This window comes from Rhizobium sp. M1 (assembly GCF_002531805.1).
Lineage (GTDB): Bacteria > Pseudomonadota > Alphaproteobacteria > Rhizobiales > Rhizobiaceae > Rhizobium > Rhizobium etli_C.
The window spans coordinates 1-44,492 of record NZ_NWSW01000041.1; the positions used below are offsets into that span (position 1 = coordinate 1).

41 protein-coding genes, 1 tRNA gene and 1 pseudogene are annotated in these 44,492 nt (G+C 62.1%); 23 read left to right on the top strand and 20 right to left on the bottom strand.

What is annotated here, in order from left to right; all coding sequences use genetic code 11:
* The 6 genes and pseudogenes from CO655_RS28680 to CO655_RS28710 form a co-directional block, all read right to left on the bottom strand.
* A pseudogene (locus tag CO655_RS28680) lies at window positions 1-395 on the bottom strand (electron transfer flavoprotein subunit alpha/FixB family protein); the annotation flags it as partial.
* 25 nt (window positions 396-420) lie between these two features.
* Window positions 421-1,170 (bottom strand): electron transfer flavoprotein subunit beta/FixA family protein, encoded by a 750-nt coding sequence (locus tag CO655_RS28685; RefSeq protein ID WP_097667592.1) that lies wholly within the window; start codon window positions 1,168-1,170, stop codon window positions 421-423.
* Between the two features lie 186 nt (window positions 1,171-1,356).
* Entirely contained in the window at window positions 1,357-2,145 is a 789-nt protein-coding gene (locus tag CO655_RS28690; protein ID WP_097608938.1) for a rhomboid family intramembrane serine protease, read from the bottom strand.
* 33 nt (window positions 2,146-2,178) lie between these two features.
* Entirely contained in the window at window positions 2,179-2,757 is a 579-nt protein-coding gene (locus CO655_RS28695) for a cob(I)yrinic acid a,c-diamide adenosyltransferase (RefSeq protein WP_097608939.1), read from the bottom strand.
* Between the two features lie 414 nt (window positions 2,758-3,171).
* The gene (locus tag CO655_RS28705) at window positions 3,172-3,375 is read right to left on the bottom strand and encodes a twin transmembrane helix small protein (RefSeq protein WP_064686421.1); all 204 of its coding nucleotides are present in this window, start codon (window positions 3,373-3,375) and stop codon (window positions 3,172-3,174) included.
* An 18-nt stretch (window positions 3,376-3,393) separates the two neighbouring features.
* Entirely contained in the window at window positions 3,394-4,227 is an 834-nt protein-coding gene (locus CO655_RS28710; RefSeq protein ID WP_097608941.1) for an SDR family oxidoreductase, read from the bottom strand.
* 76 nt (window positions 4,228-4,303) lie between these two features.
* Between CO655_RS28710 and CO655_RS28715 the strand changes: the two genes are divergently transcribed.
* Window positions 4,304-5,227, top strand: coding sequence for a YihY/virulence factor BrkB family protein (locus tag CO655_RS28715; protein ID WP_097608942.1), 924 nt, complete (start codon window positions 4,304-4,306; stop codon window positions 5,225-5,227).
* Here CO655_RS28715 and gluQRS read toward each other — a convergent pair.
* Window positions 5,192-6,073, bottom strand: coding sequence for a tRNA glutamyl-Q(34) synthetase GluQRS (gluQRS, locus tag CO655_RS28720; RefSeq protein WP_097608943.1), 882 nt, complete (start codon window positions 6,071-6,073; stop codon window positions 5,192-5,194). The genes CO655_RS28715 and gluQRS overlap by 36 nt on opposite strands.
* Before the next feature lie 47 nt (window positions 6,074-6,120).
* Between gluQRS and CO655_RS28725 the strand changes: the two genes are divergently transcribed.
* Complete coding sequence (locus tag CO655_RS28725; protein ID WP_097608944.1) at window positions 6,121-6,765, top strand: DNA-3-methyladenine glycosylase; 645 nt, start codon at window positions 6,121-6,123, stop codon at window positions 6,763-6,765.
* 111 nt (window positions 6,766-6,876) lie between these two features.
* The gene (locus CO655_RS28730) at window positions 6,877-7,434 is read left to right on the top strand and encodes an HNH endonuclease (protein WP_010031546.1); all 558 of its coding nucleotides are present in this window, start codon (window positions 6,877-6,879) and stop codon (window positions 7,432-7,434) included.
* Between the two features lie 111 nt (window positions 7,435-7,545).
* On the opposite strand, the gene CO655_RS28735 is transcribed toward CO655_RS28730, so the two are convergent.
* Window positions 7,546-8,061 (bottom strand): disulfide bond formation protein B, encoded by a 516-nt coding sequence (locus CO655_RS28735; protein WP_097608945.1) that lies wholly within the window; start codon window positions 8,059-8,061, stop codon window positions 7,546-7,548.
* Between the two features lie 24 nt (window positions 8,062-8,085).
* Window positions 8,086-8,676: a YqaA family protein gene (locus CO655_RS28740; RefSeq protein WP_064686427.1), complete on the bottom strand. Its 591-nt coding sequence runs from the start codon at window positions 8,674-8,676 to the stop codon at window positions 8,086-8,088.
* Window positions 8,677-8,877: 201 nt separating this feature from the next.
* Here CO655_RS28740 and CO655_RS28745 point away from each other — a divergent pair, with 201 nt between their 5' ends.
* Window positions 8,878-9,162 carry a hypothetical protein gene (locus tag CO655_RS28745; RefSeq protein ID WP_010029423.1) on the top strand — a complete coding sequence of 95 codons (285 nt, stop codon included), beginning with the start codon at window positions 8,878-8,880 and terminating at the stop codon, window positions 9,160-9,162.
* 59 nt (window positions 9,163-9,221) lie between these two features.
* Here CO655_RS28745 and CO655_RS28750 read toward each other — a convergent pair whose 3' ends face one another.
* Entirely contained in the window at window positions 9,222-10,970 is a 1,749-nt protein-coding gene (locus CO655_RS28750) for a cation:proton antiporter (protein WP_097608946.1), read from the bottom strand.
* Window positions 10,971-11,390: 420 nt separating this feature from the next.
* On the opposite strand from CO655_RS28750, the gene CO655_RS28755 reads away from it, so the two are divergent.
* Window positions 11,391-11,678: a hypothetical protein gene (locus CO655_RS28755; RefSeq protein ID WP_097608965.1), complete on the top strand. Its 288-nt coding sequence runs from the start codon at window positions 11,391-11,393 to the stop codon at window positions 11,676-11,678.
* Window positions 11,679-11,793: 115 nt separating this feature from the next.
* On the opposite strand, the gene CO655_RS28760 is transcribed toward CO655_RS28755, so the two are convergent.
* Both CO655_RS28760 and CO655_RS28765 read right to left on the bottom strand, forming a co-directional pair.
* Window positions 11,794-11,878 (bottom strand) — tRNA-Leu (locus tag CO655_RS28760).
* A 126-nt stretch (window positions 11,879-12,004) separates the two neighbouring features.
* Window positions 12,005-13,300 (bottom strand): MFS transporter, encoded by a 1,296-nt coding sequence (locus tag CO655_RS28765; protein WP_097608947.1) that lies wholly within the window; start codon window positions 13,298-13,300, stop codon window positions 12,005-12,007.
* Between the two features lie 128 nt (window positions 13,301-13,428).
* Here CO655_RS28765 and CO655_RS28770 point away from each other — a divergent pair, with 128 nt between their 5' ends.
* Window positions 13,429-14,007 carry a TetR/AcrR family transcriptional regulator gene (locus CO655_RS28770; RefSeq protein ID WP_010032760.1) on the top strand — a complete coding sequence of 193 codons (579 nt, stop codon included), beginning with the start codon at window positions 13,429-13,431 and terminating at the stop codon, window positions 14,005-14,007.
* Window positions 14,008-14,009: 2 nt separating this feature from the next.
* Here the strand turns inward: CO655_RS28770 and CO655_RS28775 are convergent, their stop codons facing one another.
* On the bottom strand, window positions 14,010-14,807 hold the full coding sequence (locus tag CO655_RS28775) for a methyltransferase domain-containing protein (protein ID WP_097608948.1): 798 nt from the start codon (window positions 14,805-14,807) through the stop codon (window positions 14,010-14,012).
* A 126-nt stretch (window positions 14,808-14,933) separates the two neighbouring features.
* Window positions 14,934-15,914 (bottom strand): aldo/keto reductase, encoded by a 981-nt coding sequence (locus CO655_RS28780; RefSeq protein WP_010032758.1) that lies wholly within the window; start codon window positions 15,912-15,914, stop codon window positions 14,934-14,936.
* A 200-nt stretch (window positions 15,915-16,114) separates the two neighbouring features.
* Here CO655_RS28780 and CO655_RS28785 point away from each other — a divergent pair, with 200 nt between their 5' ends.
* Window positions 16,115-17,743, top strand: coding sequence for an AMP-binding protein (locus tag CO655_RS28785; protein ID WP_097667594.1), 1,629 nt, complete (start codon window positions 16,115-16,117; stop codon window positions 17,741-17,743).
* Here CO655_RS28785 and CO655_RS28790 read toward each other — a convergent pair.
* From CO655_RS28790 to secA, 3 genes are all read right to left on the bottom strand, one after another.
* The gene (locus CO655_RS28790) at window positions 17,740-19,017 is read right to left on the bottom strand and encodes a GNAT family N-acetyltransferase (RefSeq protein WP_097608950.1); all 1,278 of its coding nucleotides are present in this window, start codon (window positions 19,015-19,017) and stop codon (window positions 17,740-17,742) included. The two genes, CO655_RS28785 and CO655_RS28790, sit on opposite strands and share 4 nt — an antisense overlap.
* Window positions 19,018-20,433, bottom strand: coding sequence for an oligosaccharide flippase family protein (locus CO655_RS28795; RefSeq protein WP_097608966.1), 1,416 nt, complete (start codon window positions 20,431-20,433; stop codon window positions 19,018-19,020).
* 449 nt (window positions 20,434-20,882) lie between these two features.
* Window positions 20,883-23,597 carry a preprotein translocase subunit SecA gene (gene secA / locus CO655_RS28805; protein ID WP_097608951.1) on the bottom strand — a complete coding sequence of 905 codons (2,715 nt, stop codon included), beginning with the start codon at window positions 23,595-23,597 and terminating at the stop codon, window positions 20,883-20,885.
* 246 nt (window positions 23,598-23,843) lie between these two features.
* On the opposite strand from secA, the gene CO655_RS28810 reads away from it, so the two are divergent.
* The 6 genes from CO655_RS28810 to CO655_RS28835 all read left to right on the top strand — a co-directional run bounded on the left by CO655_RS28810 (window position 23,844) and on the right by CO655_RS28835 (window position 28,063).
* On the top strand, window positions 23,844-24,725 hold the full coding sequence (locus tag CO655_RS28810; protein WP_010030474.1) for a peptidylprolyl isomerase: 882 nt from the start codon (window positions 23,844-23,846) through the stop codon (window positions 24,723-24,725).
* A gap of 115 nt (window positions 24,726-24,840) precedes the next feature.
* Window positions 24,841-26,082 (top strand): bifunctional glutamate N-acetyltransferase/amino-acid acetyltransferase ArgJ, encoded by a 1,242-nt coding sequence (gene argJ, locus CO655_RS28815; RefSeq protein WP_097608952.1) that lies wholly within the window; start codon window positions 24,841-24,843, stop codon window positions 26,080-26,082.
* Entirely contained in the window at window positions 26,063-26,869 is an 807-nt protein-coding gene (locus CO655_RS28820; RefSeq protein WP_097667595.1) for a GNAT family N-acetyltransferase, read from the top strand. Before argJ ends, CO655_RS28820 begins: the two co-directional genes overlap by 20 nt.
* Window positions 26,866-27,279, top strand: a complete 414-nt coding sequence (mutT, locus tag CO655_RS28825) for an 8-oxo-dGTP diphosphatase MutT (RefSeq protein ID WP_009995355.1) — start codon at window positions 26,866-26,868, stop codon at window positions 27,277-27,279. The genes CO655_RS28820 and mutT overlap by 4 nt, the downstream gene beginning before the upstream one ends.
* Before the next feature lie 230 nt (window positions 27,280-27,509).
* Window positions 27,510-27,827: a hypothetical protein gene (locus tag CO655_RS28830; RefSeq protein WP_004671792.1), complete on the top strand. Its 318-nt coding sequence runs from the start codon at window positions 27,510-27,512 to the stop codon at window positions 27,825-27,827.
* 68 nt (window positions 27,828-27,895) lie between these two features.
* A complete protein-coding gene (locus tag CO655_RS28835) occupies window positions 27,896-28,063 on the top strand; it encodes a Flp family type IVb pilin (RefSeq protein ID WP_097608954.1) in 168 nt (55 codons plus the stop codon).
* A gap of 76 nt (window positions 28,064-28,139) precedes the next feature.
* On the opposite strand, the gene CO655_RS28840 is transcribed toward CO655_RS28835, so the two are convergent.
* On the bottom strand, window positions 28,140-29,024 hold the full coding sequence (locus CO655_RS28840; RefSeq protein ID WP_097608967.1) for a methyltransferase domain-containing protein: 885 nt from the start codon (window positions 29,022-29,024) through the stop codon (window positions 28,140-28,142).
* A gap of 77 nt (window positions 29,025-29,101) precedes the next feature.
* Here CO655_RS28840 and CO655_RS28845 point away from each other — a divergent pair, with 77 nt between their 5' ends.
* From CO655_RS28845 to CO655_RS28860, 4 genes are read left to right on the top strand one after another with little or no spacing between them, the layout of a single operon-like run.
* Window positions 29,102-29,878: a ComF family protein gene (locus CO655_RS28845; protein WP_097608955.1), complete on the top strand. Its 777-nt coding sequence runs from the start codon at window positions 29,102-29,104 to the stop codon at window positions 29,876-29,878.
* A 31-nt stretch (window positions 29,879-29,909) separates the two neighbouring features.
* Window positions 29,910-30,167 (top strand): glutaredoxin 3, encoded by a 258-nt coding sequence (gene grxC / locus CO655_RS28850; RefSeq protein WP_097608956.1) that lies wholly within the window; start codon window positions 29,910-29,912, stop codon window positions 30,165-30,167.
* A gap of 10 nt (window positions 30,168-30,177) precedes the next feature.
* Window positions 30,178-31,035, top strand: a complete 858-nt coding sequence (locus CO655_RS28855) for a carbon-nitrogen hydrolase family protein (RefSeq protein ID WP_097667596.1) — start codon at window positions 30,178-30,180, stop codon at window positions 31,033-31,035.
* Window positions 31,032-31,460, top strand: coding sequence for a DUF1178 family protein (locus tag CO655_RS28860; protein WP_011426961.1), 429 nt, complete (start codon window positions 31,032-31,034; stop codon window positions 31,458-31,460). The genes CO655_RS28855 and CO655_RS28860 overlap by 4 nt, the downstream gene beginning before the upstream one ends.
* A gap of 57 nt (window positions 31,461-31,517) precedes the next feature.
* Here the strand turns inward: CO655_RS28860 and ubiG are convergent, their stop codons facing one another.
* Window positions 31,518-32,264, bottom strand: coding sequence for a bifunctional 2-polyprenyl-6-hydroxyphenol methylase/3-demethylubiquinol 3-O-methyltransferase UbiG (gene ubiG, locus CO655_RS28865; protein ID WP_097667597.1), 747 nt, complete (start codon window positions 32,262-32,264; stop codon window positions 31,518-31,520).
* 295 nt (window positions 32,265-32,559) lie between these two features.
* Here ubiG and CO655_RS28870 point away from each other — a divergent pair, with 295 nt between their 5' ends.
* The 6 genes from CO655_RS28870 (at window position 32,560) to clpB (ending at window position 42,065) form a co-directional block, all read left to right on the top strand.
* On the top strand, window positions 32,560-33,834 hold the full coding sequence (locus CO655_RS28870; RefSeq protein ID WP_097584677.1) for an aspartate kinase: 1,275 nt from the start codon (window positions 32,560-32,562) through the stop codon (window positions 33,832-33,834).
* 89 nt (window positions 33,835-33,923) lie between these two features.
* Window positions 33,924-36,191: a phosphoenolpyruvate--protein phosphotransferase gene (gene ptsP / locus CO655_RS28875; RefSeq protein ID WP_097584679.1), complete on the top strand. Its 2,268-nt coding sequence runs from the start codon at window positions 33,924-33,926 to the stop codon at window positions 36,189-36,191.
* A 29-nt stretch (window positions 36,192-36,220) separates the two neighbouring features.
* A complete protein-coding gene (gene prfA, locus CO655_RS28880) occupies window positions 36,221-37,300 on the top strand; it encodes a peptide chain release factor 1 (protein WP_097608960.1) in 1,080 nt (359 codons plus the stop codon).
* Window positions 37,297-38,157, top strand: a complete 861-nt coding sequence (gene prmC / locus CO655_RS28885) for a peptide chain release factor N(5)-glutamine methyltransferase (protein ID WP_097608961.1) — start codon at window positions 37,297-37,299, stop codon at window positions 38,155-38,157. The genes prfA and prmC overlap by 4 nt, the downstream gene beginning before the upstream one ends.
* Before the next feature lie 343 nt (window positions 38,158-38,500).
* On the top strand, window positions 38,501-39,211 hold the full coding sequence (locus tag CO655_RS28890) for a DUF4167 domain-containing protein (protein ID WP_097667598.1): 711 nt from the start codon (window positions 38,501-38,503) through the stop codon (window positions 39,209-39,211).
* Window positions 39,212-39,464: 253 nt separating this feature from the next.
* Window positions 39,465-42,065, top strand: coding sequence for an ATP-dependent chaperone ClpB (gene clpB, locus CO655_RS28895; protein ID WP_097667599.1), 2,601 nt, complete (start codon window positions 39,465-39,467; stop codon window positions 42,063-42,065).
* Window positions 42,066-42,163: 98 nt separating this feature from the next.
* Here the strand turns inward: clpB and CO655_RS28900 are convergent, their stop codons facing one another.
* Window positions 42,164-44,104 (bottom strand): M23 family metallopeptidase, encoded by a 1,941-nt coding sequence (locus CO655_RS28900; RefSeq protein WP_097667600.1) that lies wholly within the window; start codon window positions 44,102-44,104, stop codon window positions 42,164-42,166.
* Window positions 44,105-44,492 lie beyond the last annotated feature (388 nt).

Sequence of the window (44,492 nt, forward strand, 5' to 3'; positions counted from 1 at the left end):
GCATTGCCGGCATAGATCGGCCGCTTGAAGGTATCGGGGCTGACGACCTCGATGATCTCCGAGACCTGGGCGACGTCGATGAGGGCAGCGACGCGCGGCAGCACGGTCTTGCCGACCGAGGTGGCGGCCGAGACGATCGCGTCATAGCTGCCGGCGAGCGAGACGATCAGATCGGCCAGCGGTTCGGCGAGATTGTTGGCAAGCGCGTCGCTTTCGGCGAGCAGCACCTTGGTCACGCCGGAAAGCTTGGCGGCCTGATCGGCCGCCGCCTTGGCGGCCTTGCCGGCGACCAGCACATGAATATCGCCGCCGATCTGGGAGGCCGCCGTCAGCGCCTTGGCGGTCTGGTCGGAGAGGTGATTGCCGTCATGGTCGGCCAGAAGAAGAATGGTCATGATAGTTGCTCCTGTTCCAACCCGATTACAGCACGCCGGCTTCGTTCTTCAGCTTGTCGACCAGTTCGGCGACCGACTTGACCTTGACGCCGGCCTTGCGGCCGGACGGCTCCTCGGTCTTCAAGACCTTCAGCCGTGGCGTCGTATCGACGCCGAAGTCGGCCGGGCTCTTCTTGTCGAGCGGCTTCTTCTTCGCCTTCATGATGTTCGGCAGCGAGGCATAACGCGGTTCGTTCAGGCGCAAGTCGGTGGTAATCACCGCCGGCAGCTTGATCTCGATCGTCTGCAGGCCGCCATCCACCTCGCGGGTGACCTCAGCCTTGCCGTCGCCGATCTCGATCTTCGAGGCGAAGGTCGCCTGGGCCGAACCCAGCAATGCCGCCAGCATCTGGCCGGTCTGGTTGGAATCGTCGTCGATCGCCTGCTTGCCCGTGATGATCAGCCCCGGCTGCTCGGCATCGGCGACCGCTTTGAGGATCTTGGCGACAGCGAGCGGCTCGACCTGATCGTCGGTCTCGACCAGGATCGCCCGGTCAGCCCCCATGGCGAGCGCCGTGCGCAGCGTCTCCTCGGCCTTGGCCGGGCCGATCGACACCACCACCACTTCCTCCGCCTTGCCGGCTTCCTTCAGCCGCAGCGCCTCTTCCACCGAGATCTCGTCGAACGGGTTCATCGACATCTTCACATTGGCAAGCTCGACACCCGAACCATCCGGCTTCACCCGGATCTTCACGTTGTAGTCGACAACCCGTTTGACGGGCACGAGAATCTTCATGGGGGTCCTTCCTTCAAGAAAACTGGCTTCAGCGAGCTTTTAAGGAAAATGCGCGCTCACACGCCGCTTCGATTGTCGAATGGCGACATGGATACGCGTTTTTCCCCCAAATACAACGCTTGCATGACGCAGGCAGGGGATTGCTTCGGCAATATATGGACGTTTACGTGCACGTCAATATATCTGTCAACGCCGGTCACGGCCCCAGGGAAGACGCTCGATCCGTCCGTCCGTGCCGGCCGCAACGGCCGTACCGGCGCCGGTTTCGTTCCTCACGGCGCGCGGCGTCACGATTTCCCGATCGAAGAGCGGTACGCCGCGACGACGCAGCGCCAGGATTAAAACAGCGCCGGCAAGAATGCCGCCGACATGGGCGCCCCAGGAGACGTCGGCATCGGGCGCAAACGCCAGCATGAAGAACTGCTGGCCGATCCACAAAAGCAGCGGCACGAAGGCCGGCAGGGGCAAGGGTACACGGAAGAACACCAGCACCCAGACCCTGACGCGCGGATGCAGCATGACATAAGCGGCAACCACCCCGGAGATCGCCCCCGAGGCGCCGACCAGCGGCGCTTCCGGCGTCGTCGTCAGCAAGCCGTGGCAAAGCGCGCCGGCGGCCGCGCAGAGGAGGTAGAAGACCAGGAAGCGCATATGCCCCATCGCATCCTCGACATTGTCGCCGAAGACCCAGAGGAAGACCATGTTGGAGGCCAGATGCCAGAAGCCCGAATGGACGAAGGCATAGGTGAGATAGGTCAGCTGCTCCGGCACGATGTCCAATCCCTCAGCCAACTGCGCCTGCCCGAAGGCGACCGCCGGGATGTAGCCGAGGCCGACCGTCGTTGCCTGGGCAGCCTGTTCGCTCTCCAGGCTGGTAAAGAGCCAGACTGCGACATTCAGCGCGATCAGGGCCAGCGTCACCCACTGGACCTTGATATGTTTCAGCGTATTGGCGTCGTGAAGTGGTATGAACATCAAGGCCCCCCGGCAATCGTGATCGCGGCAAACCTATCTGTTTTTTCCCGGAACCCAAAGCACATCCGCACGACCCTGGTCATTTGCATGGCGGGCCGCGACGAAGAGGAAATCCGAAAGCCGGTTGATATATTTCATCGCGGCCCTTTCGACGATTTCGCCCTCCATGCGCGCCAGCGTCACCATCAGCCGCTCGGCCCGCCGCGCAATCGTGCGGGCCAGATGCAGATGCGCGGCGGCCGGGCTGCCGCCCGGCAGAATGAAGGATGTCAGCGGACGGAGGTCGGCGTTCAGTCGATCGATATCGCGCTCGATGCGCTCGACCTGCGTCTCGACGATCCGCAGCGGCTCGTAGGCCGGCGGTTCGCCGGTGTCGGGCGTGGCGAGATCGGCGCCGAGGTCGAAGAGATCGTTCTGGATCGACATCAGCATCGTGTCGAGGTCAACCAAGTCTGCCGTGTAAAGCCGCGCCAGGCCGATCGCGGAATTGGCCTCGTCGATCGTGCCATAGGCTTCGACGCGCAGATCGTCCTTCCGGCGGCGCGGGCCGGAAGCCAGGCCTGTCGTGCCGTCGTCGCCGGTCTTCGTGTAGATCTTGTTGAGTTTCACCATGCTGCACCGCCGATCGAGGGGAGGGCGGTCGCGCTCACCCGTTTTGCCTCATCAAGTCGGTTCAGCCCGGTGCCGACATTGTTGGTTGCGCTGGCGGACAGCGTCCCTGACACGGGTGTATACGCCGTGAGTGGTTTCTTCGACCCACCCCACGCTCTGTCATGCTCGGGCTTGACCCGAGCATCCACACCGCATCCATCAGCAGCTACGGGGATGGATCCTCGGGTCAAGCCCGAGGATGACGGAGGGTGGGGTTGGGCTTCTGCGCCCAAGTCCTTGGGCGCGGCAGAACGTCGGATTTTGTTATTCACCGCGCGGACGCGCGGTGGCTGGATTCCTGTGACGAGCACAGGAATGAGGGAGGTCGAGGAGGCGATAGTACCCATATTTACCCCTCTATCGTTAGGTCAGTCCTCAGGTCGGGCGGCCGCCGCCGGTGATCCAGAGCGTCAGCATGATCAGGATGACGGCGACTGCCTGCAGCAGGACGCGAAGCTGCATCAGTTTGTTGGAAAGGTTGGCGTCGCCGCCCTTCATCATGTTGAAGAGGCCGCGGATCAGCACGAGGGCGACGACGCCCATGACGATGACCGCAAGGATATAGGTGATTGTGGACATGGCATTCAGCTTTCTCAGTCAGTCCGTCCAGCGCATCAGGCGGTAGAAGAGGTCCGCCGGAAGCAGCCGCTTCAGGAACATGCCCTGTTTAGCCGGAGTCGTTACGGGATAATGTGGCCTTGGATTTTTCGAGTTCAATGCGTGTTTCAATACCGAATAGACCGCCTCGGGGCCAAGTTTATGACGATTGACCGGCCCCGAACCATCGAGCCTCGCCAACTGCCTGATATAATCGGCCGCGTGCGGCGAGTTCTCGACGTCGATGTTTTCCTTGATCTTTGCGAGCGCATTGGCAGTGAAACGGGTGGCGATCGGTCCGGGCTCGATCAGGCTCACATGGATGCCACTGCCGTGCAGCTCCATGCGCAGGGTGATGCTGAGGCCCTCGAGCGCGAATTTGGAGGCGGTGTAGGCGCCGCGATAGCGATAGGGGACGACGCCGAGAATGGACGAACATTGGACGATCCGGCCCTGCCCATGTTTGCGCATCGACGGAATGACCTGCCGCGTCAATTCGTGCCAGCCGAAGAAATTCGCTTCGAACTGGGCGCGCAGCGCTGCCGTCGAAAGATCCTCGACGGCGCCCGGCTGGCCATAAGCGCCGTTGTTGAAGAGCGCGTCGATACGGCCGCCGCTGCGTTTCGAGACGGTGTCGACCAGCTCGGAAATCGTCTCGATCCTGGCATAGTCCATCAACAAGGCTTCAATGCCGTCGGCTTCCAGACCCGGCAGATCATCCGTTTTGCGCACCGTCGCAAAGACGCGCCAGCCATCGGCTTTCAGCGCCCGGGCGCAATGCGCGCCGATGCCGGAGGAGCAACCGGTGACGACGATTGTGCGCTCTCCCGCCATGGAATGATTCCTGTACAAAATGGGACTCGTTTCCCATATTCGGCCAGAGGATACAATGTGGAAAGCCGGAGACGGAATGCGGAAGGTGCTGCGCACGATCTACGACGTGGTCTATGACGCGATCTGTCACATGGTCGAGGACGACGGATTTGCGATGGCAAGCCACGTGGCGCTGTCGAGCCTGCTTGCGGTTTTCCCGTTCCTGATCTTCGGCACGGCGCTTGCAAGCTTCCTCGGCGCCGATCAGTTTTCCTCCACCGCCATCCATCTGATCTTCGACACCTGGCCCGAAGCGATCGCCAAGCCGCTGGCCGACCAGGTGCTGCAGGTCCTGACCATTCAACGCGGCGGGCTGCTGACGATCTCGGTGCTGGCGGCCGCCTATTTCGCCTCGAACGGCGTCGAAGCGCTGCGCATTTCGCTCAATCGTGCCTACCGGGTGCAGGAAACTCGGCCGTGGTATTTCACCCGCCTGGCCAGCCTCGGCTACGTGCTGATCGCGGTCATCATCTTCGCGGCGATCAGCATCCTGCTGGTGGCGGTGCCATTGGCGCTCGATTATGCGAGGAATTGGTTTCCGCTGTTTGCCGATACGCTCGACATCGTCTTCAGCTGGCGCATTTACGGCACGCTTGTCGTGCTGACCGTCGGCCTGCTGGTCATGCATCTCTGGCTGCCGGCCGGCAAGCGGCGGGTTTTCGACGTTATTCCGGGGGTCTTGCTGACGCTGCTTCTCTGGCTCGCCGGCGCGCTGATCTTTGCCTATTATCTGGCGACCTTCGCCAATTATACGGCAACCTATGCCGGTCTCGCCTCGGTGATGATCGTGCTGATCTTTCTCTATATGGTCGGCGCCATCTTCATTATCGGCGCGGAGATCAATGCGGCGCTGATCAAGTTCCGCGTCTTCCGGATGTTCTCGCATACGCTTTCGATCGTCGGCAGAGAGCGTGTCGAACGGCGCTCAGAGCCCGACAAGGCGGCGAATGTCGGCCCCTGACATGCCCCGGGCACGCAATTCGGCGAGCCCGCTGTCACCTTCGCTTTTTGAAAGCTTGCGGCCATCGGCGTCGAGAATGAGACGATGATGGTGGTAGAGGGGCTGCGGCAGGCCGAGCAGAACCTGCAGCAGCCGGTGCACCGATGTGGCGTGGAAAAGGTCGAGCCCGCGCACGACATGGGTGACGCCCTGCACGGCATCGTCGACGACGACCGACAGATGGTAGCTCGAAGGAGCATCCGAGCGCGACAGGATGACATCTCCCCAGACGCCAGGTTCGGCGGCGATCTCGCCTGTCCTGCCGTCGCCGGTTTCCGTCCAGAACAGCAGTTCGCCGATCAGGTCGAGCGCCTTGCGCATGTCGAGCCGCCAGGCATGTTTTTTCCCGGAGGTAAGGATCTCCCGCCATTCGGTTTCCGGCCGCTCGCGATCAATCGGCGGATAATGCGGCGTGCCATCGGGATCGCGCGGCCAGGATTGGCCCGTCGCCTCATAGGCGGCGACACGCGCCTTCACTTCGCCGCGGGTCAGGAAAGCCGGATAGACCAGGCCGCGTTCGATCAGCGCATGCAGCGCCGCCTGATACTCCGGAAAATGCTCCGACTGGCGCCGCACCGGACTTTCCCAGTCGATCTCAAGCCAGTCGAGGTCCCGCAGGATGCCGGCCTCGAATTCGGGGGTGCAGCGGGCCTGGTCGATATCCTCGATGCGCAGCAGCAGGCGGCCATGCAACGCTTCGGCCATGTCGCGGTTCAAAAAGGCCGAAAGTGCATGGCCGAGATGCAGCGATCCGTTGGGACTCGGCGCAAAACGAAAGACAGGTTTTTGACGCTCGCTCGTGGTCATGCTTTCTTCTGCCACGGATTTTGGTTTTGAACCACTGGGAGGACGCGGTGCAGATCATCCGCAACGACGATGACGTCAGGCTGGGGCTCGAAGCGCTGCTTCGCCTCGATCCGCGCCTTGCACCGATCGCCGCGGATGTAGGCCCCCTTCCGCTGCGGCTGCGCGAAGCCGGTTTTGCCGGCCTTGCCCATATCATCGTATCGCAAATGGTCTCGCGCGCCAGCGCCGAGGCGATCTGGCGGCGCATGCTGCCGGGGGATGGCCTGCTGACGGCGGAAGCTTACCTGCTGTTTCACCCCGAGGCATGGCGGGAGTTCGGCCTGTCGCGCGCCAAGGCCGATACGCTGACGCGGATCGCTGAAGCGGTTGCCTCCGGCCGCCTCGATCTTTCCGGGCTCTGCCTGAAGCCGCCGGGCGAAGCGCTCGTCGAACTGACGGGGCTGAAGGGCGTCGGCCCGTGGACGGCGGAGGTCTATCTGATGTTCTGCGGCGGCCATGCCGATGTCTTTCCGGCCGGTGATGTCGCGCTGCAGAACGCCGTCGGCGCCGCGCTCGGACTTGCGGCGCGGCCGCAAGCGAAGGCGCTTGCCAAGCTTTCGCAGGTCTGGTCGCCGTGGCGCTCGGTGGCAGCCCGGCTTTTCTGGGCCTATTACGCCACGAAAATGCGTCGTGACATGGTGCCGGTCGGCTGATCGGCCACACTCTTTAAATTGCCTTTATCCTCTGAATTTATTGGACTTCACAATCCTGTAACAACCGGCCTAATATACAGGTGCAGATGCCGAATCGATCAGGAGAGTCCCTTGACGATTGCAGTCTCCCCGCAGGCCCTGCCGGCGCTCGTCCTGAACGCTGACTACCGGCCGCTGAGTTATTACCCCTTGTCGCTTTGGTCCTGGCAGGACGCGATCAAGGCGGTATTTCTCGACCGTGTGAATATTATCGCAGAGTATGAGCATTCGGTTTCCTCGCCGAGCTTTTCGATGCGGCTTCCGAGTGTCGTGTGCCTGAAGACTTACGTTCAGCCATCCCGCAATCCTGCTTTCACCCGGTTCAATGTCTTCCTGCGCGATCGGTTCGAGTGCCAGTATTGCGGCTCGCATGACGACCTGACTTTCGACCACGTCATCCCGCGCGCCCATGGCGGCGAGACGACCTGGGAGAACGTCGTGGCGGCTTGCTCGCCCTGCAATCTGCGCAAGGGCAGCAAGCTTCCGAAGCAGGCAGGCATGTTCCCGGCGCAGAAACCCTATCAGCCGACGGTGCAGGATCTGCACAATAACGGCCGGCTGTTTCCGCCGAATTACCTGCATGACAGCTGGCTCGACTATCTCTACTGGGATACCGAACTGCAGCCCTGATCGCACCCGTTTACAGCGCGCCGCATCGATTGCGTTCCACAAGCCGCGGTTTGGCTCTTTGCTTCCATGTCGTTATCAGCGGCGCGTCGCGCATGGTCGCGGCGACATGCGTCAAGCGGCTTTGCGAACGCCGACGAAGGCGAAGGCCGCAAGCAGGATCCCGGCAATCACGTTCCAACCGGCAAAAGACAGGCCGAGCACCCTCAGCGCCGCATCGGTGCAGGATGGGCCCTTGATCGTATTGAGTTCGCCGAGCAGATCGCCGGCATTGGTCGTCATGCTGCTTGCCGTGGTCGAGCAGGTGGTCGGGCCCGGCCAGAAGTGCCATTCGACGCCGGCGTGATAGACGCCCATGCCTGCGGTGACCAGCATCAGCATGCCGGCTGCGAGAATCATTGCGCGGGAAATCCAGTTCGGCAGACCCGCGAGCTCGCAGATCGCAGCGAGAATGGCGATCGGAATCGCGTAGTAATAGGGCTGGCGCTGCAGCAGGCACAATGCGCAGGGAATATAGCCGCCGATATACTGGAAGCCGAGGGCGGCGCCGACCGCCGCCGCCATGCCGATAGCGAGCAATATGGAATAGATGAAGCCGGGACGGGCGAGCGGCGAGGCGGTGGCAGTCATGGCGGAGCTCCGCGAAAGTTTGGTCTAGTGAGCGAAAGAGCGGTAGCCGAAATATAGCACGATTGCCGCAGCGGCACCGATGCCAACGAGCTGGCCGAGGCGCTTCTCGATGAAGTCACGGATCGGCTCGCCGTAGCGGCGCAGCAGCCAGGCGAGGAAGAGGAAACGGGCGCCGCGGGCAATAATCGCCGAAACGATGAAAAGGCCCAGATTGACGTGAATGACGCCGGACAGGATGGTGACGATCTTGATCGGCGGCAGATGCGCAAGGCCCGACGTGACGAGCAGCAGCAGGATCCACTCGTAGGTGACATAGGCCTTCATTTGCTCGAAGGCATCGAGTTTGCCGTAGAATTCGAGAACTGGCCGCGCCACCGTCTCATAGGCGTAAAAGCCGAGCGCCCAGCCGGCGATGCCGCCGAGCACGGAGGCGACGGTCGCAACCAGCGCGTAGCGATAGGAGCGTTCCGGTTTGGCGAGCGCCATCGGCAGGAAAAGCACATCGGCGGGGACGAGAAAGACGGAGCTTTCGACGAAGGCGATGACGGCGAGCCAGACTTCGGCCGATTTGCGCGCGGCCAGAGACATGGTCCAGTCGTAAAGTCTGCGGAGCATTCCGTTCCCTTCCTGTTGCGGTGCAAAAGAGCTTTAGGGGCCGTGCGCGGCCCTGTAAATGCTTGGCCGTGTCCTTCGTGCCACCCGCCGTCTAAAAATTTCGTGATTCGGGCATCGATGCCTCTCCCAAGATTTCATGGGATGGCGAATCGGCCATTGTGAGGCAGGCTGGTTTGAGGGCGACGTGCAGGGTGGCATGAGATGTTCAAAGTGATCGAAGGCGGCCGCGCTCAGGCCGTGCAGATGGATGACGGGCTCGGAGCGGGACGGGGACCGAACAGGGACGATGTGCTTGGGGAAGCGGCCCGGAGGCTGAACGAAAGCGGTTATCATCTGTCCCGCGTTCGGGAATTCGCGACCGGCGTGCCGATGCTGGCGTCTCTGAAATACCTGTCGCTGCAGATCGATTTCGCAGCCGAGACGCTGTCGCGGCTCGATCCGATCCCGGAGGATTTCCGTTCCGACGGCTATTGGCCGGCAGGCTGACAGCATCGCACAACGGGTTTGCAGATGGTTCTGGCGCCTGAACTCCGGGTGTCCTCGCGTCAGGACAGATCCATCGACTTTTCCCATTGCTGACGCAGCACGTTCATTTCCGTGCGCTTCTGGGCCATTTCGCTGACGATCGCCCGCAGGTTGGGGTGGTGCGACATGAACATGTTGAAGTCGCGCCGCTCGAGAACTTCGAACTGGCAGAAGTCGACGGCGATGACATCGGCCGTGCGCCGTCCGCCGCTCAACAGCGCCATCTCGCCGAAGAAGGCGCCCGGTTCAAGGCGGATCGCGCCGCTGGCGAGCCGTACTTCCACGGCACCTGAGGAGATGAAATACATGCTGTCGCCGCGGTCGCCGCGGCGGATGACGCGTTCGCCGGGCGGGGCCGACTTCGCCCTGAAGAGCAGCAGCAACTCCTCCTGCGCGTCCTCGCCGACCTGGGAAAACAGCGGGAAGGTTTCGATCAGCTGCTGCATCTTCAACTGGTGCTGACGTTCGCGCTCCTCGCCGAGCGCCCTGATCTTTTCCAGTTCCTTGCCGAGTGTCTTCTGCCTCTTCCTGCCGTAGCTTTCGAAGAGCGGCGGCCATTTCGAATGGATATATTTTTTCAGGCCTTCGCTGGCAAAGATCACGATCGGATTGAGGGTGATCGACAGGATCGCGGCGGCAAGGATCAAATCCTGGCCCTCATGCGGCAGCAGCCCAAGCGAGACGCCGAGGCCGGCAAGAATGAAGGAAAATTCGCCGATCTGGGCAAGGCCGCCGGCCAGGGTCAGCCCCATGCCGATCGGATAGCGCAGCAGCATGACGATCACGAAGGTGATGATGGCCTTGCCGAGGATGACGAGCGCCAAGGCACCGATCACGGCAAGCGGCTGGCGCACCAGGATCGAGGGATCGAAGAGCATGCCGACGGAGACGAAGAACAGCACGGAGAAGGCATTCTGCAACGGCAGCGAATCGGCGGCCGCTCTGTGGCTGAGCTGGGATTCGCTCATGACGACGCCGGCGAAGAAGGCGCCGAGCGCAAAAGAGACGCCGAAGATCGCCGCCGAGCCGAAGGCAATGCCGAGCGCGATTGCCAGCACGGTCAGCGTGAAGAGTTCGCGTGAGCCGGTGCGGGCGATCATCGTCAGCAGCCAGGGCACGATACGAGGGCCGAGGAAGATCGCCATGGCGGTGAAGGCCGCCACCTTGAACAGGGTCAGCCCGATCGTCAGCGCCAGCGGCAGTTCGCCGAGGCCGTGATTGGTCGTATCGACCGCGTGGCCGCCGAGAAGCTCGGCCAGCGCCGGCAGCATCACCAGCGCCAGCACCATCACCAGATCCTCGACGATCAGCCAGCCGACGGCGACGCGGCCGCTTGCCGCGTTGACGAGATTGCGCTCCTCCAGCGCCTTCAGAAGCACGACGGTGCTGGCGACCGACAGGCTGAGGCCGAAGACGATGCCGGCGCCAAGGCTCCAGCCCCAGAGCTTGCAAAGGCCGATGCCTAGCAGGGTGGCGAGGAAAATCCGCCCGATCGCACCCGGCACGGCGATACCGCGCACAGCGAGCAGATCGGAGGCGGAAAAATGCAGGCCGACGCCGAACATCAGCAGGATGACGCCCATCTCGGCAAGCTGGCCGGCAAGCGCGGTGTCGGCGACGAAGCCGGGCGTGAACGGCCCCATCAGGATGCCGGCCATCAGATAGCCGACGAGCGGCGGCAGCCGGAGCCGGTCGGCGCCATAACCGAGGACCGCCGCGAAAACAAAACTGACGGCGACCGTCGCGATGAGTCCTACTTCCTGATGCACGTCCGCCCTCGCCGATGGTAACGGCCGCCACCTTGGACGAAGCGCAAGCAAAGTTAAATAGTTGATTTGCGTTTTAGGAGCCTCGTTCGCGACCCCGGCCAGTCGGAAACAGATGTCGTCGGCAAAGGCCCGCCACGGCCGGCGCGCCGCCGATATTGGAACCGGTTTTAGCTTGCGTCTTTGGCCTTCGTCACGAGAAGGGGAAACGAGATGCGGAAGATCATCCTGAACTGTACTGTGGCGGTGCTGTTGCTGATGAAAATCTCAGAGAAGGGCGAGGCCCGGTTCCTGCGTAAGCGGGGTTTTCACCTTTCGTGGCCCTGATGTCGCAATGTAGTGGTGGAAAACCTCCGTGGATGTTATGAGCACGCCTTCGGTCGAAGCGCATTCCCGGCGCAAGACCCGCACAGGATTTTCAGTATGATTGAGCTTACCCCGTCCCAGATCGCAGGACTCAAACTCGCCAGGGATGGAGACCTTTATCCTCAGCCGGCCAATAAATGGACGCATCAGAATGCGACCGTAACCTATGCAAAATCCGACCGGTGGAAAGAGCGGCCTCAGAAAGTGAAATCGGTCACGGCTAAGACGCTGGGTGAGTTGAAAGAGCCGGGTTTTCTCGTGCGGCGGCATCTGGACGACGACGCATCAAAGGACGTCTACGGCATCACCATGGCCGGCAAGATGTGGCTGTTGAAGAACAAATAGTTTCAGTTGGATGCGGATTGTTCCGTTGGAATCGAGGCGCTGCGCGTTGAAACCAGTCCGCCTTCGTTCCTGACGGAACTACGGCTCGCCGAGCTGAAGCTCACGGAGCGGAGACTGGTGCCCCATGCCGGGGTCGAACCAGCACTTCTTTCGAAACTCGATTTTGAGTCGAGCGCGTCTACCAATTCCGCCAATGGGGCAACGGATACCGACGAGGCGGGTGTCTAACATGTGTGCGCCTGCGCATGCAAGACGGACGAACGAAGTTATCGCGGCAATCCGGTGGAGAGACCCGGCCTTGTTTCGAGGCCGGGTCCTCTCCGAGATCAGTGGGCCGCAGCAGGGGCGGCGCTCGGCAGGCCTGACTTCTTCAGCGTGATCGCCAGGATCGAGGCCAGCAGGCAGAAGGCGCCGGCGACGAAGAAGGCGGGCAGATAGCTCGACAGTTCCGTGCGCGAGAGGCCGGCGCCATAGGCGGCGGTGGCGGCGCCCAGCTGATGGCCGGCAAAGACCCAGCCGAAGACGAGGCCGGCCTTTTCACGGCCGAAGCGGTCGGCGGCGATCTTGACGGTCGGCGGCACGGTGGCGATCCAGTCGAGGCCATAGAAGATGGCAAAGATCGAAAGGCCGTAGAAGCTGAAATCGCTGAAGGGCAGATAGAGCAGCGACAGGCCGCGCAGGCCGTAGTACCAGAACAGCAGCCAGCGATTGTCGAACCGGTCGGACAGCCAGCCGGAGCCGATGGTGCCGAAGAAATCGAAGATGCCCATGACGGCAAGCACGCTTGCCGCGGCCACCGGCACGATGCCGAAATCGCCGCAGAGGGTGACGAAATGGGTCTGGATCAGGCCGTTGGTGCTGAGACCGCAGATGAAGAAGGTGGCAAACAGGATCCAGAAGGTCGAGGTCGTCGAAATCTCGCGCAGCGTGGTGATCGGCGTCATCAGGGCAGCGCCGAGCGTCGGCCTGGCCGGTGCCGGCGTCACATGCGCCTCGCCCAAAGAGGGCAAATTGACGTCAGCCGGCCGGTCGCGCATGAAGGCGAGAACGACAAGGGCCGCGACCATGATCATGGCGCAGACGAAAAACACCGTCGAGCGCCAGCCGTAACGCTCCGTCAGTTCCGCCATCAGCGGCAGGAAAACGAGCTGGCCGGTGGCAGAACTCGCCGAAAGCATGCCGACGACGAGGCCGCGATGCTTGGTGAACCAGCGCGTCGACACGGTCGCGGCGAGCACCATGGCCGTCAATCCGGTGCCGAAGCCGACGACGATGCCCCAGAGCAGCAGGAGCTGCCACAACGTCGTCATGAACAGCGAGCCGACGAAGCCTATGCCGATCAGCGTCAATGCAAAGACGATGACCTTGCGCACACCGAAATAATTCATGAAGGCGGCGGCAAACGGCCCCATGAAGCCGAACAGGATCAGGCGGATCGCAAGTGCGGAGGAAATCTGCGAGGTTTCCCAGCCGAATTCGTCCTGCAGCGGCTTGATCAGCACGCCGGGGGCACCCATGGCGCCCGCCGTCACCAGCATGGTGAGGAAGGTGGCGGCAACGACGACCCAACCGTAATGAATGTTGCGCCGGGCAAGGGTGGAGGCAAGGGCTGTGGAAACCATGAGCACGATTCCGTTCGGATTCAGATTGGGGAAGACACTGGACCGATTTACATGATGGTCATCATATTTCTTGCGTATTGATGATGGACATCATATATTTTGTCAAGCCGCTATTTCTGGAGACGACGATGCGGGTCAGCCGCGAGAAATTTGCCGAAAACCGCGAGAAGATTCTGAGCGTTGCCGGTGTGCTCTTCCGGGAAAACGGTTTCGACGGCGTCGGTGTTGCCGACATCATGAAGGCGGCGGGACTGACGCATGGCGGCTTTTACGGTCACTTCAGCTCCAAGGATGAGCTGGCGCTGGAAGTCAGCCGCAAGCTGATCGATCGGGTGGAAGAGCGCTGGAAGGAACATATCGCCAGCTCGCCGGACCGGCCGCTCGAAACGCTTCTCGACCATTATATTCACTGGCGCACGGTTGATGATCCCGGTGGCAGCTGCGTCTTCGCAACGCTGATCCAGGAGGTGAGCCGCAGCCGCGGCGCGGTTCGTGCCGTTTTCAGCGACGGCCTGTCCGTGCTGGTCGACACGCTTGCCGATATTGTTCCCGGCGAGAGCGAAGAGGAACGCCGCGCCAATGCCGCAACGACGCTGTCATCGATGATGGGCGCCGTCATCCTTGCCCGCGCGGTCGAGGACCGCGGGCTTGCCGAGCAGTTTCTGGTGACGATGCGCCGGCAGCTCGATCCTGCCAACCGGACATAGTCTCAGTCGCGGGAGGCGATGAGGGCGTTGGCCTCGATGATCTCGGTGAATGTTCCGTCCGGCGAGAGAGCGGCGAGCTCGCTTCGTAAAGCCTGTTCGAATTCGGCCGTGCTCTCGCCGAGCGCCTGCGGCGAGGTGACCGACATGGAGAAGGCACGGCCGATGATCTCGTCAGCGTCGAGCAGCCGCTCGGTGACGATGCCGATGCGTTCGAGATTGCGGAAGGCGGAGCGCAGCAGAAATTCCTCGTGCTTTATCCAGTCCGGCCCGCGGCGAAGCTGTCGTTCTGTTCTGATCGGTTCCGGCGAAAAGCGTTCGGAGACCTTCTCCAAAACGTCGCGCCAGCCGGGTGAGGCGGAGATGTGGCGATCGCCGAAAAGGATGACAGCGCCCTCCGGCTCAGTCAGCCTGTCCAGCGTCGCAAGCGTTGCGGCGCGGTCCATCCAGTGGAACGAGCGGCCCATGGTCGTGATCTTCAACGGTCCGAAGGCGGGGCCGAGATCGTAGGAGGAGCCGAGGACGAATTCGGCGTGAATACCGGCTGCCGCCGCGCTCTCGCGGGCCGCGTCCAGCATTTCCGGCTCCGGATCGAGACCCGTGACGTCGGCACCGGCAAGGCGGGCAAAGGCGATGCCGATCTGGCCCGGTCCGCAGCCGAGATCGAGCAGGCGGTCGCCTGGCCGAAGGTTAGTTCTGGCGGTCACGCGTTCGATCAGCGCGTCGGGATAGGGAATGCGGAAACGGCTGTAATAGGCGGCGGTGGTGCGGAAGCGGCGGGGCTCGAAAGGAACGGTGGTCATGACGGACGATTCCTCGATATTTCAGGCAAGCGCTAGGACGGAACTGTGACCGGCCTGTGTCGTATCCCGATCCTCTCCCGCGGTCGGGAGAGGATCTGCCTTTATGAGGGCGCTGAGAAGAGGCGGCTATTTGAAGCCGACTACGGCATGCGGAATATAGGGTGCTTCCAATACGGCGATTTCCTCGGCAGTGAGCTTGACCGTGAGCGAAGCGACGGCGTCCGTCAGGTGGTTCGGTTTGGACGCGCCGATGATCGGTGCGGTCACGACGCTCTTCTGCAGGATCCAGGCGGTGGCGACCTGGGCGCGGGAAATGCCGCGGGCGCTGGCGATCTCGGCCACCGCCTCGACGATCCTGCGGTCGGCATCGATCGACTGCGTGTAGAGCGTCTTGCCGAATTCGTCGGTCTCGCTGCGCGCCGTCGTCTCGTCCCAGTCACGGGTCAGGCGGCCGCGGGCGAGCGGGCTCCAGGGGATGACGGCGATCTTCTGGTCTTCGCAGAGCGGCAGCATTTCGCGCTCCTCCTCGCGGTAGAGCAGGTTCAGATGGTTCTGCATGCTGACGAATTCCGTCCAGCCGTTCAGCCGGGAGACGTAAAGCGCCTTGGCGAATTGCCAGGCATACATCGACGAGGCGCCGATATAACGCGCCTTGCCCGCTTTGACGACGTCATGCAGCGCTTCCAGCGTTTCCTCGACCGGCGTCGTGTAGTCGAAACGGTGGATCTGGTAGAGGTCGACATAGTCGGTGCCGAGACGGCGAAGACTATTGTCGATCTCGTCGAGGATCGCCTTGCGTGACAGGCCGGCGCCATTCGGACCCGGCCGCATGCGGTTGAACACCTTGGTCGCCAGCACGATATCCTCGCGCTTGGCGAAGTCCTTGATGGCGCGCCCGACGATCTCCTCCGAGGAACCGTTCGAATAGGTGTTGGCGGTGTCGAGAAAATTGATGCCGAGGTCGATCGCCTGCCTGATCATCGTCCGGCTTTCCTCTTCGCGCAGGCTCCAGGCATGATTGCCGCGGCCCGGATCGCCGAAGGTCATGCAGCCCAGGCAGATTTTCGACACTTCGAGACCGGTCTTTCCAAATTTGACGTATTCCATGAAACGACTCCGTGAATTGAGACACCCCGTGCGGCGTTTCATGATCTAGTGCGAAACCGTCAAAGTCGCAGGGAGGCGCAGGCGGAATCGGTGCGGCGATGCGTACAATGATGCGTGATGGGGCCGCCGGTTCCGTCGCCGGCTTGCACATCCGCGCCGCAAGGTGTTAGCTGCTGCAGCATTTCACCGGAAGCCAGACTATGCGACTGCCCTCCCATGATCGTTACGACGATCTCTATCGTGATTTCTCCTGGCGGATTCCGGAAGACTTCAATATCGGCCGCGCCGTCAGCGACGATTGGGCGGCGAGAGATCCGGAGCGTGTCTGTCTCGAACATTTCAGTCCGGACGGCGACCATCTTTCGCTGACCTATGGCGAGCTTTCCGGCAGCTCTTCCATGTTCGCCAATGCGCTGGCATCGCTCGGTATCAAGCGCGGCGATCGCGTCGCGCTGCTGATGCCGCAATCCTTCGAGACCGTGGTTGCGCATGTCGCGATCTATAAGATGGGTGCAATCGCCTTGCCGCTGGCGTTGCTGTTCGGCGTCGAGGCGCTGGAATATCGGCTGAGGATCTCGGGTGCGGCGGCAATCGTCACCAATGATTTCGGCCTCGATCGCATCCGGCAAATCCGCGATCGTCTGCCGGAACTGCGCCATGTGATCAGCGTCGATCGCGCTCCCGACGCTCTCCCCTTTGCCGATCTCATCGTATCGTCTGCGCCGGTCTTCGAAGGAGAAAAGACAACGCCCGACGATCCGGCGCTGATGATCTTCACCTCGGGCACAACAGGGCCGCCGAAAGGCGCGTTGCATGGTCACCGTGTTCTGCCCGGCCATATTCCCGGCATGCAGTTCGCCCATGAGGGTTTTCCAAAGGTGGGCGACAAGGTCTGGACGCCGTCCGACTGGGCCTGGGCGGGCGGTCTGCTCAACGCGCTGCTGCCGAGCCTTCTGCTCGGGATTCCCGTCGTCTCGTCGCCGGCGCAGAAATTCGATGCCGACATGGCCTATCGGATCATGGCGGAGATGGATGTGCGCAATGCCTTCATCCCGCCGACGGCGCTGAGGCTGATGCGCGCGGTTCCCGATCCCCGCTCGAAATATGATCTGGTGCTGCGCACGATCGGCTCGGCCGGGGAGGCGCTCGGCCGCGAGACCTATGAATGGGCGCGGCGCACGCTCGGCATCACCGTCAACGAATTCTACGGCCAGACGGAATGCAATTTCGTGCTCTCGTCGGCCGCTGCCCACGGCGTCACCAAAGCGGGCGCCATCGGCCGGGCGGTGCCGGGGCACCGCGTCGCGATCGTCAGTGAGGCCGGCGACGAATTGCCGGCGGGCGAGCCGGGCCAGATCGCCATCGCCAGTCCAGATCCCGTCATGTTCCTCGGCTATTGGAACGATACAGCGGCGACGACGCGAAAATTCGCCAAAGGCTGGCTGCTCACCGGCGATATCGGCCGGCAGGACGCGGACGGCTATATCACCTTCGAGGGCCGTGACGACGACGTCATCACCTCATCCGGATATCGCATCGGCCCGGCGGAAATCGAGGATTGCCTGATCGGTCATCCTGCGGTGCAGCTTGCCGCCGCCGTCGGCAAGCCCGATGCCATGCGCACCGAGATCGTCAAGGCCTATATCGTGCTGGCGCCGGGCCATTCGCCGAGCGAGGCCCTGGCCGCCGATATTAGGGACTGGGTGAAGATGCGGCTTTCGATGCACGAATATCCGCGCGAGGTGGAATTCGTCGAATCATTGCCGCTGACGACCACGGGCAAGGTGATCCGCCGGCTGCTGCGAGAGAAAGCTGCGACGGAAGGTTAGCCCCGGCCGGCGAGCGACATGATCCTTTCGCGCAGCATCTTCGCCATATTGCGGGTGCTGCGGTACATGTGGAGCTGGGCGGCGACCTGGCGCATGTCGCGGTCGCCGTTCTGCGTCAGGCCGATCACCAGGGTTCCCATCTCCTCGCGCTCCTGCCAGAAGCGGCTCATGATCGGGTGGTCGGAGACGGCGCAGGAATCGGAGCGGACGATATTGGCGTCGTCGAGATGCCATTCGGTGAGTTCGCTCATCAAAAGCTTGCCCGGAGAATAGCGGGCATAGTTTTCGTTATAGGCCGTCTTCCAGGTATAGGCCTCGCCGCCCATCATCAACACCACGATGGCGGCGATCGCCTTGCCGTTGAGGTCGATCGTATGAATGCGCACGGCGTCGACGGCGGCAAGGTTCGACACGGCCTCGCGGGCGAAGGCGGTATGATAGCGGTCGGTGACGAGAGCGCTCCGCCGCTTGCCCTTCCAGCCGCCGGCCTCCATCGCCAGGAATTCTTCGAAGCGGACGTGGATTTCGCGCGGCTGGCGGGCGACGGCATAGACCGCCGTTCCGAGTTCTTCCAGCTGACGCCACTGGCGGCGCATCTCGCGCATATGCGAGGAGGAGATGGTTTTGCCGAGATAGGCAGGCGCCTCTTCTTCGCTCTGCAGCATCGGGCGGAGATAGGGATTGGTCACGGTGAGCGGCAGATTGCGGCCGAGCGCCACGGCCTTGAGCATGCGCACGAAAATTCCGTTCAACCTCAGATCGGGCAGGACCAAGGTGCCCGGCAGGTTGAGATCAGGAACGGTCAGCCCCTCGAAGAAATTGTCGAGGGTTTCGGCCGCATCCTCGCTGTCGACGAGCGGCGTGCCGAGCGGGCCGAAGCTGTTCGACCAGCCGCGGATGATCGACGGGCCGACGGCAAAACCCGGCTTGTCGACCGAAAACGGCAGCAGGAAACGCATGCGGCTGCGGCCGGCATTGTGGTCGCGGATCAGGGCGAAATTCACCTGCCTGTCTTCGAGCCGCGGCATGGCGGGCGCGAGGAAGCGGCCGGAGAAAAAGACGTTCGGCTCCATCGCCCGGTTGGAGAGGAAGTCGAGCTCATCCTGAAGTTCGTAGCCGAGCTTGCCGGGATAGAGGCAAAGTTCGCGTCCGGGCCGGCCGATCTCGGCACGGGCCTCGGCCTGCGGTGCCTCGAAATGCAGCGAGGCGAGATCATGGATCATGCGGTTGGTGATGCTGTCGGTGCTTTCGGTGACGGGGGGCGGACGCACCATCTATCGAACTCTCATTTCTGGCGTTGCGGCGGAGGGGCTGGCGAAGGCGAAGAGGACGATGCCGAGCGTGCGGCGCACGGCAACATGCAGAAGAACGGCCTCGACCGCCATGGCCGAGGCGGTGGCAATCGCGGTGCCTTCGATGCCGTAATGCGGGATCAAAGCGAGGTTGAGACCGACATTGGCGGCCAATGCGCCGGCATAGAGCGCGACGCAGAGATTCTGCTTGCCGGCCATCATCAGCAGCGTTTCGGCCGGGCCGACCAGCGATTTGGCGAGGATGCCGACAAGCAGGATCGCCATGACAAGATAACCCGCGGTGAAGGCGCCGCCGAACAGCGACAGCAGCAGGTGGCCGGCGGCGAGAACGGCAAGACCGACGCCGAGCGCCGGCCAGAAGGTCCAACGGGCGGCATCGGTGGCGGCGATCGCCAACTGGGCATGGTCGCCCTCGGCGATGATCGAGGAAAAACGCGGGCCGGAAGCGGCCTTGACGGAGAAATTGATGAAATGCACCAGCGCCATGGTCTTGGCGGCGGCGAAATAGATGGCGACGTCATGCGGCTCAAGGAAGATGCCGACAACGACGACGTCGGAATTGGTCAGCAGGAAGCTGACGCCCTCGATCAGGAAGATCGGGAAGGCGACACTGAGCCAGGCGAGAAAATCGACCTTGCGCGGACCGTCGTCATAATGCCGGCGTAGGCGGTAAAGCGTCGCGCAATATTGGCCGAGTGCAGTGACGAAGGTGGCCACGAGCGCCGCCTGCATGGCGGTGACGGCCGTATGCTCTGCGCCCGTCGCAATCGCAATCAGCATGCAGGCGATGATGAGGATCGGCCGGATAATATAGACCGGGCCCAGCGCCATCACCGGCCAGTGGTTCGCCCGCGAGGTGCCTTCCAGAATATCGCCAAGCGCGATCATCGGCATGGCAAACAGGCCGATGAAGATCGGGACGAGATAATATGGCTCGATCAGATCACCGAAGAAATGCAGCCCGAGCATGCCGGCGGCAAGCATCGCCGTGCCGGACAGCAGCGCGAAGATGCGCGCCGTACCCGTCAGGCCGCGGATTTCCTCGAAGGCGCCTGCCGCCTTGTACTGCGGCAGAAAGCGAATGATCGCGGTGTGGAAGCCAAGGCAGGAGAGGTCGCCGAAGACGACGACCAGCACCCAGACGAAAACGAAGATGCCGTATTCATATTCGCCCATCAGCCGGGCGAGCACGATCTGGGAGACGAAAGCAAGTGCGGCGCTGAGGATGCGGATCGAAAAGGCCGTCAGCGCCATGCGCTGGGCGGCGGCCTTCTCGCCGCCTTCGGTCAGCACGGCCGCAAGCATGCGCAGCGTTCGGCCGCCGATCGGGCGCAGGCCCGCCGGCAGCATCTTCTCCGCTGTTTCTATGACCGCCATGATGAACACGCAAAACTCTGAGGTCAGGCAAATCGTCCCAGAAGTCTTGACAGAGCAGGGTTAAGAAACGGTTCCGGAACGGCCCTTGGCCCGCGGACCTGGAACTCTAGAGCTTCTCCGGGCTAGCTTGAAGCATTCTGCCGGAGCAGGTTTTCGTCAGGGCAGAGGCGATTGGCGATGGGCATACCCCAAGGTACGTCCGAGCCGATCGCCTCTGATCCTGGCGGAAAGATGCCCGGCCCTTCGGGTTGGCTGAACCGGGCCGGCTGATCGACCGGCCGGCTTGGCCGGAGAGCTGGGCTACGACACGCGCCGGCCGGTCGACCATCCGACTCCGTTTGAGCCAACAGAATGATTCAATCTAACCCGGAAAAGCTCTAGCTGGCCGGGGTTACCGCAGAAAAGCAAATGCCGCCCGGAGGCGGCATTTTCAGATTTGTCGTATTTGCTCAGACCTGTTCGAAGGCGCCGTGGCAATGCTTGTATTTCTTGCCTGAGCCGCAGGGGCAGGCCTCGTTGCGGCCGACCTTGCCCCAGGTGGTGGGGTCCTCGGGATTGCGGTTCTCGGGCGCGACGGTCACTTCGGAGGCCTGGTAGATCGGAGCGAAATCGTCCTCGCCGGTCGTCGGATCGAGATGATGGGCCTGCATCAGCGGCGGTTCGGGTTCGGCCGGCGCCTGCTGCACCAGTTCGACGCGCATCAGCTGGGCGGTGACGGCTTCGCGCAGATTGTTGAGCAGGGCGGTGAAGAGCTCGAAGGCTTCCGACTTGTATTCCTGCAGCGGATCGCGCTGGGCATAGCCGCGGAAGCCGATGACCGAGCGCAGGTGATCGAGGTTGACGATATGCTCGCGCCAGAGGTGATCGAGCGTCTGCATGACGATCGAGCGCTCGACATAATGCATGATGTCGTCGCCGAAACGCTCGGCCTTCTCCGTGAAGGCGGCATTGGCGGCTTCCGTCAGGCGCTCGCGAATATCGTCCTCGCCGATGCCTTCCTCCCTGAACCAGTCCTCGATCGGCAGATCGAGGTTCAGGATATTGGTGACGCCGGTCTTCAGGCCGACGGCATCCCATTGTTCGGCATAGGCGCGTTCCGGGATATGCTTTTCGACCAGATCTTCGATCACTTCGCGACGCATGTCGGAGACGGTCTCGGAGATATTGGTCGATTCCATCAGCTCGAGACGCTGCTCGAAGATCACCTTGCGCTGATCGTTGAGAACGTCGTCATACTTCAAGAGGTTCTTGCGGATGTCGAAGTTGCGGGCTTCGACCTTCTTCTGCGCGCGCTCCAGCGCCTTGTTGATCCAGGGATGGACGATCGCCTCGCCCTCCTTGAGGCCGAGCTTGGTCAGCATGCTGTCCATGCGGTCGGAGCCGAAGATGCGCATCAGGTCGTCCTGAAGCGAAAGGTAGAATTTCGAGCGGCCGGGGTCGCCCTGACGGCCGGAGCGGCCGCGCAGCTGGTTGTCGATACGGCGGCTTTCATGGCGTTCGGTGGCGATGACGTAGAGACCGCCGGCGGCCAACGCCTTTTCCTTGAGGCTTTTGATTTCCTCGACGATCGCCTGGATCTTGGCGTCGCGCTCCGGACCCGCCTCGACATCGCCGAGTTCGCGCTCGATGCGCATGTCGAGGTTGCCGCCGAGCTGGATGTCGGTGCCGCGGCCGGCCATGTTGGTGGCGATCGTGACGGCGCCCGGCACGCCGGCCTGGGCGACGATATAGGCTTCCTGCTCGTGGTAGCGGGCGTTCAGCACCTGGAAGTCATTGAAGCCCTGCTTGCGCATGCGCTCGGCAAGCAGTTCCGATTTCTCGATCGAGGTTGTGCCGACGAGCACCGGCTGACCGCGCTTGTGGGCGTCGAGGATCTCTTCGATGATCGCCTTGAACTTTTCGTCGAAGGTCCGGTAGACCTCGTCGTCCTCGTCGAGACGCTTGATCGGCAGGTTGGTCGGGACCTCGATGACATCGAGATTGTAGATATTGCCGAATTCTTCCGCTTCCGTCTGCGCCGTGCCGGTCATCCCGGCGAGCTTGTCGTACATGCGGAAATAATTCTGGAAGGTGATCGAGGCCAGCGTCTGGTTTTCCGGCTGGATCTGCACCTTTTCCTTGGCTTCGAGCGCCTGGTGCTGACCTTCCGAATAACGCCGGCCCGGCATCATGCGGCCGGTGAACTCGTCGATGATGACGACTTCGTCGTTGCGGACGATATAGTCCTTGTCGCGCTGGAAGAGCTTGTGGGCCTTCAGCGCATTGTTGACGTGGTGGACGATCGCAACATTCTCGATGTCGTAGAGCGCATTGCCCTTCAGGAGGCCGGCCTGGCGGAGCAGGTTTTCCAGCTTCTCGGTGCCCTCTTCGGAGAAGTTTGCGGAGCGCTGCTTCTCGTCGATCTCGTAATCGCTGGGGGCGAGCAGCGGAATGAAGGCGTCGATCGTATTGTAGAGTTCGGAGCGGTCGTCGAGCGGGCCGGAGATGATCAGCGGCGTGCGCGCCTCGTCGACGAGGATCGAGTCCACTTCGTCGACGATCGCGAAGTTGTGGCCGCGCTGGACCATCTGGTTCTTCTCGTACTTCATATTATCGCGCAGATAATCGAAGCCGAGCTCGTTGTTGGTGGCATAGGTGACGTCGCAGGCGTAGGCGGCGCGGCGCTCCTCGTCGGAGAGACCGTGGACGATGACGCCCGTGGTCATGCCGAGGAAGCCGTAGACGCGGCCCATGGTCGCGGCGTCGCGCTGCGCGAGATAATCGTTGACGGTGACGACGTGCACGCCCTTGCCGGAAAGCGCGTTCAGATAGACCGGCAGGGTGGCGACGAGGGTCTTGCCTTCGCCGGTCTTCATCTCGGCGATCGCATTCGAATGCAGGATCATGCCGCCGATCAGCTGTACGTCAAAAGGTCGCAGGCCGAGAACGCGGCGCGAGGCCTCGCGCACGACGGCAAAGGCGGGGATCAGAATGTCGTCGAGCGTCTTGCCTTCGGCCAGAAGAGCGCGGAATTCCGCGGTCTTTGCCGCGAGCTGCTCGTCCGTCAGGGCTTTCGTCTTCTCTTCGATGGAATTGATCGCGGTGACGTTCGGCTGGAAGGACCGCACGCGGCGATCATTGGACGACCCAAATAACTTGCGGGCTATACCGCCAAAGCTGACCATGTGACTGGTCCTTTCTCAATATTCATCCGCGACGTTTCTTGTCCGCGGCCCAGCCGAAAATCAGGCGCACGCCTTGAAACGCCCGGAAACTGTTCTGGACGCGAGGTTGCGTGACAGATAAGAGGGGGGTCGAATGATGTCAACGGATTTGGCGGATACAGAAAGGCCACAATCCGGTGTTGATGGCTATTTTGAGCTGGAATAGGCGATGCTGACGCCGGCGATGAAACTGTGAAGGGTTATTTGATGTTGAGCACCAATAAATTCGCCCTGCTGGCGTTTGCAACTTTCGTTGCATTCCAGGCTCCGGCCCATGCAGAGGACGCCGTCGTCGCCAAGGTCGGCAATCTGGAGATCCACCAGTCGGAACTCGATCTTGCCGTCGCCAATCTCGATCCGCAGCTGGCGCAGCTTCCCGACGACCAGAAGAAGGTCGCAGCTCTCTCCGCCGCCATCGACGTGAAGCTGCTCGCTGCCGACGCCATCACCGAAAAGCTCGACCAGACCGAAGAATTCAAGAAGCGCATGCAGTATCTCTCCGATCGCGAGCTGCATAACGCCTATTTCAAGAAGCATGTCGTCGACACCGTGACGCCCGAAGAAATCAAGGCGCGCTACGACAAGGAAGTCGCGGCCCTGCCGAAGCAGGAGGAAGTCCACGCCCGCCATATCCTCGTCAAGACCGAGGACGAAGCCAAGGAGATCATCAAGCAGCTCGACGCCGGCAAGGATTTCGCCGAACTCGCCAAGGAAAAATCCACCGATCCGAACAAGTCGGAAGGCGGCGATCTCGGCTATTTCTCGCGCGGCCGCATGGTCAAGGAATTCGAGGACGCAGCCTTTGCGCTCGAGAAGGGCACTTATTCCAAGACCCCTGTGAAGACCGATTTCGGCTATCATGTCATCAAGGTCGAGGACAAGCGCGACGCTCCGCCGCCGCCTTTCGATCAGGTGCAGGACCAGGTTCGTCAGCTCGTCATGCGCGACAAGTATCTTGCCCTCCTCAACCAGGCCAAGACGTCCGCCAAGATCGAGATCACGGACGAGACGCTGCGCAAGGGCTATGATCAGGCCAACAAGCAGCCGGAACCGGGCAGCGAGCCTGCCCAGCCGGCGCCGAAGCAGTAATATCCGCATCAGGGCCCGGTTCTTCCGGGCCCTTCCTTATCGTTGTTGTTGTCGCATTTCCGGACGGCGAGCCGGTTTCCATTTCGCCGGGAAATGCTCATTGGCAGGTTTCATCATGTCCGGTTCCGTTTCTCCGCTCGCACCGAAATCCTTCGTCCAGATGCCTTCGCTGCGCGGCGTGCGCATGGCGACGGCCTCCGCCGGCATCAAGTACAAGAACCGTACCGACGTGCTGATGATGGTCTTCGACAAGCCGGCCGCCGTCGCGGGGGTGTTTACCCGCTCCAAGTGCCCGTCGGCGCCGGTCGATTTTTGCCGCGCCAACCTGCCCCATGGCAGCGCCCGGGCCGTCGTCGTCAATTCCGGCAATGCCAATGCCTTTACCGGCATGAAGGGCCGCCAGGCGACCGCGCTGACGGCGAAATCGGCCGCGGCCGCGGTCGGCTGCGGCGAGAACGAGGTCTACCTGGCCTCGACCGGCGTCATCGGCGAACCGCTCGATGCCACCAAATTCTCAGGCGTCCTGGATAAGATGCAGGCCGAGGCCACCAGCGATTTCTGGCTCGAAGCCGCCAAGGCGATCATGACGACCGACACCTATCCGAAGGTTTCGACCCGCAGCGCCGAAATCGGCGGCGTTGCCGTGACGATCAACGGTATCGCCAAGGGTGCCGGCATGATTGCGCCCGATATGGCGACGATGCTCTCCTTCGTCGTGACCGATGCCGACATCGCGCCGGCCGCGCTGCAGGTGCTGCTGTCGGATGGCGTCGGCCCGACCTTCAACTCCATGACCGTCGACAGCGACACCTCCACGTCCGACACGCTGATGCTGTTTGCGACGGGTGCGGCGGCCGAAGACGGCCAGGCCCGCATCGAACGCGCCGACGATCCCCGGCTTGCCGCCTTCCGCGCCGCTCTCAACGAAGTGCTGAAGGATCTGTCGCTGCAGGTGGTGCGTGACGGCGAGGGCGCCACCAAGATGCTCGAAATCACGGTGACGGGTGCCGAGAGCGACGCCGCCGCCAAGCGTATCGCGCTGTCGATTGCCAATTCGCCGCTGGTCAAGACGGCGGCCGCCGGCGAAGACGCCAATTGGGGCCGGATCGTCATGGCCGTCGGCAAATCCGGCGAGATGGCCGACCGCGACCGGCTGGCCATCTGGTTCGGCGACGTCAGGGTCGCGGTCAACGGCGAGCGTGATCCCGATTATTCCGAGGAGGCCGCCTCGAATGTGATGAAGGCGCAGGATATCCCCGTCAAAGTCGATATCGGCCTCGGCTCTGGTTCGGCAACCGTCTGGACCTGCGACCTCACCAAGGAATATGTTGCGATCAATGGCGACTATCGGAGCTGATCGTTCGTTGGAGCAGGCATCTATTTCCTCGCAGAATTTGCCGCTGGTCCGCAGGCTGGAGGCTGTCGGTTTTCGCGCCTGGCCGGCGGCATCCGTGCAATATGACGGCAGTTGGCAGGTCCGGTTGACGGCTGGCCACCCGTCCAATCGGCTGAATTCCATCGTGCCGCTCGATCCCTCGGACCATCGCGATGTCGAGATCCGCCTGGAAAAGGCGAGCCGCAAGTTCGAGGCCTATGGCCGCGCCGCCGTCGTCCGGCAGACGCCGCTGGCGTCGCCGGTGCTGATCGAGCTTCTCAGCGCCCAGAACTGGACGCGATTTGACGAGACCGTGGTGATGACGTGCGATCTCGCCGAGGCTGCACTGCCGGATACGCTCGATCATCTGCCGACCCATGACGTCGGCCGTTTCGTCGATGCCAATCTGACGGTCGAGAGGGCGCCGCTGAGCTTGAAGCCGGCGCTTGCCGAAATCATTTCCGCGATCAAGCCGCCGTCGGGCCTCTTCATGATCGAAAATGCGGCAGAGGGACCGCTCGCGACCGTGCTCTGTGTCCAGGACAACGACCTTGCCGGCATCATGTCGCTTTCGGTCTGCGAAACGCGGCGGCGCGAAGGACTGGGCACCGAAATCCTGACTTCGGCGCTGCGCTGGGCTCGCATGCGCAGCGCCCGATCGGCCTGGCTGCAGGTAAAGCTTTCCAACCGCCCGGCGATCGCACTTTATGAGCGCCTCGGGTTTCGCGATGCCTATCATTATTGCTACTGGCAGCGAGAGACGCGATGAGCGAGGCAGGCCGGAAGATATTGCTGGTCGCCGCCTGCGCGCTGATCGATGCCGATGGGCGTATTCTATTGGCACAGCGTCCCGAGGGAAAATCGCTTGCCGGGCTCTGGGAGTTTCCCGGCGGCAAGGTCGAGCCCGGCGAGACGCCGGAGGAGACGCTGGTGCGCGAGCTCGAGGAAGAGCTCGGCATCAAGACGAAGATCGCCTGCCTCGCGCCGCTGACTTTCGCCAGCCATTCCTACGAGACGTTCCATCTCCTGATGCCGCTTTATATTTGCCGGCGCTATGAAGGCATTGCACAGGGCCGCGAGGGGCAGGCGCTGAAATGGGTGCGTGCGGGGGCTCTGCGGGATTACCCGATGCCGCCGGCCGACGAACCGCTCATCCCGATGCTGCAGGATTTGCTTTAAAGCGCCTCTCGTTGAGCTTGGTCCGTGCGGCCCGCCCGCGATTTTTGTTTTGTCGATGTGTCATTATTCTGCAGTCGCCCGACATTTCCAGGCGCTGTGCATTAGCGTTTGCTGATTATTATTGTGCCGTGCTGTTTTCGGCTGTGGATATTAATGGATCGTTTAACACCTTCTGCCAAAGATCGGCCTCAATCAAGCATCTGGCGTGCGTATTTAAAAGGCTTGACCTCATGGACGATGATTTCTGGAAAGCGGTCCGGGAAAAGGAACGGGCTTCGTCTGCCTCGCGCAGGACGGGTGCGCTCAATATCGCCCTTCTCTTTGGCACGGCGGTGGTCGCGCTGACACTGATCCTGACGCCGATGCTTGCCGATTCTTCGAAGAAAAGCGTCTTTGCCAGCGCGCCGGTGGATTTCGACACGATCACCACCGGATCGATCCCGAAGAACGAAGGCGGCAAGCGCTATACGATCCGCCGCAGCGTCCTGCAGGAGACGCCCGGCTCGGTCTGCGTCGTCGAGGGATACGGGGTCGGCGCCGGTTGCTGAAAATGAAGGCCATCGCCTGATGGCCTGCAATTGGTCATTGCAGTCGATTCACGCAAAGGGTTGGGGTAATGCGTCTTTTGAAAGCATTTCTTGCGGACGGCACAGGTGCGACGGCGGTCGAATATGGCCTGATCGCCGCCGTCATCTGCACGGCGCTCGTCTCGGGTCTCGGTATTTTTAGCGGCAGCCTGCAGAACGTCTTCAGCGTTGTCAGCAACAATATTACCGTCAATTGAAGAGGCGGCCGACTACTTTTGACGGGCTGCAGCATGATGGGCTGCACTAACCGCTGACACTTTTCGATATCATCCGCTATTGCCTGAGCTTGTGCTCGTCCACTTTCAGCGCATCGGCAAGGCGTGCCTTGGCCGAACCCGGCTGGAGCGGCTTCTGCTGGCTCTCGTGAGCCGCCCATCCGGAGACATAGATGATCGAAAAGGTCGCGCGAATGCGTCCGTCCGGATCGGAATAGCGCTCGGCATAGATCTCTGCCGCGCGCAGGAAGAAGGCGCGGGTCAGGGGCATGCGGCCGCGGGCTGCGAGCGGATTGCTCATGCCCATGGCTCGGAGATCGCGCATCAGCGGAAACAGAGAATCATATCGTACCGTATAGGTCTCGGCGTCGATCACCGGCAGGGTGAAGCCGGCGCGCTGCATGAGACTGCCGACATCGCGCACATCGGCGAAGGGGATGACGCGCGGGCTGGCGCCGCCGGTCATGTCGACCTCGGCGGTCAAGAGGGCGTCGCGCAGTTCCTGCAGCGTGCCGGCGCCGGGAATGGCCGCTAGGAACAGGCCGTCCGGTTTCAAGGCACGGCGAATCTGGATGAAAACGCCCGGCGTGTCGTTGGTCAGATGCAGGCTGAGCGGCGCAAGCACGAGATTGGTCGATTGCGGCTCGAGCGGCACATCTTCGAAAGGCGCTTCGATCAGGGTTTCGCCTCGGCCCGCATAGGCCTTCTCGCTCTCGACGCGGATCATCGTGCCGATCTTGCCCGTCGCCATTGCCGCGCGGGCCGCTGCACCGGTTGTACCATGCAATTCGACGGCGGTTTCGAAACGCCGCTCGACGACCGCCAGCCTCTCGGCCATTTCCTCTGCCGCGATGTCCAGCAGGAAGGCGGCTTTCGGGTCGTTGTTGACAAGCGCGCGATGGCGATGTGCGGCGATCAGGTCTCTGTCGAAGATCGTTTCCATGGCGATGTCCATAGTCCGGCCTCGCTGACGCGGCAAGACGATTTTCCTTTGGATGAGAACAGGCTAGTCTCGTCGGCATGGGACCGATCGATTTCGAAAGACCGGCGGAGTTCTTGCGGACGCAGCTCTGGCGGCCGTTTTCGGCGCTTGTCGATTTTCTCTATCCGCCGGCTTGTTCCGTCTGCGGTATTTCAACCGGCGGCCATCGCGGGCTTTGCGCGAAATGCTGGTCCGGCATCCGCTTCATCGAACGGCCCTATTGCGAGGTGCTCGGCATCCCGTTCTCGCACGATCTCGGCGCCGGCATTCTCAGTGCCGAGGCGATCGCCAACCCGCCGCCTTTCGACCGGTTGCGGTCGGCGGCGACCCACGACCATGCGGTCCGTGATCTCGTGCATGGGTTGAAATATCGCGATCGCACCGATCTGGCGCCGATGATGGCCGGCTGGATGCTGCGCGCCTCCGACGGGACGGTCGAAAGCTGCGATGCGCTGATTCCGGTGCCGCTGCACCGCACCCGCATGCTGGCCCGCAAGTTCAATCAGGCTGCCGAGCTTGCCCGCCATATGGCAAGGCTTTCCGGAAAGCCGCTGCTTGCCGCCACCCTTATCCGCGTCAAGCGCACCAGCCAGCAGGTTGGCCTCGGCGCCAAGGCGCGCGAGGACAATGTCAGAGGCGCTTTCGCGATTGCCAAGGGTCGCGAAAACGACATTTTCGGCAAACGCATCGTCCTTGTCGACGACGTCTATACGACAGGGGCGACGGTCGCCGCCGCAAGCCGGACGCTGCGCAAGGCGGGTGCGGCCGAGATCTCGGTTTTGACCTTTGCAAGGGCTCTCTCCGAGCCTATATGACAGAAATACCCGGCATCCGTCTGGAGATATTATGGTACCCGTCACGATCTATACACGACAGTTCTGCGGCTATTGCAGCCGCGCCAAGTCCCTTCTTGAAGAAAAGGGCGTCGACTACGTCGAGCACGACGCGACCTATTCCCCGGACCTTCGCCAGGAGATGATCGGCAAGTCGAACGGGCGGACCACCTTTCCGCAGATCTTTATCGGCGCCGCACATGTCGGCGGCTGCGACGATCTCTTTGCGCTCGATCGCGCCGGCAAGCTCGATCCGATGCTGGCGGCCTGAGGAGGAACCGATGAGTTTCAAGGCTGCCGCCATCCAGATGTGCTCCGGGGTCGATCCGGTCAAGAATGCCGCCGCCATGGCGCGGCTGGTGCGCGAGGCTGCCGCCCAGGGCGCGACCTATGTGCAGACGCCCGAGATGACCGGCATGCTGCAGCGCGACCGCGCGGCGGCGCGTGCCGTGCTCGCCGACGAGACGCATGACGTCATCGTCAAGACCGGCTCCGAGCTTGCCAGGGAGTTCGGCATTCACATGCATGTCGGCTCGACGGCGATCGCGCTTTCCGACGGCAAGATTGCCAATCGCGGTTTCCTGTTCGGTCCCGACGGCAGGATCCTCAATCGCTACGACAAGATCCATATGTTCGATGTCGATCTCGACAATGGCGAGAGCTGGCGTGAAAGTGCGGCCTATACGGCCGGTTCGGAGGCGCGCGTCCTGTCGCTGCCTTTCGCCGAAATGGGTTTCGCGATCTGCTACGACGTGCGCTTTCCCGCCCTCTTCCGTGCCCAGGCTGTTGCCGGCGCCGAGGTGATGACGGTTCCCGCCGCCTTCACCCGGCAGACGGGCGAAGCGCATTGGGAGATCCTGCTGCGTGCTCGCGCGATCGAGAACGGTGTCTTCGTCATCGCCGCAGCGCAGGCCGGCCGGCACGAGGACGGGCGCGAGACCTTCGGCCATTCGATGATCGTCGATCCCTGGGGCACGGTGCTGGCCTCCGCCGGTGCCACCGGAGAGGCGGTCATCCTCGCCGAGATCGATCCCGGCGCGGTCAAGGCTGCGCATGACAAGATCCCGAACCTGAGGAACGGCCGGGAATTCTCGGTCGAAAAGATTGCGGGGGCAGTCGAAGGAGGCGTCGCCGCTTGATCCGCTATTCTCTCACCTGCGACAATGCCCATGAATTCGAAGGCTGGTTTTCGGAAAGCGCCGACTTCGACCGTCAGGTCGCGACCGGTTTCCTGACCTGCCCGGTCTGCCATTCCGCCACCATCTCCAAGCTTCTGATGGCGCCTTCCGTTTCGACGGCGCGCAAGAAGGACGAGAGGCAGACCCTGGCGATGGACGCGATGCGGCAGGAGGCCCTGCAAAAACTGAAAGAGGCCGTCGCCGCCGTCAAAGCCAATTCCGAGGATGTCGGCACGAAGTTTCCCGAGGAGGCCCGCAAGATCCATTATGGCGAGGCGGATGCCCGCGGCATCATCGGCCAGGCGACGTTGGACGAGGCGCAGGCGCTGGTGGAAGAAGGCATCGAGATCGCTGCTATTCCGGTTCTGCCGGAGGATGTGCACTGAAATTCAACCGGCGCATTGGCCCCAATGCCGAAATGTAGCCGGCTTATGAATGCCGGATCAAGCCGGCCGTTTCGCCAGCAGCATATAGTTCACGTCCATATCTCTCGACAGATTCCACTGGTTCGACAGCGGATTGAAGAAGACGCCGGTGCGGTCGGTGATCTCGAGACCGCTTGCGGCAAGCGGCTTTTCCAGCTCTTCCGGGCGCACCAGCTTTTCATACTGGTGGGTGCCGCGCGGCAGCCAGCGTAAGATGTTCTCGGCGGCGAAGATGGCAAGGGCTGCCGCCTTCATCGTGCGGTTGATGGTGGCAACGAAGATCAGGCCGCCGGGGCGGACCATTTTTGCGCAGGTCGTCATGAAGAACTCGACATCGGCGACGTGTTCGACCACTTCCATGTTCAACACGATATCGAAGGTCTCGCCGGCATCGGCAAGCTCCTCGGCGGTGACGGCGCGGTAGTCGACCGAAACGCCGGAGGCTTTCGCATGGGTCGAGGCGATCCCGATATTTTTCTCGGAAGGGTCCGCGCCGGTGACGGAGGCGCCCATGCGGGCGACCGGCTCGGACAACAGGCCGCCGCCGCAGCCGATATCGAGGACGCGCAGACCCTCGAGCGGCCGAGGGCTTTTCGGATCGCGGCCGAAATTCTCGCAGGCCTTGTCTCTAATATAGGCGAGCCGGACGGGATTGAATTTGTGCAGCGGTTTGAACTTGCCGGTCGGGCTCCACCATTCCGCCGCCATCGCCGAGAAGCGGTCCACTTCGCCCTGGTCGATCGTGCTTCTGGCGCCTTCCGTCATCGTCCACTCCTTCGTTCGTCAAATGTGAAGTCGGATGATCACAGGCATAAGTCAAGGGGCGCGAAGCAGGAGACCGGCAGGCGTCGAGCCACCCGGCAACTGCTTTTATCGCGCGCGCTTGCCTACCCCCGCCAAACTCGCTAAGAGACGCCGCAACTTGGGGCCTTACAGGCCTGGGCTTTTAGAGCGGTTCCAGAAATTGTAACTCGGCTCTTTCGCCAAGCGGTCCGCCCCAGAGCTTTCGTGATGCCGGGTCCGGGTTTCCGTTTTCCGGCGCCAGTCGTGGTAGAGGCATATGGCACGCATCGTAATGAAATTCGGCGGCACGTCCGTCGCTGACCTGGACCGCATCAAGAACGTTGCCCGCCATGTGAAACGTGAAGTCGATGCCGGCCACGAGGTGGCGGTGGTCGTTTCGGCCATGTCCGGCAAGACCAACGAGCTGGTCGGCTGGGTGCAGGGCATGCCGAAGGTGATCGGCGCCAACTCTCCGTTTTACGATGCGCGCGAATATGACGCGGTCGTCGCCTCCGGCGAGCAGGTGACCTCGGGGCTGCTGGCGATTGCGCTGCAGGCGATGGATATCAATGCGCGCTCCTGGCAGGGGTGGCAGATCCCGATCCGCACCGACAACGCTCATGGCGCGGCGCGCATCCTGGAGATCGACGGCTCCGACATCATCAAGCGCATGGGCGAGGGGCAGGTCGCCGTCATATCAGGTTTCCAGGGGTTGGGTCCGGACAACCGCCTCGCCACACTCGGACGCGGCGGATCGGATACGTCGGCCGTCGCCATTGCGGCCGCTGTCAAAGCGGATCGCTGCGATATCTATACCGATGTCGACGGCGTCTACACGACCGATCCGCGCATCGTGCCGCAGGCGCGCAGGCTGAAGAAGATCGCTTTCGAAGAAATGCTCGAGATGGCCTCGCTCGGCGCCAAGGTGCTGCAGGTGCGGTCGGTCGAGCTTGCCATGGTGCACAAGGTGCGTACCTTCGTGCGCTCGTCTTTCGAAGATCCCGATGCTCCGGGCATGGGCGATCTGTTGAACCCGCCCGGAACGCTGATTTGTGACGAGGATGAAATCGTGGAACAGGAAGTAGTCACCGGCATCGCCTATGCCAAGGATGAGGCTCAGATCTCGCTTCGCCGTCTTGCCGACCGGCCGGGCGTCTCCGCCGCGATCTTCGGGCCGCTTGCCGAATCCCATATCAATGTCGACATGATCGTCCAGAATATTTCCGAGGACGGATCGAAGACCGATATGACCTTTACCGTGCCGTCTGGCGACGTCGAGAAGGCGATCAAGGTGCTCGGCGACCATAAGGAGAAGATCGGCTACGACGTCGTGCAAAACGAATCGGGGCTGGTGAAAGTCTCGGTCATCGGCATCGGCATGCGCAGCCATGCCGGCGTTGCTGCTACCGCATTTCGTGCACTTGCCGAAAAAGGCATCAACATCAAGGCGATCACCACCTCCGAGATCAAGATTTCCATCCTGATCGACGGTCCTTATGCAGAACTCGCTGTCAGGACTTTGCATTCCTGCTACGGTCTGGATAAGAATTGATTCCCAGCGGGCGGCCTGCTCCTTCAGGTTGAGGAGACGACGGCGGGCCGGCCGGGACAGAGTGCGTTGTTTCGGGAGCTTGAGACGTCATGAGAGACCTTTCCGGCGGTCCGCGCGTGCTGCTCAGGCGGCTGCGCGAGTTGATGGCAGAGCCGCTGGAGCCGCAGGATCGTCTTGACCGGATCGTCCGGCAGATCGCCGGCAACATGGTGGCGGAGGTTTGCTCCGTCTACGTGCTGCGCGCCGATGGCGTGCTTGAGCTCTACGCCACCGAAGGCCTCAACCGCGAGGCCGTGCACCTGGCGCAGCTGAAGATGGGGCAGGGCCTCGTCGGCACGATTGCGGCTTCAGCGCAGCCGCTCAACCTTTCCGACGCGCAGTCGCATCCGGCGTTCCGCTACCTGCCGGAGACGGGTGAAGAAATCTACCATTCCTTCCTCGGCGTGCCGATCTTGAGGACCGGGCGCTCGCTCGGCGTTCTCGTCGTGCAGAACAAGGCGAGCCGCACCTATCGCGAGGAAGAGGTGGAAGCGCTCGAGACGACGGCAATGGTGCTTGCCGAGATGATCGCCACCGGCGAGCTGAAGAAGATCACCAAGCCGGGCCTTGAACTCGACCTGACGCGCTCGGTGACCGTCGATGGCGACACGTATAATGACGGCATCGGCCTCGGCTACGTCGTGCTGCACGAGCCGCGCATCGTCGTTACCAACCTGCTCAACGAGGATGCGGAGAAGGAAATCCGGCGGCTGGCTGAAGCCATGGGTTCGCTGAGGATATCGATCGACGACATGCTGTCGCGTCGCGACGTGTCGATGGAGGGCGAGCATCGTGAGGTGCTCGAAACCTACCGGATGTTCGCGCATGACCAGGGCTGGGTGCGCAAGCTCGAGGAGGCGATCCGCAACGGCCTGACGGCGGAAGCGGCGGTTGAGAAGGTGCAGAGCGACACCAAGGCGCGGATGATGCGGTTGACCGACCCCTATCTGCGCGAACGCATGCATGATTTCGAGGATCTGGCGAACCGTCTGCTTCGGCAGTTGACCGGTTATACCGGGCGCACGACCGCGGAAGGTTTCCCCAACGACGCGGTCATCCTGGCGCGTGCCATGGGGGCAGCGGAACTGCTCGATTATCCACGCGCCAATGTGCGCGGGCTGGTGCTGGAGGAAGGGGCGGTGACGAGCCATGTGGTGATCGTCGCGCGTGCCATGGGCATTCCTGTTATCGGCCAGGCGGCGGGTGTCGTGGCGCTCGCCGAGAACGGCGATGCCGTGATCATCGACGCCGACGAGGGGCATGTGCATCTGCGGCCGATGACCGATCATCGCCGTTCCTACGAGGAAAAGGTCCGCTTCCGCGCCAGACGGCAGGAACAGTTCCGGGCGCTGCGCGCCATCGAGCCGGTCACCAAAGACGGCAAGCGGATCTCGCTGATGATGAATGCCGGGCTGCTGGTCGATCTGCCGCAGCTATCGGAATCGGGTGCGGAGGGTATCGGCCTCTTCCGCACCGAGCTGCAATTCATGATCGCCTCCACCATGCCGAAGGCGGACGAGCAGGAGCAGTTCTACCGCAACGTGATCAAACAGGCGGCCGGCCGCGTCGTCACCTTCCGCACGCTCGATATCGGTGGCGACAAGGTCGTGCCCTATTTCCGCGGCCACGAGGAGGAAAACCCCGCACTCGGCTGGCGCGCCATCCGGCTGTCGCTCGACCGGCCGGGACTGTTGCGCACCCAGTTGCGCGCCCTGCTGAAGGCGTCGGCCGATACCGAGCTGAAGCTGATGGTGCCGATGGTGACCGAGGTTTCCGAGCTGAGGATGGTGCGCGAGCTCCTGCAGAAGGAAGTGCAGCATCTCTCGCGCTTCGGCCACGGGCTGCCGCGCAAGCTGCAATTCGGTGCGATGCTTGAGGTGCCGGCGCTGCTCTGGCAGCTCGACGAGTTGATGGAGGCGGTCGATTTCGTTTCGGTCGGTTCGAACGACCTCTTCCAGTTCTCGATGGCCGTCGACCGCGGCAATGCGCGTGTGTCGGACCGCTTCGATCCGCTGGGCAAGCCGTTTTTGCGCATCCTGCGCGACATCGTGCGTGGGGCGGACCGGAACAAGACGCCGGTGACGCTTTGCGGCGAACTTGCCGGCAAACCGCTCTCGGCAATGGCGCTGCTCGGCATCGGCTTCCGCTCGATTTCGATGTCGCCGGCCTCGATCGGGCCAGTAAAAGCGATGCTGCTCGGGCTCGATGTCGGCGCGCTGGCGAAGGCGATGGATGACGTGCTGGACGACAACAGCGCGACGGTGCCGATGCGCGAGGTGCTTGCCCGCTTCGCCGAGAGCCACAATATTCCCCTTTAGGCCTATATTAAGAAGAATCGGAGTGAAGGGTGGCGAAGCTTCCCGTTGAAAAGATGCGCGAGCTGGAACGCCGTTTCGACGAGATCGAAGCGCGCATGTCGGCGGGCCCGGCTGCCGACGTCTATGTGAAGCTTGCATCCGAATATTCCGAGCTGCAGCCTGTCGTCACGAAGATCCGCGCCTACGAGAAGGCGATCGCTGAACTTGCCGATCTCGACACGCTGCTCGAAGACAAATCGGTGGATCGCGAGATGCGCGATCTTGCCGAACTCGAACTGCCCGAGGTGAAGGAGCGGATCGAGGCGCTGGAGCAGGAAATGCAGATCCTGCTTCTGCCGAAGGATGCGGCGGATGAAAAAAGCGCAATCCTGGAAATCCGCGCCGGCACCGGCGGCTCGGAAGCAGCCCTTTTTGCCGGCGATCTCTTTCGCATGTACGAGCGTTTCGCGGCCGAAAAGAGCTGGAAGGTGGAGGTGCTCTCGGCAAGCGAGGGCGAAGCCGGCGGCTACAAGGAAATCATTGCGACGATCACCGGGCGCGGCGTCTTTGCCAAACTGAAATTCGAATCCGGCGTACACCGGGTGCAGCGTGTGCCGGAAACCGAGGCGGGCGGGCGCATCCATACCTCGGCCGCGACGGTGGCGGTGCTGCCGGAGGCAGAGGAGATCGACATCGAAATCCGGCCGGAAGATATCCGCATCGACACGATGCGCTCCTCCGGTGCCGGCGGCCAGCACGTCAATACGACGGACTCGGCGGTGCGCATCACCCACCTGCCGAGCGGCATCGTCGTCACCAGCTCGGAAAAATCGCAGCATCAGAACCGCGCCAAGGCGATGCAGGTGCTGCGTTCCAGGCTCTACGATGCCGAGCGGCAGCGGGCCGACAGCGAACGCTCGGCCGACCGCAAGAGCCAGGTCGGCTCCGGCGATCGCTCGGAACGCATCCGCACCTATAATTTCCCGCAGGGACGCGTGACGGACCATCGCATCAATCTGACGCTCTATAAGCTCGACCGGATGATGGAGGGTGAAATCGAGGAGGTCGTCGATGCGTTGATGGCCGACTATCAGGCAAGCCAGCTGGCGCAGCTCGGCGAGCAGCTATGAGCCGGACGGTCGCCGATATGCTTGCCGAAGCGCGCCGTCGCTTCACGGAGGCAGGCATCGCCGATCCGGCAACCGATGCGCGCCTGCTTGTCGCGGGCCTTCTGAAACAGTCATCGACCGAACTGTTGACGCGATCGGCCGAGAAGCTTTCTGCTGATCAGATCGCGGTGATTTCCAAGGCGCTGGAGCGGCGGCTCGGCCATGAGCCGGTGCATCGCATTCTTGGCGAGCGGGAATTTTACGGCCTGGCGCTACAGCTTTCGGCGGAGACCCTGGAGCCGCGGCCGGATACGGAAATTCTGGTCGATACGGTGCTTCCCTATCTCAAGGACCTTGCAAAGGTCCACGGCCATCTCCATATTCTTGACATCGGAACAGGGACCGGGGCGATATGCCTTGCGCTGTTGAGCGAGTGTCTTGAGGCTTCAGGCATCGGCAGCGACATATCGGCGGATGCCCTTGGAACGGCAAGATCAAACGCAGAAAGAAACGGGTTGCAGGATCGCTTTCAGGCCGTACGGTCGAAATGGTTCGAGAAGATCCAGGGCTCATTTCACGCGATTGTCTCAAATCCGCCCTATATTGCCTCCAATGTCATTCACGATCTCGCTCCCGAAGTGACGAAATTTGATCCGGTTGCGGCTCTGGATGGCGGCCCGGATGGGCTTGACGCCTATAAAGCCATAGCCAAGGATGCGGCAAGGTTCATGAGGCCCGATGGGGTTCTTGGACTGGAAATCGGCTACGATCAGCGAAACGATGTGACGGCGATCTTCGAAGCGAAAGGCTTCAGCTGCCTCAAATCCGTGAAAGATTATGGTCAGAATGACAGGGCGCTCATGTTCGCGCTCGCGTAAAAGGCGATAATTGCGGCATTGGACGGGACATTATTGTTATTGCGAAGAAAAGGCTTGGATTTCCCAGGGAAGCAATATAGGTTGCGGACACGTGTTGGGCAGATAGGAATGAACGAGATTCGTTCGGTACTTGGTTTGCCTCGGGGGTCCGCTCTTTTAAACGAGAGTTTCAACGGTTGAACACGACCCAACGCGTGAATCAGTCAAACTGACTTGAGAACCAAGCGGCAGGTCGGCGCAGAGGCGCAGTATGCTCGCGGCACAAAGGTCCTGACCCGGTTTTCCGGTCATGGCGGTTGGTGCCATGTATCCATCACAAACAGAGAATTCAGGTGAACGATCTATGAGGCCAGGACAGCAAAACAAGCGCGGTCGAGGGCGTGGTAATAACAATAACAATGGCGGCGGCGGAAATAACAACAACAACAATTTCAACCGCAAGGGCGGTAACCCGCTGACCCGGACCTATGACAGCTCCGGCCCCGATGTGAAGATTCGCGGTACCGCCCAGCATATTGCCGAGAAGTATGCGCAGCTTGCCCGTGATGCCCAGAGCTCCGGCGACCGCGTGATGGCCGAGAACTATCTTCAGCACGCCGAACATTACAATCGGATCATCGCCAGCGCTCAGGCGCAGATGCAGGAGCGTTTCCAGCGCGACGATCGCGGCGACTACAATGACCGCGACGCGGCGGATCGCGACAGCGACGATATTGATAACAACGACAATGACGGCGATGATGTCGTTGTCGTCCAGCCGCCGCAGAGCAGGCAGCACCAGCCGCAGGCACAGCCGCAGCCGGCTCCCGCTCCGGCACCTCAGCCCGAGGTCATCGATGGAACCGGCCCGCAGCCGGAGATCGAAGGCATTCCTGCCGAGGTCGCCATGGACGAGGAAGGTTCCGCCGGCCAGCCGCGCGAACGCCAGCCCCGCCGCCGCAGCGCCGGCAACCGTCCCCGTCGCCCGCGTCGTGGCGCAGAAGGCGACGCAGCGCCGGAAGGCGAGGGCGCTTCCGCCGAGGCGCCTGTTCTGGCGGACGCCACATCGGAGTGAAGGATTTCGCCTTTCCTTAGGGAAGAGGCGGGACGTTCATACCATCTGCCCGGATTTGCTTGAAAATCCCCGGCCCTGTGCCGGGGATTTTCATTTTACGGGCTCTTTAAACTCCTGGAACAGGCTACCATATTCTCCTCGAACTGCTTCGCCCAAATCGAGAGACGGGCAAGCGCGGCCTGCCTTTTCAGGGGGTCGATCTCAATCATCGGTCTGCGCCTCGTAAGGGCAGGGCGATCCATGGAGGTGGAATATGAATATCGAGAAATATTCGGAGCGGGTGCGCGGCTTCATCCAGTCGGCGCAGACCTATGCGCTGGCGCAGGGGCATCAGCAATTTTCGCCCGAGCATGTGCTGAAAGTCCTGCTCGACGACGATCAGGGCATGGCGGCGTCGCTTATCGAGCGCGCCGGCGGCGATCCCAAGGCTGCCCGCCTTGCCAATGACGCCGCCCTTGCCAAAATGCCGAAGATCTCAGGCGGCAACGGCAACATCTATCTGGCGCAGCCGCTTGCCAAGGTGCTTTCGACCGCCGAAGAGGCGGCAAAGAAGGCCGGCGACAGCTTCGTGACGGTGGAACGCCTGCTGCAGGCGCTGGCGATCGAATCCTCGGCGTCGACCTTTTCGACGCTGAAGAATGCCGGCGTCACGGCTCAGGGCCTCAATCAGGTCATCAACGATATCCGCAAAGGTCGGACGGCCGATTCCTCCAACGCCGAGCAGGGCTTCGATTCCCTGAAGAAATTCGCGCGTGATCTGACCAGCGAGGCTCGCGAGGGCAAGCTCGATCCGGTCATCGGCCGCGACGACGAGATTCGCCGCACCATCCAGGTCCTGTCGCGGCGCACCAAGAACAACCCGGTGCTGATCGGCGAGCCCGGCGTCGGTAAGACGGCGATCGTCGAAGGGCTGGCGCTGCGTATCGTCAACGGCGACGTGCCGGAATCGCTCAAGGACAAGAAGCTGATGGCGCTCGACATGGGCGCGCTGATTGCCGGCGCGAAATATCGCGGCGAATTCGAAGAGCGGCTGAAGGCCGTGCTCAACGAAGTGCAGGCGGAAAACGGCGAGATCATCCTGTTCATCGACGAGATGCACACGCTGGTCGGCGCCGGCAAGGCCGATGGGGCAATGGATGCCTCCAACCTGCTGAAGCCTGCTCTTGCCCGCGGCGAACTGCATTGCGTCGGCGCGACCACGCTCGACGAATATCGCAAACATGTCGAGAAGGATCCGGCGCTTGCCCGTCGCTTCCAGCCCGTCGTCGTCGACGAGCCGACGGTCGAAGATACGATCTCGATCCTGCGCGGCCTCAAGGAAAAATACGAGCAGCATCACAAGGTGCGCATTGCCGATGCGGCGCTTGTCGCCGCCGCGACACTGTCCAACCGTTACATCACCGACCGTTTCCTGCCCGACAAGGCGATCGATCTGATGGATGAGGCGGCAGCGCGGCTGCGCATGCAGGTGGATTCCAAGCCGGAGGAGCTCGACGAGCTCGACCGCCGCATCATCCAACTGAAAATCGAGCGCGAGGCGCTGAAGAAGGAAACCGACGTCGCTTCCGCCGATCGGTTGAAGCGGCTGGAGACCGAACTTACCACTCTTGAAGAGGAAGCCGATGCGCTGACGGCCCGCTGGCAGGCGGAAAAGCAGAAGCTCGGCCTTGCCGCCGATCTCAAGAAGCAGCTCGACGATGCCCGCAACGAACTGGCGATTGCTCAGCGCAAGGGTGAGTTTCAGCGCGCCGGCGAGCTGACCTATGGCGTCATTCCGGATCTCGAAAAGCAGCTCGTCGAAGCCGAGAAGCAGGATGGCGAGCGCGGCGCGATGGTCCAGGAGGTGGTGATCCCCGACAACATCGCCCATGTCGTGTCCCGCTGGACCGGCATCCCGGTCGACAAGATGCTGGAGGGCGAACGCGACAAGCTGCTTCGGATGGAAGACGAGCTGGGGAAATCGGTGATCGGCCAGGGCGATGCGGTTCAGGCCGTGTCGCGCGCGGTCCGCCGCGCCCGCGCCGGTCTGCAGGATCCGAACCGGCCGATCGGCTCGTTCATCTTCCTCGGCCCGACCGGCGTCGGCAAGACGGAGCTCACCAAGGCGCTCGCCCGCTTCCTGTTCGACGACGAAACGGCGATGGTGCGCATGGACATGTCGGAATATATGGAGAAACACTCCGTTGCCCGGCTGATCGGCGCGCCTCCCGGCTATGTCGGTTATGACGAAGGCGGAGCGCTGACGGAAGCGGTGCGCCGCAGGCCTTATCAGGTCGTGCTGTTCGACGAGATCGAGAAGGCGCATCCCGACGTCTTCAACATCCTGCTGCAGGTACTGGACGACGGACGCCTCACCGACGGCCAGGGCCGGACGGTCGATTTCCGCAACACGATGATCATCATGACCTCGAACCTCGGCGCCGAGTATCTGACGCAGCTTAGGGACGGCGACGACAGCGACACGGTACGCGAACAGGTGATGGAGGTCGTGCGCGGGCATTTTCGGCCGGAATTCCTGAACCGTATCGACGAGATCATCCTCTTCCACCGCCTGAAGCGCGAGGAGATGGGCGCGATCGTCGATATCCAGCTGAAGCGGCTGGTGGCTCTGCTGTCGGAGCGTAAGATCGTCATCGACCTCGATGAGGACGCCCGCCACTGGCTGGCGAACAAGGGGTATGACCCGGTCTACGGCGCAAGGCCGCTGAAGCGGGTGATCCAGAAATTCGTGCAGGATCCGCTGGCCGAGCAGATTCTGTCCGGCCAGGTGCCGGATGGATCGACGGTGAAGGTGACAAGCGGTTCGGACCGGCTGCAGTTCCGGACACGGCAGACGGTCAGCGAAGCGGCATAGGCGAGCCGTCGGATGAATGAGAAATGGCGGCCTTGGCCGCCATTTTTTGTGGGCCGAGACGCCCCCGCAGTTCATCAGCCTGCGGGCTGCGGCGGCGATTACTTGCTCGCCACCTGATCCGGTGTCTGGTTGTTCAGCAGCGTATCGATGCGCTTGCGCTCATCCTCGAATTTTGCCAGCGCCTCGCCCTGCAGCGATTTGCCGCCCGGCAGGCGAATGCGCAGGGGATCGACCTTGGTGCCGTTGACGATCAGCTCGTAATGCAGATGCGGGCCGGTGGATTCGCCCGTCGTGCCGACCCAGCCGATCACCTGGCCCTGGCGGATCTTGGCGCCGGGCACGACGCCCTTGGCGATGGCGCTTTGGTGATTGTAGGAGGATTCGTAACCGTTCGCATGGCGAATGATCGTCTGGTTGCCATAGCCACCGGAATCCCAGCCGGCTTTCTCGACCGTGCCGTTGCCGGCAGCGATGATCGCCGTGCCGCGGGGGGCCGCCCAATCGACGCCGGTATGCATGCGGGCAAAACCGAGGATTGGGTGCCGGCGCATGCCGAAGCCGGATTTGAAGATGCCGTTCGGAACCGGATTGCGCAGCAGGAACTGACGGATGCTCTTGCCGTTCTCGTCGAAATAATCGACCGTGCCGTCCTCGGGATCCTGGAAGCGGTAGAAGCGCGTCTGCGTGTCGCCGAAACGGGCGTTGACGTAGAGCAGTTCGGAATCCTCGGTTGCCTGGCCGGCACTGTCGGCGACGGAGAAGAAGGCCTCGAGCGTATCCGTCGGTCTCAGCTGCGCCTGGAAATCGACATTGCTGGCGAGCAGCTTGATGATCAGCGCGGTCATATCCTTGGTCATGCCGTAGGAAAGGGCGGCGCGAAAGATGCCGTCATAGACGCGCGGCAGGTTCTGGCCGGGCGCCGGCGCGAAGGAATTGTCATCAAAGGCTGTGGCGATGGCGTCCAGCATCGGCGGCTCGCTGCCGGACACATATTTGCCCTTGTCGTCGAGAGCCACGGTGACCAGATGGCGCGTGCCGCGATAGACGCTGGCCCGGATGATCTTTGCCTGTTCGCCTTTCTGGATGATGCCGATCCGCAGCACGTCGCCTTTTTCGAGGTCGCTGGCTCCCAACTGCTGGGCAATGATGCCGGCAATGCCATCGGCATATTGCTGCGGATAACCGGAATCTGTCAGCGCCTTGGCGATGGGTGCATCGACGCGCACCGGCAGGATGTCGTCGGCGAATTCTTCGGTCTGCGGCGTGATCGATTCCGGTGCGGAGACCGTCATGTTCTGCTCGAGCACGCGGGCGGAGAGACCCGCGGTCAGGTCGACATCGGCATCCTCGTTGGAGAAACGACGCGGGTCGACGTAATAAAGCGCTGCGAGCTGCGTGTTGCCGTCGGTCAGCACGGAACCGTTGGAGCGCACATTTTCTTCGACCTCCTCGAGTGACAGGCCGGAGGCCATCTTCATACCGGTCTTGCCGGTCGGGAAGGCAATGGTTTTCAGGCTGACTTCGGATTCAACGTCGGAGCCATAAAGCGCGCCGGTGCGGCTTTGCGGGGCAGGCTGGGGCTCGTCGGCGGAGAAGATCGCCAGGGGATCGAAATCGGGATAGTCCTCGGTCGCGACATGGTTGGCGGCCAGCGTCATCTTCACATGCGCGAAGGGCTGGCGGCGCACGACCTCTTTTTCACCGTCGTGGACGACGGTCGAAACTTCCATGATCGCCCGGTCGGACGGTTTTGCGGCGATGGCGGGTGCGATTAGCCGGCCGCCGCGGACGACGGTCGTATCCACATGCGCCTCTGCGGCAGCACTCGCATAGGCTTCGGCAGGGATCGCCAGCTGCTGGCGGCCATCAAGCGCGGCGAACAGGGCGACGCCCATCAGGACGGAAGAGGTAATGCCGGTGAGGAACGTGCCCGAGAGCCAGCGCAGGGAAACCTCCCGACGGTCGGGAGCGCGCCTGCCGTCGGCCAGAAGCGGAGGCTCGTTGCCCAACGAGCGGATCATCATTTTCTCCGTCATCATGGCAGTCGGGTCCGCGTCCTTGCATTTGACGTCTCTGGGAGCATTTCTTGACCATCCTGGCTGGGGCGAAAGATGTGCATATTTTAGGCATGGAAGTCAAATCACGCAGAGAAGGGCAGTTTGCCCGCCTTTGCCTGTGTGAATCGTGTGTCTGTTATGACCAGCAGATTGTGATGATGTCGGGGCGCGGGAGACGTAAGAGCGTTCTTTCCGGTGAAAAGTCGAAGAATGTTCACTTCTCCCGCTCCGTGAGGCCGGTCGGAATCCGGGAAACGACAGCATCTGCGCGCCGTTCGAAATTTCATCTGTAAAAACAATCACTTGAAAGAAAGATGATTTTTTTCGAAAAGCGCTGTTGACTTGGAAAAGGGGTTGGTTCTATAAGCCC

Excerpts from the sequence above, each read along its gene's own strand:
- gluQRS (WP_097608943.1), bottom strand. The coding sequence starts at position 6,073 with ATGACCACGAGCGAGCGTCAAAAACCTGTCTTTCGTTTTGCGCCGAGT.
- CO655_RS28845 (WP_097608955.1), top strand. The coding sequence starts at position 29,102 with ATGGGACCGATCGATTTCGAAAGACCGGCGGAGTTCTTGCGGACGCAG.
- prmC (WP_097608961.1), top strand. The coding sequence starts at position 37,297 with ATGAGCCGGACGGTCGCCGATATGCTTGCCGAAGCGCGCCGTCGCTTC.
- CO655_RS28735 (WP_097608945.1), bottom strand. The coding sequence starts at position 8,061 with ATGACTGCCACCGCCTCGCCGCTCGCCCGTCCCGGCTTCATCTATTCC.
- CO655_RS28890 (WP_097667598.1), top strand. The coding sequence starts at position 38,501 with ATGAGGCCAGGACAGCAAAACAAGCGCGGTCGAGGGCGTGGTAATAAC.
- CO655_RS28745 (WP_010029423.1), top strand. The coding sequence starts at position 8,878 with ATGTTCAAAGTGATCGAAGGCGGCCGCGCTCAGGCCGTGCAGATGGAT.
- CO655_RS28715 (WP_097608942.1), top strand. The coding sequence starts at position 4,304 with ATGCGGAAGGTGCTGCGCACGATCTACGACGTGGTCTATGACGCGATC.
- CO655_RS28820 (WP_097667595.1), top strand. The coding sequence starts at position 26,063 with ATGGCGACTATCGGAGCTGATCGTTCGTTGGAGCAGGCATCTATTTCC.
- CO655_RS28740 (WP_064686427.1), bottom strand. The coding sequence starts at position 8,676 with ATGCTCCGCAGACTTTACGACTGGACCATGTCTCTGGCCGCGCGCAAA.
- CO655_RS28830 (WP_004671792.1), top strand. The coding sequence starts at position 27,510 with ATGGACGATGATTTCTGGAAAGCGGTCCGGGAAAAGGAACGGGCTTCG.
- CO655_RS28765 (WP_097608947.1), bottom strand. The coding sequence starts at position 13,300 with ATGGTTTCCACAGCCCTTGCCTCCACCCTTGCCCGGCGCAACATTCAT.
- CO655_RS28835 (WP_097608954.1), top strand. The coding sequence starts at position 27,896 with ATGCGTCTTTTGAAAGCATTTCTTGCGGACGGCACAGGTGCGACGGCG.
- CO655_RS28900 (WP_097667600.1), bottom strand. The coding sequence starts at position 44,104 with ATGATGACGGAGAAAATGATGATCCGCTCGTTGGGCAACGAGCCTCCG.
- CO655_RS28690 (WP_097608938.1), bottom strand. The coding sequence starts at position 2,145 with ATGTTCATACCACTTCACGACGCCAATACGCTGAAACATATCAAGGTC.
- CO655_RS28785 (WP_097667594.1), top strand. The coding sequence starts at position 16,115 with ATGCGACTGCCCTCCCATGATCGTTACGACGATCTCTATCGTGATTTC.
- CO655_RS28775 (WP_097608948.1), bottom strand. The coding sequence starts at position 14,807 with ATGACCACCGTTCCTTTCGAGCCCCGCCGCTTCCGCACCACCGCCGCC.
- CO655_RS28780 (WP_010032758.1), bottom strand. The coding sequence starts at position 15,914 with ATGGAATACGTCAAATTTGGAAAGACCGGTCTCGAAGTGTCGAAAATC.
- CO655_RS28790 (WP_097608950.1), bottom strand. The coding sequence starts at position 19,017 with ATGGTGCGTCCGCCCCCCGTCACCGAAAGCACCGACAGCATCACCAAC.
- CO655_RS28770 (WP_010032760.1), top strand. The coding sequence starts at position 13,429 with ATGCGGGTCAGCCGCGAGAAATTTGCCGAAAACCGCGAGAAGATTCTG.
- CO655_RS28755 (WP_097608965.1), top strand. The coding sequence starts at position 11,391 with ATGATTGAGCTTACCCCGTCCCAGATCGCAGGACTCAAACTCGCCAGG.
- CO655_RS28810 (WP_010030474.1), top strand. The coding sequence starts at position 23,844 with ATGTTGAGCACCAATAAATTCGCCCTGCTGGCGTTTGCAACTTTCGTT.
- argJ (WP_097608952.1), top strand. The coding sequence starts at position 24,841 with ATGTCCGGTTCCGTTTCTCCGCTCGCACCGAAATCCTTCGTCCAGATG.
- CO655_RS28695 (WP_097608939.1), bottom strand. The coding sequence starts at position 2,757 with ATGGTGAAACTCAACAAGATCTACACGAAGACCGGCGACGACGGCACG.
- ubiG (WP_097667597.1), bottom strand. The coding sequence starts at position 32,264 with ATGACGGAAGGCGCCAGAAGCACGATCGACCAGGGCGAAGTGGACCGC.
- CO655_RS28705 (WP_064686421.1), bottom strand. The coding sequence starts at position 3,375 with ATGTCCACAATCACCTATATCCTTGCGGTCATCGTCATGGGCGTCGTC.
- CO655_RS28795 (WP_097608966.1), bottom strand. The coding sequence starts at position 20,433 with ATGGCGGTCATAGAAACAGCGGAGAAGATGCTGCCGGCGGGCCTGCGC.
- CO655_RS28870 (WP_097584677.1), top strand. The coding sequence starts at position 32,560 with ATGGCACGCATCGTAATGAAATTCGGCGGCACGTCCGTCGCTGACCTG.
- clpB (WP_097667599.1), top strand. The coding sequence starts at position 39,465 with ATGAATATCGAGAAATATTCGGAGCGGGTGCGCGGCTTCATCCAGTCG.
- secA (WP_097608951.1), bottom strand. The coding sequence starts at position 23,597 with ATGGTCAGCTTTGGCGGTATAGCCCGCAAGTTATTTGGGTCGTCCAAT.
- CO655_RS28855 (WP_097667596.1), top strand. The coding sequence starts at position 30,178 with ATGAGTTTCAAGGCTGCCGCCATCCAGATGTGCTCCGGGGTCGATCCG.
- CO655_RS28685 (WP_097667592.1), bottom strand. The coding sequence starts at position 1,170 with ATGAAGATTCTCGTGCCCGTCAAACGGGTTGTCGACTACAACGTGAAG.
- grxC (WP_097608956.1), top strand. The coding sequence starts at position 29,910 with ATGGTACCCGTCACGATCTATACACGACAGTTCTGCGGCTATTGCAGC.
- ptsP (WP_097584679.1), top strand. The coding sequence starts at position 33,924 with ATGAGAGACCTTTCCGGCGGTCCGCGCGTGCTGCTCAGGCGGCTGCGC.
- CO655_RS28710 (WP_097608941.1), bottom strand. The coding sequence starts at position 4,227 with ATGGCGGGAGAGCGCACAATCGTCGTCACCGGTTGCTCCTCCGGCATC.
- CO655_RS28840 (WP_097608967.1), bottom strand. The coding sequence starts at position 29,024 with ATGGAAACGATCTTCGACAGAGACCTGATCGCCGCACATCGCCATCGC.
- mutT (WP_009995355.1), top strand. The coding sequence starts at position 26,866 with ATGAGCGAGGCAGGCCGGAAGATATTGCTGGTCGCCGCCTGCGCGCTG.